The 57,671-nt window shown below is 45.1% G+C and carries 48 protein-coding genes and 1 tRNA gene (2 of these 49 cut by a window edge); 15 read left to right on the top strand and 34 right to left on the bottom strand.

Features of this window, described 5'->3' with window-relative positions:
* The 18 genes from GO493_RS08645 to GO493_RS08565 all read right to left on the bottom strand — a co-directional run.
* On the bottom strand, window positions 1–3,443 hold the start of the coding sequence (locus GO493_RS08645) for a hypothetical protein (protein ID WP_157305747.1). It extends 3,541 nt beyond the left edge of the window; 3,443 of the gene's 6,984 nt are visible here — the first part of the coding sequence; it begins with the start codon at window positions 3,441–3,443; the stop codon falls past the left edge of the window.
* 30 nt (window positions 3,444–3,473) lie between these two features.
* Window positions 3,474–5,165 carry a tail fiber domain-containing protein gene (locus tag GO493_RS08640; protein ID WP_157305745.1) on the bottom strand — a complete coding sequence of 564 codons (1,692 nt, stop codon included), beginning with the start codon at window positions 5,163–5,165 and terminating at the stop codon, window positions 3,474–3,476.
* A gap of 22 nt (window positions 5,166–5,187) precedes the next feature.
* On the bottom strand, window positions 5,188–9,153 hold the full coding sequence (locus tag GO493_RS08635; RefSeq protein ID WP_157305744.1) for a baseplate J/gp47 family protein: 3,966 nt from the start codon (window positions 9,151–9,153) through the stop codon (window positions 5,188–5,190).
* A complete protein-coding gene (locus GO493_RS08630; RefSeq protein ID WP_157305743.1) occupies window positions 9,153–9,611 on the bottom strand; it encodes a GPW/gp25 family protein in 459 nt (152 codons plus the stop codon). The genes GO493_RS08635 and GO493_RS08630 overlap by 1 nt, the downstream gene beginning before the upstream one ends.
* Before the next feature lie 25 nt (window positions 9,612–9,636).
* Complete coding sequence (locus GO493_RS08625) at window positions 9,637–9,927, bottom strand: PAAR domain-containing protein (RefSeq protein ID WP_157305742.1); 291 nt, start codon at window positions 9,925–9,927, stop codon at window positions 9,637–9,639.
* 12 nt (window positions 9,928–9,939) lie between these two features.
* Window positions 9,940–11,730, bottom strand: a complete 1,791-nt coding sequence (gene vgrG, locus GO493_RS08620) for a type VI secretion system tip protein VgrG (protein WP_157305741.1) — start codon at window positions 11,728–11,730, stop codon at window positions 9,940–9,942.
* A 2-nt stretch (window positions 11,731–11,732) separates the two neighbouring features.
* The gene (locus GO493_RS08615; RefSeq protein ID WP_198315644.1) at window positions 11,733–12,446 is read right to left on the bottom strand and encodes a CIS tube protein; all 714 of its coding nucleotides are present in this window, start codon (window positions 12,444–12,446) and stop codon (window positions 11,733–11,735) included.
* Entirely contained in the window at window positions 12,446–12,616 is a 171-nt protein-coding gene (locus GO493_RS30815) for a DUF5908 family protein (protein ID WP_198315643.1), read from the bottom strand. The genes GO493_RS08615 and GO493_RS30815 overlap by 1 nt, the downstream gene beginning before the upstream one ends.
* A 12-nt stretch (window positions 12,617–12,628) precedes the next feature.
* Window positions 12,629–13,093, bottom strand: coding sequence for a phage tail protein (locus GO493_RS08610; RefSeq protein ID WP_157305739.1), 465 nt, complete (start codon window positions 13,091–13,093; stop codon window positions 12,629–12,631).
* A 2-nt stretch (window positions 13,094–13,095) separates the two neighbouring features.
* Window positions 13,096–13,539, bottom strand: coding sequence for a phage tail protein (locus GO493_RS08605; RefSeq protein WP_157305738.1), 444 nt, complete (start codon window positions 13,537–13,539; stop codon window positions 13,096–13,098).
* 21 nt (window positions 13,540–13,560) lie between these two features.
* Entirely contained in the window at window positions 13,561–14,391 is an 831-nt protein-coding gene (locus tag GO493_RS08600; RefSeq protein WP_157305737.1) for a hypothetical protein, read from the bottom strand.
* 42 nt (window positions 14,392–14,433) lie between these two features.
* Window positions 14,434–15,375, bottom strand: a complete 942-nt coding sequence (locus tag GO493_RS08595; protein ID WP_157305736.1) for a hypothetical protein — start codon at window positions 15,373–15,375, stop codon at window positions 14,434–14,436.
* Window positions 15,376–15,439: 64 nt separating this feature from the next.
* A complete protein-coding gene (locus GO493_RS08590; protein WP_157305735.1) occupies window positions 15,440–16,843 on the bottom strand; it encodes a phage tail sheath family protein in 1,404 nt (467 codons plus the stop codon).
* An 11-nt stretch (window positions 16,844–16,854) separates the two neighbouring features.
* A complete protein-coding gene (locus tag GO493_RS08585) occupies window positions 16,855–18,060 on the bottom strand; it encodes a hypothetical protein (RefSeq protein ID WP_157305734.1) in 1,206 nt (401 codons plus the stop codon).
* 2 nt (window positions 18,061–18,062) lie between these two features.
* Window positions 18,063–18,677, bottom strand: a complete 615-nt coding sequence (locus GO493_RS08580) for a DUF4255 domain-containing protein (RefSeq protein ID WP_157305733.1) — start codon at window positions 18,675–18,677, stop codon at window positions 18,063–18,065.
* Between the two features lie 497 nt (window positions 18,678–19,174).
* Window positions 19,175–20,155 carry a hypothetical protein gene (locus GO493_RS08575; protein ID WP_157305732.1) on the bottom strand — a complete coding sequence of 327 codons (981 nt, stop codon included), beginning with the start codon at window positions 20,153–20,155 and terminating at the stop codon, window positions 19,175–19,177.
* A gap of 36 nt (window positions 20,156–20,191) precedes the next feature.
* Window positions 20,192–20,944, bottom strand: a complete 753-nt coding sequence (locus GO493_RS08570; protein ID WP_157305731.1) for a DUF6345 domain-containing protein — start codon at window positions 20,942–20,944, stop codon at window positions 20,192–20,194.
* 93 nt (window positions 20,945–21,037) lie between these two features.
* On the bottom strand, window positions 21,038–21,664 hold the full coding sequence (locus GO493_RS08565) for a chloramphenicol acetyltransferase (protein WP_157305730.1): 627 nt from the start codon (window positions 21,662–21,664) through the stop codon (window positions 21,038–21,040).
* An 81-nt stretch (window positions 21,665–21,745) separates the two neighbouring features.
* On the opposite strand from GO493_RS08565, the gene GO493_RS08560 reads away from it, so the two are divergent.
* The 5 genes from GO493_RS08560 to GO493_RS08540 all read left to right on the top strand — a co-directional run bounded on the left by GO493_RS08560 (window position 21,746) and on the right by GO493_RS08540 (window position 25,357).
* A complete protein-coding gene (locus tag GO493_RS08560) occupies window positions 21,746–22,714 on the top strand; it encodes a helix-turn-helix transcriptional regulator (protein WP_157305729.1) in 969 nt (322 codons plus the stop codon).
* 75 nt (window positions 22,715–22,789) lie between these two features.
* A complete protein-coding gene (locus tag GO493_RS08555; protein ID WP_198315641.1) occupies window positions 22,790–23,098 on the top strand; it encodes a hypothetical protein in 309 nt (102 codons plus the stop codon).
* 68 nt (window positions 23,099–23,166) lie between these two features.
* Window positions 23,167–23,814, top strand: a complete 648-nt coding sequence (trhA, locus tag GO493_RS08550; RefSeq protein WP_157305728.1) for a PAQR family membrane homeostasis protein TrhA — start codon at window positions 23,167–23,169, stop codon at window positions 23,812–23,814.
* Between the two features lie 198 nt (window positions 23,815–24,012).
* On the top strand, window positions 24,013–24,243 hold the full coding sequence (locus GO493_RS08545) for a hypothetical protein (RefSeq protein ID WP_157305727.1): 231 nt from the start codon (window positions 24,013–24,015) through the stop codon (window positions 24,241–24,243).
* Between the two features lie 358 nt (window positions 24,244–24,601).
* Entirely contained in the window at window positions 24,602–25,357 is a 756-nt protein-coding gene (locus GO493_RS08540; RefSeq protein ID WP_157305726.1) for a nuclear transport factor 2 family protein, read from the top strand.
* A 48-nt stretch (window positions 25,358–25,405) separates the two neighbouring features.
* Here the strand turns inward: GO493_RS08540 and GO493_RS08535 are convergent, their stop codons facing one another.
* Window positions 25,406–26,308 (bottom strand): SDR family oxidoreductase, encoded by a 903-nt coding sequence (locus tag GO493_RS08535; protein WP_157305725.1) that lies wholly within the window; start codon window positions 26,306–26,308, stop codon window positions 25,406–25,408.
* 142 nt (window positions 26,309–26,450) lie between these two features.
* On the opposite strand from GO493_RS08535, the gene GO493_RS08530 reads away from it, so the two are divergent.
* Complete coding sequence (locus tag GO493_RS08530) at window positions 26,451–27,536, top strand: metallophosphoesterase family protein (protein ID WP_157305724.1); 1,086 nt, start codon at window positions 26,451–26,453, stop codon at window positions 27,534–27,536.
* A 61-nt stretch (window positions 27,537–27,597) separates the two neighbouring features.
* On the opposite strand, the gene GO493_RS08525 is transcribed toward GO493_RS08530, so the two are convergent.
* The 4 genes from GO493_RS08525 to GO493_RS08510 all read right to left on the bottom strand — a co-directional run bounded on the left by GO493_RS08525 (window position 27,598) and on the right by GO493_RS08510 (window position 33,366).
* The gene (locus tag GO493_RS08525) at window positions 27,598–28,914 is read right to left on the bottom strand and encodes a RagB/SusD family nutrient uptake outer membrane protein (RefSeq protein ID WP_157305723.1); all 1,317 of its coding nucleotides are present in this window, start codon (window positions 28,912–28,914) and stop codon (window positions 27,598–27,600) included.
* Window positions 28,915–28,942: 28 nt separating this feature from the next.
* Window positions 28,943–31,939: a SusC/RagA family TonB-linked outer membrane protein gene (locus GO493_RS08520; protein ID WP_157305722.1), complete on the bottom strand. Its 2,997-nt coding sequence runs from the start codon at window positions 31,937–31,939 to the stop codon at window positions 28,943–28,945.
* A 291-nt stretch (window positions 31,940–32,230) separates the two neighbouring features.
* Window positions 32,231–32,452, bottom strand: a complete 222-nt coding sequence (locus GO493_RS08515; RefSeq protein WP_157305721.1) for a hypothetical protein — start codon at window positions 32,450–32,452, stop codon at window positions 32,231–32,233.
* 77 nt (window positions 32,453–32,529) lie between these two features.
* Window positions 32,530–33,366: an alpha/beta hydrolase gene (locus GO493_RS08510; RefSeq protein WP_157305720.1), complete on the bottom strand. Its 837-nt coding sequence runs from the start codon at window positions 33,364–33,366 to the stop codon at window positions 32,530–32,532.
* 76 nt (window positions 33,367–33,442) lie between these two features.
* Between GO493_RS08510 and GO493_RS08505 the strand changes: the two genes are divergently transcribed.
* Both GO493_RS08505 and GO493_RS08500 read left to right on the top strand, forming a co-directional pair.
* On the top strand, window positions 33,443–34,906 hold the full coding sequence (locus tag GO493_RS08505) for a carboxylesterase/lipase family protein (RefSeq protein ID WP_157305719.1): 1,464 nt from the start codon (window positions 33,443–33,445) through the stop codon (window positions 34,904–34,906).
* Between the two features lie 72 nt (window positions 34,907–34,978).
* Window positions 34,979–35,051: transfer RNA gene (locus GO493_RS08500), tRNA-Lys, on the top strand.
* A 268-nt stretch (window positions 35,052–35,319) separates the two neighbouring features.
* Here GO493_RS08500 and GO493_RS08495 read toward each other — a convergent pair.
* The 5 genes from GO493_RS08495 to GO493_RS08475 form a co-directional block, all read right to left on the bottom strand.
* On the bottom strand, window positions 35,320–35,856 hold the full coding sequence (locus GO493_RS08495; protein WP_157305718.1) for a glycosyl-4,4'-diaponeurosporenoate acyltransferase CrtO family protein: 537 nt from the start codon (window positions 35,854–35,856) through the stop codon (window positions 35,320–35,322).
* A gap of 102 nt (window positions 35,857–35,958) precedes the next feature.
* The gene (locus GO493_RS08490) at window positions 35,959–38,424 is read right to left on the bottom strand and encodes an ABC transporter permease (protein ID WP_157305717.1); all 2,466 of its coding nucleotides are present in this window, start codon (window positions 38,422–38,424) and stop codon (window positions 35,959–35,961) included.
* A gap of 245 nt (window positions 38,425–38,669) precedes the next feature.
* Window positions 38,670–39,560, bottom strand: coding sequence for a winged helix-turn-helix domain-containing protein (locus tag GO493_RS08485; RefSeq protein WP_157305716.1), 891 nt, complete (start codon window positions 39,558–39,560; stop codon window positions 38,670–38,672).
* A 436-nt stretch (window positions 39,561–39,996) separates the two neighbouring features.
* Entirely contained in the window at window positions 39,997–40,818 is an 822-nt protein-coding gene (locus GO493_RS08480) for a DUF4249 domain-containing protein (RefSeq protein ID WP_157305715.1), read from the bottom strand.
* 16 nt (window positions 40,819–40,834) lie between these two features.
* Complete coding sequence (locus tag GO493_RS08475; protein ID WP_157305714.1) at window positions 40,835–43,207, bottom strand: TonB-dependent receptor; 2,373 nt, start codon at window positions 43,205–43,207, stop codon at window positions 40,835–40,837.
* 246 nt (window positions 43,208–43,453) lie between these two features.
* Between GO493_RS08475 and GO493_RS08470 the strand changes: the two genes are divergently transcribed.
* Entirely contained in the window at window positions 43,454–44,461 is a 1,008-nt protein-coding gene (locus GO493_RS08470; protein WP_157305713.1) for a sensor histidine kinase, read from the top strand.
* A gap of 38 nt (window positions 44,462–44,499) precedes the next feature.
* Window positions 44,500–45,222, top strand: a complete 723-nt coding sequence (locus GO493_RS08465; RefSeq protein WP_157305712.1) for a LytR/AlgR family response regulator transcription factor — start codon at window positions 44,500–44,502, stop codon at window positions 45,220–45,222.
* Between the two features lie 76 nt (window positions 45,223–45,298).
* On the opposite strand, the gene GO493_RS08460 is transcribed toward GO493_RS08465, so the two are convergent.
* The 3 genes from GO493_RS08460 to GO493_RS08450 all read right to left on the bottom strand — a co-directional run bounded on the left by GO493_RS08460 (window position 45,299) and on the right by GO493_RS08450 (window position 48,500).
* Entirely contained in the window at window positions 45,299–45,949 is a 651-nt protein-coding gene (locus GO493_RS08460; RefSeq protein ID WP_232538794.1) for an NAD(P)H-dependent oxidoreductase, read from the bottom strand.
* Between the two features lie 49 nt (window positions 45,950–45,998).
* Entirely contained in the window at window positions 45,999–46,553 is a 555-nt protein-coding gene (locus GO493_RS08455; protein WP_157305711.1) for a Crp/Fnr family transcriptional regulator, read from the bottom strand.
* 120 nt (window positions 46,554–46,673) lie between these two features.
* Window positions 46,674–48,500, bottom strand: a complete 1,827-nt coding sequence (locus GO493_RS08450) for a T9SS type A sorting domain-containing protein (RefSeq protein ID WP_157305710.1) — start codon at window positions 48,498–48,500, stop codon at window positions 46,674–46,676.
* 497 nt (window positions 48,501–48,997) lie between these two features.
* On the opposite strand from GO493_RS08450, the gene GO493_RS08445 reads away from it, so the two are divergent.
* The 3 genes from GO493_RS08445 to GO493_RS08435 all read left to right on the top strand — a co-directional run bounded on the left by GO493_RS08445 (window position 48,998) and on the right by GO493_RS08435 (window position 51,731).
* Entirely contained in the window at window positions 48,998–50,509 is a 1,512-nt protein-coding gene (locus tag GO493_RS08445) for an alpha-L-fucosidase (RefSeq protein ID WP_157305709.1), read from the top strand.
* A gap of 343 nt (window positions 50,510–50,852) precedes the next feature.
* A complete protein-coding gene (locus tag GO493_RS08440; protein ID WP_157305708.1) occupies window positions 50,853–51,149 on the top strand; it encodes a hypothetical protein in 297 nt (98 codons plus the stop codon).
* A gap of 162 nt (window positions 51,150–51,311) precedes the next feature.
* Complete coding sequence (locus GO493_RS08435) at window positions 51,312–51,731, top strand: hypothetical protein (protein WP_157305707.1); 420 nt, start codon at window positions 51,312–51,314, stop codon at window positions 51,729–51,731.
* Window positions 51,732–51,798: 67 nt separating this feature from the next.
* Here GO493_RS08435 and GO493_RS08430 read toward each other — a convergent pair whose 3' ends face one another.
* Both GO493_RS08430 and GO493_RS08425 read right to left on the bottom strand, forming a co-directional pair.
* Window positions 51,799–52,767 (bottom strand): hypothetical protein, encoded by a 969-nt coding sequence (locus GO493_RS08430; protein ID WP_157305706.1) that lies wholly within the window; start codon window positions 52,765–52,767, stop codon window positions 51,799–51,801.
* A 110-nt stretch (window positions 52,768–52,877) separates the two neighbouring features.
* A complete protein-coding gene (locus GO493_RS08425; protein WP_157305705.1) occupies window positions 52,878–53,822 on the bottom strand; it encodes a pentapeptide repeat-containing protein in 945 nt (314 codons plus the stop codon).
* Window positions 53,823–54,098: 276 nt separating this feature from the next.
* Between GO493_RS08425 and GO493_RS08420 the strand changes: the two genes are divergently transcribed.
* Complete coding sequence (locus tag GO493_RS08420; RefSeq protein ID WP_157305704.1) at window positions 54,099–54,554, top strand: MarR family winged helix-turn-helix transcriptional regulator; 456 nt, start codon at window positions 54,099–54,101, stop codon at window positions 54,552–54,554.
* Window positions 54,555–54,571: 17 nt separating this feature from the next.
* Complete coding sequence (gene ppsA, locus GO493_RS08415) at window positions 54,572–57,181, top strand: phosphoenolpyruvate synthase (protein WP_157305703.1); 2,610 nt, start codon at window positions 54,572–54,574, stop codon at window positions 57,179–57,181.
* 106 nt (window positions 57,182–57,287) lie between these two features.
* Here the strand turns inward: ppsA and GO493_RS08410 are convergent, their stop codons facing one another.
* A protein-coding gene (locus tag GO493_RS08410; RefSeq protein ID WP_157305702.1) for a nuclear transport factor 2 family protein crosses the window boundary here: on the bottom strand, window positions 57,288–57,671 show its 3' portion. The gene runs 93 nt beyond the window's last position; the window shows 384 of its 477 coding nt (coding positions 94–477); its start codon lies beyond the right edge, outside the window; the stop codon is at window positions 57,288–57,290.

The raw sequence follows: 57,671 nt of genomic DNA, 5'->3' as shown, positions 1-57,671 counted from the left end.
AGGTTGCCGGCGGTTACCTGGTCAGGCATCTGCGGACTTACAGCCAGCAGCTCCCCACAGGGATCGTGCAGCTTCACCATATAACCACAACCCTCGCCCGGTACTATAGAAAGCCGGGCAGGATCTGCCGCATAACGCATAATGTTACGGGTGTACTGCGCAACTGAAGGTCCATCAGGCACCAGGTCTGTAGTGGTCAGCACAACCATCTGCGTCTGCAGGTCCCTGAAAGAATAAAATGCAGCAGTTGTTTCAGTAACAGTACCTGTAGCGGCTATCCACAGACCACTGAACAGCAACACGTAATTATTGATAGCCTCCTGCGCAGCAGCATCAGATTCATAAACAAACAAATGCGTTCCTATTATCGTCACTATCTCCTCTTCCTCCGTACGCACTACCTGCAGGTTATACTCACCCGTAATACGGTAGTTCTCTGCTTTAGCTGCCAGTTCAATAAACTGGGCAAATGCAGCAGGTAACTGAGCAGTGCTTTTAAAAGGCAAAGCGCCCTGCCAGGCCGCCTTGCCCTGTACAGCCAGCTGCCAGTTATATAATTCGGTAGTTTCTTTCTGGTATACAAGCTTATGTTTACGGAACCAGGCTTTCAGCTCTTCCAGCTTCTTCGTCGCATCCTCTTCATCAGCAAAAGCCTGCGGATGATGCGCCAGTTGCTCATCTCCCTGTACAATTACAACACTGTAACTGGCAGTAGGAATATCATGCTTCACCTGCCAGGCGGCATCTTCCTGCAACACTTCCAGGCAGTCATAACCGGCAGATAACGCTTCTTCCTGCGTCTCATATCCCTGCCGGCTCTTCAGCAGGGTATGCCCCTGGTCGTCCGGCAAGAGGAAATAATAACCTTCATTGGTACGGGTAAATACTTTGTACTGCCCATCATGCACAAAGAACGTCACAAACCAGTCTATCATCCTGTCCCGCTCTTCCGGCGTAGCATATTCTATCATACACCTGGCTGCCACCCACTTCTCTGCATTGACGGGCGATTGTATATAGAAACCATACACCCCCTCTCCATGGCAGCCATACGGCTTATAATTCTCTTTATCCTTACCCAGCTGTAAGAAAGTATTGAAAGCATCCTTTACCTCAGCTTCCGCATGCAGGCTATCACTTACAAACAACGGCGTTTTCTGGTCCGGCAAGTAACAGAAGAACTGATGCAGACGAATGGCATTCACCAGGTCAAAATTACTCAGCGATGCAGATGGCGATTGCCTGATGCCCATCAGACCAGCTACCCTCTCCTGTAATCCACACACAGGGAAGCCTTTCTCCGGGTGTTTATAATCAAACGCCAGGGCACGGTTGGCACTGGTTTCAGGATAGGCAGAAAGAAAAGCGGCCTTATCTGCTATATTACCTTCGGGATCATTCTTCCTTCCGCTGATGTTGTACATCATCAGCGCATAATCAGTAAAGTCCTCAGAGAACCTTGCCAGCAGGTGATTCTGAAACCTGTCCTTCCTTTCCTGGTATTGCGCAGACGTTTCATACAACGCCGTCAGCATTTCCGTATAACCGGTATCATTATATACAAGATCAAAGCTGAACCTGTTCTCCTTCCGGTGATTCGTACGGCTGTAACTTCCCGGCAAACCCGCCAGGAAAACAATGTCCCTCGCAGCCTGCTCCGCATCATTCCGGGTATTAAAATAAATAGCGCTTTCCAGCAGGATATTATCTGCCGTATCTGTCAGCAACAGGTACCATTCCCCACTGTCAGGAAACTGATCTATTACACGCTTCACATTATTATTGGAACAGGCGCTGATAATACGTCGAATAGATTCATCACGCAGGTACATGGAACTGTACTCCTTATGCCCCTCTCCTCCTGCAGCCGGTTCAAAAGCCAGCGTCATTCCCTTATAGGTAGCACCCTGGGTAGTAACAGGTAACTGCTTCTCATACCTTAACAGGGATGGTAACTGTGGAATGCCGCTCAGATCTGCAGAGAAATAAGTGCGTCTGTCATCGGTCTGCTGCAGAGAGAACAACTGCCGTATATTGGACAGCTGTGCAAAGTAATCTGCCAGCAAACGGTCATAGAACAACAGGTACGCCTGCAGTTGCAGGGATTGCGCCTTCCTGGCGGCTGTAGCGTCTAGCGGCACTTCATTCTTACCTACCAGGTAAACCTTCGGAAATTCATATTGCACGGAAGTATACTGGGCCAGGTCCAGGTCACGGCCTTTGGGCACAACAGTATCCAGCGCATCCGGCGCTTTGGGGAATTTGGTATAATCTGAAATGTTTTTGATATACCGCTGCCTTACCAGCTCATTATTTGCTGTAAACGGCAGCTTATTACGATAGAAAATAACATTGGAGGCTTCGGGGGATAATACAGGACGATGGTTGTCCTTCAGCTTCAGGCACCACTCCTCTCCATTCTGAACTATAGGCTTGCCATCCTTATCATTCAGCAGATAACCGCCCTCGTTAGAGCTCTTCATCTGCAAACGGGTGATGCCTGCCACACCAGGCACCTTCATAATAATACGGTAAAGGTCTGAAGCATGCAGCTCCGTCAGCCTTTCCAGGCTTTCCAGCTCCTGCGTATCTATGAAACCGTTCTGTTGCAACGGTCTGTTCTCATCAAAATTAAATGGCCTTCCTTCAAAGATCTCTTCCATACTACGGCCCTTGTCCAGCAATTGCTGCAGGCTGTAGAAAGATGGAGCAGGAGAGAAAAAATCCTGTATGGCGCCATAAATGTTCACCAGTACCTCATCCGGATCAAAATTGGCAGCCAGCTCAATATGCAGGCAAAGACTGATAGGTTCCTTCTCCAGCACAACTATATCAGCAAAATCTTCACAGAGGTTACGGTGAGCATGCAAACGCTCATCTATTGTCTTCAGCATGTTCTCCATAGGGAACACATCATTGCCGCAGGCATCTTTTTCATAGGCTGCAGCATACACGTCATCCGGCTCTATATAGATCCTGTAAAGACCTTTCAGCGGCACAGGGCTCAGATTCTCCGTTACAGGAGTGTTCAGCAGCTGTCCCGTTTCACAATCATATGCAAGGGTATATTCTCCTTCCTCAACAGGTTTCAGCCACGCATTCCGTACCCCTTTGATATCTATCAGCATTTTACGGATGTCCGTAATGGTAAGCGGATTATTACCTAATATCTGCGCAGCTGTATAAAAGTTATTCTCTTTTGTTCCCCCACGGGCGGCTACCAGGTCCTTGAAATCCAGCTTTGTACGGTAGTCCAGGTCTGTCAGCACATAACACAGGGCATCCAGCATGGTAATACCAGGGTCATGCAGGTTATGGTCCGTCCAGATCTTGCCTGAAAGTTCCGCAATATGCTGGATCCCCAATCTGCGCAGCGTGACAAAGTCAAGGTACTCCGGGTACCCGCTGTTCTTATCCGTTGTTATATATTTCAGTTCAGGCATTTTAAGATAATACTTGGTATGATGACCCTGTTATTTCCCTTCCAGTACAGCTATCCTTTTCTCCAGCGCCGCTATCTGGTCCTGCTGCTCCTGTATAGCCTTTGTTAGCACAGCCACCATGTTGGCATAAGCCAGCGTCTGCGTACCATCAGCATCCGTATTTACCAGCTCAGGAAAGAACTCTTCCACCTGGTGAGGCAGGAAGCCTATCTGCTGCTCCGTATCAGGACAGTTGGCCTTCTTCTGGTTAAAGGAGAAAGAAACCGGGTTAAGACGTTTTACATTGGCGATAACAGGACCCAGTGGTTTAGGGTTCTTTACCTTCCTCACATCAGTATCCAGGTAAAGGCCAAAACTGCGCGTCTTACCCTTTACATTCAGCTCAAAACCCTGCGGATTCAGTCCGCCAATAATGGTCTTCCCCTCATTGGATATCGTCACCAGGTCATCTCCCTGGTTTATTTCAAGCTCGTTGCCATTACCATACTCTCCTCCCCTTTTAAAAACAAATCCCTTGGAAGCATCTGTAATAAATGCGCCCCAGTCATTATCCGCTCCCACCAACAGGTAATTACGCTTATCATTATTAGGCCTGTTATTGATGATACTGAAAGCCGGGTTAGTATTATCCAGGCACATCAGGAAAGCTCCTGCACCACCGTCCTTTGTTACCTCCACATTCGTAACAGGGGCTTCCGTTCCTACGCCCACACGGCCATCCTGCTTGATAGATACCAGCGTCTGCACATTTACGTTAGAGATATTCTTCAACAGGTTCTTGCTATCTTCCACCCCCTTACGGAAATAGAACCCTTCTGGCGCATTCGTAATAAAATTACTGCTAACACCATCCAGCGATGATACAGTGTAACTCTGCTGCCCATACTCTCCCTTATGCAGATAAACAGCCTGCGGTACGACCGACTGTACCGGGTTCAGTAACAAACGGGCTGAAGGCTGGTTCTGTATATCCACCGCGCCCTCAGGCTGCACCGTACCTATGCCTATCACTGCTCCTGACTCCGGCGTAGCAATAAACACAGGCTTTACCTCTACAGCCGGTACCTCCTTGTTCACTACCTCCCCATCTGGGACCGGAGCAGGAGTAGCGATCGTATTAAAAAGAAAACCTTCAGTATCCGTCGTGAATACAGCTTTATCATCAGCTATCTTCTCTGACAGGAACTTACTGCCGTCACCCGTCTGACGGATCACAAACTCCGGCCACTGGGTATTGTCCGGACTGAAAAGAAAATCACCGTTCACTTCATCAACATGAATGTGTACCCTCGCTTCGGGCGACTGCGTACCCATCCCTATCTTACCGAATACTTTAGCATACATAATGACGGGGATCTTCTCCTCATTCCTGATAATCTCCCAATCCTCATCAGATGCATCTATATCCAGCATCTTCCAGTTATCACAATCCTGTTGGGGGTTTTCTGTGGAACAATGCCCTTTCCCGCTATCCGCCTTCTCACCGCCTCCCTGCTCATCACAGCCACAAGGCTTGTTGCCGGCAGGCGTACAGGTGTATAACGCGTTATTATAGATCACAACATCACCTTGATAATAGCAGATACCGGCCGCCCATTTGCCGAAGAAAGCATCATCCCTTCTTACCAGCGTAGAATCTATCAGGTTAAAGAAATCCTGAGATGTTGGTACGGCGCCTGATTTAAACTGTGCTTTCAGTGCTGCTCTCGTTGTTATAGACATGGGAGTATGTTTTTAAAATGATTTATTTTATTTTGAATACAGGTACCTGAACAGTGCCTGTACAGGAATTAATACTTTCGTAAGACTGTTCCCCTGCAATGAGTACCGACCAGGGAGTATCGGCGGTGACGGCCTTTACCGGCGGGCCATTACTTCCATCCCGCTTCACGAACATGTTAAAGTCCGTTACATAATCCACGTAATCCCGCTGTTCTATGAACTGCAACACAGAAGACATCATCAGCGTACCGCCAAAGACAATGTCCTGCGAACCGCTGTTCACCCAGGGTGACAGGTACTCCTGCACTTCCTTCTTCACCTTCTTCCTGTAATAGTTCACATCCAGCCCTTCCCTGAAGCGTATATTACCGCTGAAGCTCACAGGCTGATAGGTAGGATTGATCACCTGCACATTAGCAAAAACCGAAGTGCGTGTACGTAAATAATTGCTCACCCTCTCCAGGATGATCCGGCTTACCCGGGGACTGAACTTCTCATCTGCCGGAAAATCATCTATACGGGGTATTACCGCCAGCGTAACCCAACCAGGCGATTCCAGCTGCGTGATCTCTCCCTTCACATCCCTGCACATTTTTGTATGTGGAATACATTTGATCTTGAATATCTCCGGAAAAGCATCCAGTATAATACGCTCATAGTCGAATACATTAATAGCCCTTCCTTTATGGCGTAACCGCTCACTCACACGCACATAGAACTCATCCGCCGTTTCCTCCCTTCTGCCGCCAAAAGAAGGATAAGGCTGCGCCAGCTTGCTGATCATAGCGTCCGGCACCACCAGCCCGCTGATAGTTTGCGGCGCCAGTCCCGGTACTACCCTTCCCGGATCATTCTCCTGGTTACGGAATACCGCCCTCGCTGCCTGCGCTACCACAGCTACAGCCTCACAAACAGCGGCTGAGTAATGCTCCGTGCTTACCTTCAGCCAGTGATACCCCTGCGGGAGAATAGTGTGTTTATCATCCGCATCCCACGGCAATGCAATAGTTACAATACCCGATACCAGCAGGTCCTGCGTGGTATCACTGAGTACCTGTGTATTCGGCTCCAACGCCTTCCACTCATTACCCGCCAGGTATTGCCACCGTATGCTGGCTTTACGTATGTCCGGGTTAGCAGTGAACTCGGAGAGCTGAAATAATAAGGCGATGTTGGTACCCGGCACAGCCTGCTCCAGCCCTATATAAAGTGTGCCTTCATCTTTATACACCGGCATGAAATAAGCCGCAGCGCCGGAAGATAAAGGCTTGTAATTACCTTCCTCGTAAGGGTATTTATGCAATAATGTGATCTCTGCACCTGTAGCTTCGGCTTCATAATCGACCGAAAAAGATTTGATAGTCGGGGTATAAGGAGGAGGCGGATAGTCGATCACGTCTGTGTTAGTACCACTTACATAATTCTTAAATGAATTAGCATCATTGACATTCACCTGCGCCCATGCATCTGCTGAAGAAGCGGCACCACGGAGAATAGTAAAGTCATTTGCAGGAGAAGCCGAATTAATGTTATTGGCTTTTGTAAGCGTATTGGCAGTCTGGCCTTTGGTTGTACCAGCATGGCTCACGTAGTTAGCCGCCTTACTCTGCAACTCAGTCAGTTTCAGCTCACTGATCCGTATCATTTGCTTTGCCAGCACCGTAGCGTACTGATCATGCAGAAAACTACGGTCCAGCTTCAATCTTATAAAACCGTACAGAGAAGCATTACTATACGGTTGCAATACGGCCGCTTGCGTAAGCACCGGGATATTCCCTGCATTAGATACTGTTATTTCCCTCTTAGACTGTATAGTCCCCACCACATCAAACAAAGGCACAGCCGTAGCCAGGTCATTATTACTCCCGGTCCATTGACCGTTTACCAGCATCTGCAATCCCACCGTAAAAGAAGTATCAGTTATGCCGGCATTATAAGCCCGGTAATGTGTTTCAAACCTGTCAGGCAGCCCCTCCCATTCCATTTTCACCTTAAGCGTCTTCAGCTTTTTCCTGAACACCTCATCACTCCCTATATAGAAATTGCTGTCTTTCCCTGGCGTTCCTGTAAAAGGCACGAACTTGTTATTAGGGTCCAGCGGACCTTCATCATTACCCAGCAACAGGTTCTTTACATTCTTCACATCTACCTTCACAGTGGTATTCATAATAGTGAGATTACTCATCACATCATACCAGGGCTCTTCCTTCTCAGCCAGGTGATAATGCAGGCTGTGATTGAACAATATTCTCAGCACAGGGTCTTTTACCGGGTAGCTGGCTCCGATAGTATCAGGCGTTGGCGCCACCAGTGCGGGAGCATCAGCTTCAAGCGTGAACGTAATATCCAGCTGGTTGTTCAGCAGGGTGATGACAGGTAACGGAGCAGGATACCATCCTTTTTCCGTGGTAGCATCTACCTGCAATAACTTTCTTAATGCAATATTTTTTGCGGCAGTACTGTTCAACCCCGTGTATACAACAAAGTTGGTTTCTCCCGGAGTATCGTCCAGCCAGATCTCTGTGATGCCTGCTGCACTCATCTTATCACGTATGGCAGTCACATCGCTTTTAGCAATGCCTCCTTTTTCAAAGGCTGTCAGCACAGCATCGTTCAGCAGGTAAAAAGGCTTTGCCAGCAATGCTGCCAACTGCTGCTGCTTCGGAACATTGCTCAGGGTAATGCTGGCAGTCACGATGCGTTTTCCCTCTTTCAGCAACAGTATAGGAGATGCCAGCAGCAAACCGGTAGCCCCGAAAGGATAATGGGTTGCAATACCACTGTTCTTACTTTGATAAGAAGCAGCACCCAGTACAGGCCAGCTGTTATAAGCCGGGTTACGGAACCCTTCCCCCAGGCCATCGGCACTGTTTGCCACAGGAGCTATATAAATATTGGCTTTATCGTCTTTAAAAAGTGTTCTTAACTGGCTCACCTTCGCCTTGTTCAGCACTATGTCTTCTTCTGTATAGAAGGTCACTTCCTTCCCTGTGCTGTCCTTTCCGGCTTTGAGCCCGGTATCTTTTTTCAACAGGTAATCGGGCAGCTGTTTGGCCAGCTCTGTAACAATATGCACATGGTCCGGCGATAATGGCCTTTTCTTCAGCTGCAGCACCTGTTCGTAGAAGAAGTTCAGATGCTGGCGGGCAATGGTGTTCATCTGTGCCTTCACCTGCCCGAACAATTGCAGGAAAGCATATAACAGGCCCACATGCGGCTGATGCTTCTGCTGCCCCTTTAATACAGTATCAAAGTCCTTCAGGGCAAACTCCTGTACCTGCTGTATACCCTTATAGAAAATGCCGAACAGGTCATCCAGCTGTGCAAGCACTTTTACTTTCTTACGGCGGGGATAGTTGTTCAGTCTTTGCAGATAAGCATCCTTTGCTATCAGTTTATCCATAGATAGCTGCCAGTCGCTGTTCCTCTGCAGCATAGCTATATTATTCACTACTTCATCCGGCCGGTTACCATATGTATTGGCCATAGCGATGAGGCGGTGCAACGCTTTGCTGAAATCTGACTGTACCAATGCCGTCAATACTCCTTTCAGACCCGTAGTTTCATCCAGCTGTGCATCCCAGCTGTTCAGCTGCATTACCATGTCCATCACACGGTTGAACATAGACCAGAACTGGTCCTCCGGCAACTGGTGACTGATCTCCTCCTTTGCCTGCCGGTAAGCGGCGTCAAACCCTGCTATATCAAACTGCTGCACAGCAGCATACTGGAACGGCGGATTCCTGCGAAAGAAATCCTGCCAGTCGCCCTGCGATGTCAGCGTAAGATCAGCCTTCTGATAAGGGGAGTACAGGGTATCATCATAGTACAGCACGTACCGTGCGTACCTGTAGAGGAATCCCAGCAACTGGGCCGTACTGCGCTCATCTACCTGCACCTTATCTGCAGACAAGGCCTCCATACGGCGCTGCAACTGGCTGATCCCGTCGCGTACCAGGCTATTTGATATTTTATCTGAAGCGTTCATTATCTAATTGCTATCATTGCATTTATTGCATCAGCACTTCCTTCCCTGATATAGAAGTCGTACACATAATTATACCTGGAATTGGTAGCCCTTATGGTATAGTCAATATTGATGCGTAAAAATCCCTGTATAGCATCCCAGGAATCTGACTGGGATACCGTGATCTTATCCACCTTTATCCTGGCCTCATAATAAAGGATGGCATTGGAAACAAGATCAGTGATAAAACCTATAAGGGTGTTACTCATTGACTCAAACTGGTAGTCTGACAGGTTGCAGCCGTACTGAGGCAGCATCACCCGTTCTCCCAGGCTGGTAGATAACAGGATCTGCAGGCTCTGTTCAATATCTTCGCGGCCAACGGCCAGCTGGGCATAGCAGTCCTGGTCTTCATTCTCTTTCCGGAATGTTGGAGGGAACGCCCATCCACAACCGAGAAAATCTTTTGCATCAAGCATATATCAGTACTTTAGAGATCTTTTTTTATCCGCCTATCATCACTGTAGGCGCGCCCAGAATAATGTTGCCTCCATGAGCAGTCAGGTCTCCCATCCTGGCAGCAGGCTTGCCTCCTATCAATACGGTGGCAGAGCCTTTTACTATTACATCGGGCGGACCGGTACATATCGCCATATCCCCAACCACTGCCGCAGGCATACCGCCAATCAGGACAGTGGGTACTCCGGGACCAACAATAGGGCCACCTACATGAGGCACCGGACCTGTGGTCATCGGGCAAACGTGCATATCTCCTACTCTTGCTGCCGGGGGCATGATCAGATGTTTTTAGTTGATCTTTACAATTCCGCCTTTCAGCTCCAGCATCGCGGCAGATTCTACTTTCGCGCTGGCCATCCCGTTCATTTCCAGCTTGGTCTGGGCCTTACCGGAAATACTGGCGCCCTCTATCTTAATGTCAGTACCTGCCTTCAGCGAGAAGGACCCGGTAGCTTCCATCTTTATATCTTTAGCGCTTTTAATGGTAATACCTGCAGCTTCCATCTTAACACTGTTACCATGCTGGTCCTGTATGGTAATAGCCTTATCCTTTTCACTCAGCTCTATAAAATTGCCCGCAGGCGTCTCCATGCGCATTACTTTATTCTCATCGTCATACATCGTTTTCATCTTGCTGCGTGTTACCAGCCCCTTGATATGGTTATCATCTTTGGCCTGTACCGGCGCCGGCTTATTACTGCTATGCAGCATACCAACCACCACAGCAAAACGCGGATCGTCATTGATAAATCCGACAATCACTTCATCTCCTATTTCGGGCCGGAAGAAATAGCCCCTGTCATTACCCGCATCCAGCGATGCCACACGGGCCCACGTGCCCTTCTCCTGGTTATCTATCACAGGTATCTTTACCTGGATACGATGCTCTCCATCGGGATCGTTTTCCAGCTGCACCACTATACCTACCTGCAAACCATGCACGGCAGGCAGTAAACCTGCGGCCGGGGTTTCAATAATGTCAGGCTTGTGGTGGAACCATTCAGGAGAAACACCGAATTGTAAATGAGTGGACCATATACCGTCCACATACTCATGCCGCACACCGCTTACATACACAAGACCATTAAAACGGTTACCCAGGCCCTTTAACTCTATTGTATCACCAGGTTTGGTAGCGGGAGATCCTTTGATCTTTACACGGCCCCTGATCTTGGACATCCGGCTTTTCAACATAAAAGCTTCTGTCCAGGCCTTCAGCTCAGGTTCGCTTACCAGGCCGCTGTGACGCAGTTCTGCCGTTTCAGGAGCAACGATCTTAGCCAGCTCGCTGCCTGAAATATTGCCTGCCTCTTTGAAAGACACACTGCTTGTCTCTGATTGCTTCAACGCCTGGTCTTTGTAACTCCAGCTGCTGGCGCTGGCTTTCTGCCATTGCGTGCGGGCGTCTATCTCTGCCTCAAACTCTTCTATAGTAGCGCCATAAACGATTGTCAGCACAGGAGAACCCGCCAGCTCGGGGCGTACCATATTTACCTTGCCGTCGTTCACCATCAGCAAACAGCCGTTCATCTGGGCGCGGCTCAGAACAAAGTCCCAGTCCGTACAGTAGTACTGCACCAGCTCTTTCAGCTGCACATCTGTAGCCGCAATGGAACCGGCTTTGCTGCCCAGAACCTGCTGCAGCGCATCACTGTCTTTGATATCCCGGAAATATTTGTTCTTCCTTCCCAGCGTGAGAGATACAGCTTCATCACGGCAGTCCAGCTGAAGGAACGCCCCTCCGTTCTCATTGGCGCGGATACTGTGTTTAATGATCACACCTTTGAACACAGAGTTCTTCTCTTTGTCCCTGCCTACTTTCAGCTCGATCTTATTACCGGGAATAAAATCCGCCGATTCACTGGCAGCGAATTTTTCACCCGATGTATCGCCGTCCAGCAATGTGATCCTGGCCAGGGGTATCAGGTTGGCTTCTTTCACAACAGATACCGCACGCAGGTTGTAGGCAGGATTATCCACTTTGCTGCCATTGATGAAGATCTCTACGGAAGTATAATCAAACTCTCCCGGGGTGGGAATGTTCCGTTCGTCTTTCGCTATTTGTTCTGCATCTGCCATGTTCAGGAAATTTTTTGCGGGGAATCTGTCGTGTTCTTCACCGGCGGAAAGGCCAGCTCCTGGTCAGTACGTAAGGTCCTTACAGAGACCAGCTCATTATAATACGCCACCTGCAGATAGTAGGAAGGGTCCGCATAGTTCTTATAACATAACAGGGGAAGTGTGTCCCCGTCAGCTACCTTCACGCTGCGGAAAAGGTCGGGCGAATGCTTATCCTCTTTTGCAACCCTTTTTTTCGGCTCCACATACTGGGTGAAGCTAGCGCTCACCTTTGCCCTCAAAGGTTCACCATTGGGCTTAAAAAGCACATAGTTGATGTCCAGGGTGGCAAGGATGCAGTCAAACGTGAACAGGCCCCATTGGATTTTCAGGATAGCGGGTTTATGCGCCTCTCCCTGCATCCGGTATACGGTATTGAGCAGTTTATCCACCTGTTCCCGTACCTCCGTGCCATTGAGGATATTCCCCTCTATGGTACCGGTGTTGTCCAGCATGAAGTCAAGCTTCAATTGCTCCGGGGCAGTGAACTTGTATTCAGGAGCGCTGCCCTGGTTACCGCCGGTCGATTTATCCTTGGCTTCTACCTTGTATGACTGCGCGTAGCTTTCCGGGTTAATGGGAATTACAAAATCGCTGCCGGCAGATTTATCCTGCTTCGGGTTCAGGAAAGGCCGTATCACGATCTTTTCTACATTCGCCGTTTGTTTGTTTGCCATCAGCGTTCTCTTTGATCTTTCAGTATTTCCAGTACCTTTTCAACGCAGGCGCGGATGATCTGGTCAGGTGGGGCATCCTGCTGTGCGCCGGAACGGCCGGCGCTTTCCTTACCGCCGCCGGTCTCGTCTACCGCCACCTTGATCACCAGTTCTTTGATTTCTACTGGCATAGAACAGTTTTTTTATTCCAATGCGAAAAAGTTGTAGTTCAGCTCAAACGTTTCTATCACCACCTCTCCCTTATCAGCATTGAAATCAGCCACCTTCCAGTTCTTGGGCCAGGCATGGTGTATCTTCCATGTCATAAGCGGCTGGTGTTGCTCGTTCAGCAGACTGATTATCATATCTATCGGGGAAAAGGTAAAGTTCCTGAAAGCGTCAAGGCACCATTGGGTGACAGCAGAATCAGCCGGTTTGAAGATCCCCCGGCGCAGCACCAGGTCAGTGCATTTACTGCGCACAGGAATTACATGCTCAAAACGGTTCTCCCCTCCTTCCTTGATCGTATCGGTCTGCATCTGGAAGTTCAGGCCGGACACCGACTGGAAAAGGATATCATTATCCGTTTGCTGCTGCGTTCCTTTCTTATCGAACAGGAACTCCACCTTGAAATGAAACCCTACAGGAGGATAGCTGCCATTTGCCATGGTCATTTATTTTCGATCACCAGGCCTTCATGCACCAGCTCCACGCTTTCAACAGCTATCTCATTCGCATCTGCTTTCAGGTCTGCCGCCTGCACCTTGATAGGCCACGCGTTCTTCACCTTCCATACAATGATAGGCTTGTGCATTTCATCCAGCAGGCTGATAGTAATGTTGCGGCGGTATTTACCGTTCTGTTCCTGGAAGAACACAGTCTCTTTCCACCAGTCAAAGTATTCATTGTCTGACTTGAAAGTGCCGCGTTTCAGGGTGATGTTGCTGTATTTCTGTAAACCCGGTTGCTTGGTCTTATGGTATTCCGGGCTGGCGCCGTGGCGGTACTCGATCGCTTCGGTTTCCACAGTAAGGCCGGTCACTTCAGTGAATCCTATATTTTTACCACCCCATTCTACCTGGAAGTGGAACTTTGGTAACGGATAATTTGCCATTGTCTATTTTTTGTTCGGTGATTACTTGGTTTTAGTATCGCAGGCTTTGGCTGCCAGTGCTGCTGCATAAGCATTGTCCAGCGCCACTTTCTTGGCCTGGGCAAACTCGCGTTTACAGGTAGCGTTGTCTAATGCATCCTGGAGGTCTTTCAGCTTTTCAAGCGTTTCCTCATACTGGTGCTTTGTCTTTGTATAGAAGTCGCACGCCGGATCATCCATCGGGAAGATCGGGGTCTTCTTCGGATTGCAATGTCCGCAGGAATCAATATCCGGTTTCTTGCCTTCCGTTACCAGTGTATACATACCACCTATCTGGAACAGCAAGCCCTTTTCACCGGCCAGGTCTCCCCAGAGCTCTTCTTCCAGGTGGTAAGTAGCCAGTAAAGCATTGAGGGCATCTTTAATACTGGCCAGCGCATCGTCTACAGCAGTTTTCAGGTTAGCCAGAACTGCCATGATAGAGTTGGCGCCTTTAGACGGGATCTTACAGTCAATCCTGTCTGACAGCACTTTTACCAGCCCTTTCATCACTTCTGTACAGTCCATTACCTTCTTCACCTCACAGATAAGGATCTTGATGGCATTCACCGCCAGCCGGGCATTCTTGCCCACTTTCTCATTCTGCTTGCGGGTACGTTCCAGCGTGCCCAGGTAGATCATACCCAGACGGTTGGTTTCAGTAACAGTATTGAGCACGTCCCTGAGAATATCAGACCAGCGTTTGGTCTTATCCAGTGCGCTCTTTTTGGCCAGCTCCTGCGCTTTGGCATTGTTGAAGGCCAGGTCCGCCTCTATGCAGTCCTGCAACAGGCGGTCTATATATTGTTGAACGGAATCTTTATTTAAAGCCATGATGATTTAATTGTGTACTTGTTATGAAAAGGATGCGGGGGATTATTCCTGTACTTCATCGCCGCCACAGCCACCACAGTTGGAGCTGTTATAGGCATTCTCCGCCTCTTCCGATATTTCATCCAGTTTCTTACAGCCATTACCGTTACAGTTCTTTTCCTCTACAAACTTGGTAACGCCGGCTACAGCGTCTTTGTAGTTCCAGGCCCTGTTCTTTTCGGTACTTACAGTGCTCAGCGCTTTCAGTGCTTCGCCCAGCGGTTTCCTTGAATCATCATATTTCTTTTGTGAATCTTTCACGTTCGTGTCTACATCAGCTATCAGTTTGCCGCCATCTGTTTTGGCGGCCGTGATCAGCGCTGAAAGGTTATCTACATTGATGAAGGCATTGATACCAGCCACTTTTACGGCTGCCTGCGCAGCATCGTCCGCCTGGTTCACTATCTGCTCAGCATAGTTCACAAATTCCTGTACGCTGTCTTCCAGGTTCTTTTTATTGGGACCACCTTTTGAAAGACATTCCCTGATCAGCTTCAGCTCTTCCGAGTTGCAGGAATCTGCTACCGCATCTTTCAGCTTTACAGCCAGGTTGCTTACCTGCGCCACTTTCTGCTTTACAGTCTTGATAGCGGCTACAGCTCCATCGAAAGCTGTTTTGGCGTTGTTGCTCTTAGGCTTCAGTACATTGGTGAAAGTATCTGTCAGGCCTTCCAGGTCCTGTGCCGTATAAACAGTAACACAATTACTGAGGAAATTGTACTCCTTAACAGAGCGGGCAAATTTCTCATTGATATCACGTTCAATACATGCTGCTTCATTTGCAGTATTGGCCCTGGTGATCTGCATATCCAGGTCGGCCGATGCTTTCTTTGACTCTTCCTTCAGCACGGCGCCATAGTCTTTCAGGACCAGGTCAAATTGTGAGGGTGATGGCGGCACACAGGATACTGCCTGCACTTCTGCCTGAGGATTGTTATCACTCATTGGGGTAATATTTTTGGGGGGTAATGATTAGTTGTATACGATCTAACGGGAATTACCGGTATACTCAGGATTCCTGCATCTTATGACTGAACCTCAGTATGATAAATTCAGCAGGACGCACAACGGCCAGACCAATCTCAACGATCATCCTGCCTTCCAGTATATCGAAAGCCGTCATCGTTTCATTGATGCCCACCTTTACATAAAACGCATGTTCCGGCTTCGCGCCTGCCAGTGCACCTGCACGCCATTGATTGATAAGGAAATTCTCTATCATGGCCTTTACCTTCACCCAGGTATTGGCGTCGTTCGGTTCAAATACAAACCCTTCTGTGGCCTTCTTGGTAGATTCCTCCACCATGTTGAAATACCGGCGCACAGATACATACCTCCATTCATTGGAGTTACCATCCAGCGTACGGGCGCCCCAGATCTTGATCCCCTTACCGGAGAAAAAGCGGATAGCGTTGATGGATTTACCGGCATTGGTATCCACGTTAAGACCTTGCTGTATGCGGTCGCTTATCTCGCAGGTAACACCTGACACAGAAAGTAAACCTTCATTGGCAGGAGCTTTCCACACACCGCGGGAATTGTCTACACGTGCATACACACCTGCCACTGCAGCGCTTGGAGGCAGTATAATTGAGAAGTTGGAAATAGCCAGTTTTACATTCGCTTTTTCCAGGTTTGTCAGCGCATCAAAAGAAGCTCCGCTGCCACCTACTATTACAACAGTCGAAGCATCATATACGTAATCAAATGTAGAGCGGATATTAGGGAAATATACAGCGCCATAGCTCAGATGCTCTTCAGGACTGCTGATGGCATCCCTGAACTGTTGTGCGGCAGCCAGTATCTCTCCTTCTGTTTTCAGCGTAAGGCCATTGTTGAAAAGGTCCATTACCACGAAACGGTCCTTCAGGTCATAGCACTGCATCAACGCTGCTTCCAGGAGTGATTTATAAGTATCTACCGGCATGTTCTGTCCCTCAGGGAAGATGATCAGCGTAGGCTCATCCTGTTTTCTCAGTTCTGTCAGCGCATCGTCGAAAGGTCCCTGTTCTGTAATAGGTGTACCCAGTTCAAGATAAACACCGGTAGAAATGATCCAGCAAGGCCCGCCTCCGTTAGCAAAGAACTGCTGCAGGGAGTAATACATGATGTGCTTTGACAAGCCCTTGCCATCACTGTTATCAGCGCTGACAGTATACAAAGGCCCGGTCCTGGTGTTGTTGGTGATGGTCACGATCAGGTTTTTTTCCGGCTGCGGACCGCCAAAAATGTTCTCGTATTCCAGCAGGGAGCTGATACGGATTGGTTTCCCGAATACATCCTCTCCATCCACGGAGGCTTTTTCAGTGAAGCCTATGAAGGCAGGAATAGCAGTTTCTACTGCGGTGATGGAAGGCGGGAACTTCGAGATCTCTTCAATATACACCCCTGGTGTATAATATGTGTTTGCCATAGTCGATCAATTTATAGTTTCATTTTAGGAAGCATAATTTCTGAACATATCAGGTCCCCCTGGCGGCTGAGATTCTCTCCGTCAGGATTAGGAAGCGGAATGGTACCATAGCTCACCTTGCGGTAAGCCTTCATCAGCGGATAAGGCTGTTTGCTGATAATCACCTTCTTCATGCCCGGAGGTGCAGGCGTTACAATGTCCCAGTCAGCTTCAGCAGCAGGATCACTTTTCTGCAGGTAATATTTCCAGTAGGTGGACCGGTTTGCAAAACGCAGCTCAAATACAGGCGCCGCCGCTACCAGCGTACCATTTGCGTCAGTAAGCTGAAAACCCGCATCAGCGGTATTCATCACCAGGTCAAGTACTCCCCAGGCATCCGCCTGGTAAAGGTCGTCCTGTATATTAACTGTATATGTGCGCGTATATCCGTTAGTGCCGGTAATTACCAGCGTATATAATCCATTGGGAACAGCAGCGAAGTTCAGTGTAACTTCTTTCATGGGCACCGGCTTCTCGAACAACAGGGCCTTTATCTCATCTCCCGCTTTCTGCAGACTGAAAGAAGCTTTCACTATATCCGCAGGTTCAAACCTGTACCTGAACTTACGGGGCAACAGTATACGGTCATATTCACTGATACAATGAAAATCGTCTGTCGCCGCCCATCCCGTAGCTGCACTGCTGGTACGGCTGATAGCCTGCGATGTGGTACCGCCAACTACCGCGGTCTCTCCCATTTCATATATCCTGCCGTTCGCAAAGTCCTGTATAGGAGCAGAAAGGGAAGGAAATGTCTTTCCTGCTACCAGGCTGTCATTCGTAAAATAATAACAGGCCGGGGTAACAGGGTTCACCCTGAGATTACTACGGGATATCAACGATGATTGTTTCAACCGGATAATGAACTGCAACCTGAGCTGCGCATTAAGCGGAACAGTGGGTTGAAGATCACTCCCCGTGGCTACACCCAGTATAATACCAAGCGGTGTTTGCCTGAACACGATCTTCTGCCCCTTCATGATCTTTTCAGTAGATGCAACTGGCGTTATAACCAGGTCATCTATCAGCCTGTACCTGTTATCCATCATCAGCTCTCCCAGCCGCTCTTCCTGTGCCGCAGCAGGCAGGCCATAAAATACCTTGCCTTCTTCGTCGAGGTAAAAGCTGTGCAGGATATTCACCGCCGCCAGTCGCCTGTATGTGATCTGAAAAGCCATGCTTATGATTTTTGGAAAGCGATAGTGTCGCGGGACTGGATCTCTTCGATAATGGTACCGAGGCCTGTTGTCCTGTTCTCCGTGATCTTCACCAGCCTGATCTTATATAAAGCGCTGGGCATCTGTTTGCCTCCAAGCGCACCCCATAAGTGGTTCAGCTGTTCGAAAGACATAGAGAATAATTCCAGGTGCAACTGAAGATCATCAAGGTCCTGCGAGGATGCAGACAACGTTTCATTCGGGGAATTATTGATCGTAAAACTGCTCTTACCCTGGAAGAACTGTATCACCTGCGACAATCTTGACAGCGATGCCTCATAGTCCTTATAATTTGCGGAGACCAGCATATAGAGATTAAGATAAACCGGTGGGTTCTGATAAGTAACCCCTTGTGTATTCCGGTAGAAATGCGCTGTATTCTTAAGCGCAGCTTCTTCTTCAATATTCACCAGGCTGAGAATAATTCTCTCCTCCGCACCCGGCGGCCTGTCCGGTGTTTCAAGGGTAGCTACATTATCCAGTACCACGTGAGGTTCCGGATCGTTTCCTTTAGGATTGAATGACTGTATATAATTATCCAGCTGATCTTTTAATAGCTTAAGAGCAGTGAAAATCATTGACCAATGATTTTATTTTTGTGATGTAAAATTCACACCACTGGAATGTACCAGCGGCAAGTGTAGTTATGTACCGGCTTCTGTTTGGGGTTTGACGGGGGATTCACACATATGTCTTTAACACAGTACATGGTAGCATACTGTTTACGGACTGATAGGATATTACAACCATAAAGTTGCAAGTTGCGGTGATCTACCACATCAAATTAAATGACTCGTCTTTACTGTTGAATTGTTTCGGGGTAATTGTTTTTAATTAGTTCTTCAATTTGGAGTTCTTCAAACACTAATTTACTCACTTACTACAGGACAGTAAAACTAGGTAATAATTCGGAATAAAAAAATTTTTGAAACAGCAAATGAAATAATCCGTAGAAATACGCAATCAATTGCAACGTAAAAAGTGTAGATATATAAATACCTTTTATTATGTTTTTCTAAAAGAAACGCCTCTGCTCAAATGAACAGAAGCGTTTCTTTTTATATGACGTAAAAAATCAATCTCTCGTTTTCCTGTCTCTCACATCAGTAGTATCAATACTCTGCTGATCGATAGCTTTCAGGCGCTCTTTCGCCTTAGGATCAAGCTTCGTCAGGTTCAATGGCTCAGGAGATTCCTTCAGCAACGGTATCACACACAGATAACGTATAGGCTGTATTCCCTTTTCACGGCTGTTCAGGTTGATCACTGTCTCAAAAGCATAAACAGGCTGAAGATAACTGCCATTGTTATCGTAATAGGACTTCATTACGCTCTTCACTTCATAAGTAGCCTGTTGCCCAAACTCCTGTAGTATCTGCCGTTTAGCCTGCGCTTCCGCTTCTTCACGGGAGATCGTCTCTTCCTGTCTCACAGTACGTTTTTCACCGGTGTTCAGTTCTCTCCATCTGCGTGTTACTCCTACTACCTCTCCTTTATCACCAATATTCACGATGATCTTTGAACCGGCGCCTATTACCTGCATACTATCTACAACACGGCCATAGGTCAGCGTGATCATTTTATCAATAACCGGCCCTCCTACTGCCTGGGCCCGTACACCACCTTTATGCACCAGCACCAGCTCCCTCCGGTTTTTCGGGAACAGGCCCTTTCCACGCAGGTAATCCTCACTTATCTTCACCGCATCGTTTTCAGAGGGCAGTTGTGGTTTAAGATCACCCAGATAAGCTTTATTCAGCTTACTGAAAGCAAAATTGCCGTTATTCAGGTCCTGCTCCAGGGTAGTGTTCACATCTTCTGCGGAAACGAAATATGCAATATTTTCATCGGCAGAAACAGTAAGATCAGTAGTTTTCTGTTCGCCCAGGAAGTCGCTGATCAGCTTTTTGGTATTATCGGCTGTGAGCGGAGCTGTTTTCTCAAACTGGTAAACGTACACCGGTTGTTCCTGTTCAGTACCGGTGGTTTGTGTATGCTTGCACTTACAGGCGGAAATAGTAAATAGTCCGGCTATAAGAAGATATTTTATCTGCATTGCGAAAATCTTTTGGGGATGATGAAATAAAACGGCTCAGTACTGCCACCATGTTTTCATGTTAGCAGAACCTCCGGCCGGATCAGCGGCATAACTGCCTAACCTGTCATTCTCTGTAGTGGTATAAATAATGGCACTGGCAAAACCGGGATATTCCGAATAAGTACCTCCTGAATAAGTACGCTCGCCGTCTACAGCACTGAACCAGGACTGCCATACACCGCCATTTGCCTTTAATTTATTGGCATAACGGTTAGGAATACCATTATCGGAATAACTGAGTGTACGGAATCCCGCCAGCTGATGCAATCCCTGGAAGATGGATGTCCACGGGGTCCACCAGTCTGCCACTTCCGGTGCAGAAGCCACAGTGGAACAGGATTCTATGATCATGAACTCAAGATCGCCACCGGTTGCAAGATCGCCGTAAGCCGGGCAGTCACGGAGATCCACCCCGGTGCCGGTGCTTTGATTTGTCTGAACATAATAAGCAGACCCATGCGCCGCAACATATGCCAGGTCCATTTTATCTACGAAGTACTGGTGACTGGTATTAAACTCAAAAGGCTCTGCCCAGTAATATTGTACTTCCTGGTAACGGTGGGAACCAATATTCTGCCAGCCCTGGAAGTTTTTGATGAAGTTCCATACATTACGTACAAAGCGGTCTTCTGCACGGTCTACATATCCGCCTATTTCACGGTCAGCCGCCATACTGACGCCAGTGCTGAGCAGTAAGCTGAAAAGGACAGGCAGCAGCTGCCACCTGCGGAGTGTGGTGTTTTTCATTTCTGTTTTTTTTGGGGTATATACAAATAATAACTTTCTCAGACAGTTGCTGATTACAAATGTACAGAATCCCCAAAATCAACATCCAGGTATTTATACCTGATTTAACAATTCCCCGAAACGATCTATATACTGGCTTACATGATAGCCATCCATCAACCCATGATGCACACTGACTGAAAGAGGCATCAGCATCCTTCCCTTTTCTTCCGCCACCTTACCGAAAGATATCTTCGGGATACTGTCCCGGAACAGCGAATGCCGTGCATGACTGATAGCTGTAAAATTGATCCAGGGCAATGAAGAATAATGTATCACATTCTCTCCTGATACAGCAGGTACAAGACCTCTGCTGTTCTGTACACGTTGTATCTCTTCAGCAGAAGCAGTAAAAAAAGCCTCCTTGTCTTCATGAAAATCGATATATCCAAAACCAAAGGTCCCATCCCCGCGGCTAATAGTAGGCGACGCATTCACCTTATCATACACAAGCACCTGTCCATCCTTTATACGATACCTGAATGGTATGATCTCATTAGCTGCCTGCAGGGAATAATACAGGTATAACTGGAAGAAACTTACGCCCTCGTCCTTAGCCTGTTGGTAAGCGCCGGTACAATCAACATGACAGCAAATATCAAAATAGGGATGATCAAACTGCCCGAAAAACTCAAAATGGTCCTTCCTGTTCCATTCATTTACATCTAAAATCTTATACATCTTTCGTAATTTTACAATGTCAAATTTAGGATGCCGCCTTCTCAACGGATATTGAGATCTGGAATAAAAATATTGAATTGTATGCCTTACATCATTGACGGAGCCACCTACAGGGAAATAGCGGAAAGGAAGTTTTCGGCAGATCATTCTCTTAACAGGTTTGAGAACAGTGACTATGAGATCCCTCATGTCCGGCATTCCGTACAGCATACTTATTCAAAGAACTTTGGTATTATCCGGTTCAAAGCTGATTTTGACAGGGACGTTAAGATCTCAAACGTCCGTGACAAAGGGCATATAAGCCTTCACTTCCAGAGAAAAGGGCACTCACTGGCAAAGTTCTGCGACATCAAAAATGAACAGCCTATGGACGCGGGACAGTACAATATGTTCTTCTCTGAGAACTATCGTTCAGATCTCTATTTCAACCGTCAGCCGGATTTTGAATACCTGGCCATTACCTTTCAGACAGATTACTTCCTTTCTGTCCTGGAATCTGCCGGGGCGCCGTTACGCAGCCTGGAAGAATCCCTCCGCACAGGTGCTACCTTTGCATTGTCTGACAGACCTATGCCCACCGGCCCTGCATTGAACATGGCCTTGTATAGCCTGTTGCATTCACCCATAGCGGATAATCTTTCAGAGATGTTCATCAACAGTAAGATATCTGAGATCATTGCATTGCAGCTATCCCAATATACAGGCATCACTTCCCGAAGATCTGTTACCCTTCCCGGCAAAACACTGGAAGAAGTATACAGGTATATTGACCGGCATTTCCTTACCATCCACTCCCTTGCAGATGCCGTAAAGGAATTTCCTGTGTCGGAACATCAGCTGAAACTGGGGCTTAAACAACGTTATAACACTACATTATATGAATTGCTGCAACGGAAAAGAATGATGCATGCTATGCAGCTGTTGAAAGAAACCGGTATGAATGTGAATGAAGTAGCTATGGAAATAGGTTATTCCAATGCCACCAATTTCATACAGGCCTTCAAAAGACACTTTTCTGTTACGCCCAAACAATACAAAAGTTTGAGTTAGGGAATTAATTATCATTTTAACATAAGTTATACATTTCCGTTTTTTACATCCCTCTTATATTAAAGTCAAAACCACGTGAAACAGCAGAATGAAAAATCACCTCACATCCTCAACGCATCTTCCAACCTTCTTGGAATATGCTTCATTGTTCTCACTTCCCTGAAACTCCTTGATAAATCCCGGAACACAATAATAGATGAGATCACGGTCATTGCCATTATACTGTTTATGGCAAGCTGTATCCTCTCTTTTCTTTCTATTCGCAGTACCAGCAGCAATAAGAAAAGCGAACTGCTGGAACGTATTGCAGACTTCATCTTCCTCGGGGGACTTTCATTATTATTCATTACAACCATCCTGTTCTCTCTCGACCTGATACAATAATGCCTTTATAGATAAATTCTATCACGCCAACGGGGTATTTGTACCTAATTTTGTACAAAAACATACTTATGCCAACATTGATCCAACCCACAGCCCATTACTCCCGTAAACAGGAGCTGGTAAACGGGATTATCCATGCGGCTGGTATCATTTTCGGCATCAGCGCCCTACCGATGCTGACAGGTATTGCCGCCACCCACAACAATATTCCCGGTATAGTAGGAGCCGCTATTTACAGCTTCTGTTTCCTGCTCCTTTTCACATGTTCAACAGTATATCACCTGTCGCAGGACATGCAGATCAAACGGCTGTTCGAGATCCTCGATCACATCAGCATATATTTCCTCATTGCCGGTACCTATACTCCTTTTCTCCTGGTATACATGAATGATGCCTTTGGTATCAGCCTGCTGGCTGTATTATGGGGACTGACACTGGCTGGAACGGTATTCAAAACATTTTTCACCGGCAGGTACAATGCTGTTTCCACTGCCATTTATTTAGTGATGGGATGGATGCTGTTTGTAGGTGGTAAGCGGTTCTTTACTGAGCTACCTGTTGCTGTCCTGGTAATGCTGATTGCGGGAGGTGTGCTGTATTCCTTTGGCGTTTACTTCTACATTCGTGATAAATATACTTATACTCATGCTGTATGGCACAGTATTGTTCTTGCTGCAGCCATTTGCCACTTTGTAGCCATACTATTATCTATGTGATCAGGTTAATTTAAGATTAACACATTAAGGCATTAAACAAATTTCACTATTATAAAAAATTACTTCACAACATATACTACCTGGCTCATCTGACAAGCCTTACACAGGCTGCAAGCCTCATTGCAGCCACTGGTATTTTAGGCAATAATTTCTTATATTGGGATAGAAGCATAACTGTTCACCTAACCCGTTTAGATTATGAGGATATCAGAGACAATTTATGCCGATTTTCAAAATGTTGATAAACTCGGCCGTGTAAGATTAAACCTGAGGCGAACACTGTTCGATCTGAAAACACAGCGTATTATGCTTGAGCCCGGGAAGGAATTAGTGCTGGATAATGATGCAGGAGTATCAGGAAAAGGCATTGTCCAGTTTTCCGAAGAAGAGGATATATGGGTTGCTGTAATACCCGATAATGAACAATGATCCCAAAGGATAAAAGAACTTGTGCCATAAGGCACAAGTTCAGATTTATAACCCCTACGCCTACTCTCTTTCTATAAAACACTATACTACAGCAAAAACAAACCCGCTGTAAAAATGCAGAATATAAAAGCCTCCTTCATCCCTGACCTGATCTACGATGGGGTAGTTTCATTAAACCCGGATAGGAAAACAGATCACGTGCAACCTGAAACAGGCGGAAATGATAAACCCTGTAACTACAAAAACCACTCATCCTTATTTACAACCACTCATAATACAATTCATACATTACACAGTAGTATGTTTTGCATAATACCATGCTTTATACTATCATTGCGGTATACTTAAATCCCGCACAATGAAAACGTATCTGACACTCATATTTCTGGCCATCTGCAATTTCTCATTTGCACAGACCGACCAGGAGCTATCTGCCACTATCACCCGTCTTGATAGTCTTTTCTGGGACTCTTATAATCACTGTGACACAACCAAAATGGGTTCTTTCTTCACAGAAGATGTGGAGTTCTACCATGACAAAGGAGGTGTTACCCTGGGCCTGCCCGCCCTGGTGCATACATTCAGCAAAAACATCTGCTCCAACACGGGTTTCAGGCTCAGAAGGGAACCCGTTGAGGGAACTTATAAAGTATTCCCTATGAAGAAAGACGGCGTGATCTATGGCGCCATACTTTCCGGCGAGCACGTATTTTATATCCTGGAAACCGGGAAACCGGAGCGGCTGGATGGCCTGGCTAAATTCACGCACCTCTGGCTGTTAACCGATGGTGTATGGAAAATGAAAAGGGTATTAAGCTATGATCATGGCCCGGCTCCTTATAAAAATAAGAGGAAGGAGATCGCTTTATCAGATAAAGCTTTAGCAAAATATGCAGGCAAGTATAAAGGCACACAGATCGGGAATGTTGAAGTACAGGTAGAGGCCCACCATCTCATCCTTAAGATCGGCGAAAAGAAATTCGACATATACCCTGAAAAAGAAAACCTCTTCTTCGATAAAACCCGCGATCTGACTTTTGAATTCACCCAGGGAGAAAAACTGACGGTCAGAGAATTTGGAGCTGTTGCGGAAGAGTTAGTTGCAGTTAAATAAAATAAAGGCAGTAATTAAAATTACTGCCTTTACATTCAAACATTTTATTCAGATAGTAGGCATGCCACCGGTTACAGGCACCGTGGCGCCAGACATATAACTGGACTCTGGAGAAGCCAGCAAAACGTATACCGGCGCCAGCTCTGCCGGTTGCCCCGGCCGCTTCATCGGGGAACTGGACCCGAATTGAGCCGTTTCCTTACCCGAAAAACTGGCAGGTATCAATGGCGTCCAGATAGGCCCCGGCGCAACACAATTCACACGGATCCCTTTCTCCGCCCACAACTGCGCCAATGTGGAAGTAAAGTTCTGAATTGCCGCTTTTGTTGCCGTATAAGCCATCAATGTAGGCCTGGGTGTATAGGCATTGACTGAGGTTGTGTTTACAACAGCGCTGCCAGGCTTCAGATAAGGCTCTGCCGCCTTACACAGATAGAACATTGCATGAATGTTGACTTTAAAGGTCTGTTCCCATTCTTCTGCAGAAATATCCTGCAATGACTCATGCGATACCTGGAAAGCCGCATTATTCACAAGTATATCTATCTGGCCAAATTCCTGTACAGCCCGTTCTATGATCTGTTTACATTGTTCCTCACTGCTTATATCCCCCGGCAACAAAATTGCCTTTCTCCCCTCTTTCTCTATGTATGCAGCCGTATCTTTCGCATCTTCATGTTCATTCAGATAAGAGATCAGCACATCAGCGCCTTCCCTGGCAAAAGCAATAGCCACTGCCTTACCAATTCCTGAATCAGCGCCTGTAATAATTGCTTTCCTGCCGGTCAGCTTGCCACTTCCCTTATAACTGGCCTCACCATGGTCCGGTCTCGGGTCCATTTTATCTTCCGTACCCGGCAATTCCTGCTCCTGCTCAGGAAACTCTGGCTTAGGATATTTATCTACCGGGTTTACAATAACCGTATTCTTTTCTTTTACCGCATTTGTCATACACTCCTGTTTTAATAGTTATAAAAATTATCCCTATCTCTTATCCCGCCTAAAAACTATGCCATATAGCCCCTACCCCCGTCTGGACGCCCGTCCCCTTTCTTAATACCTTCTTAATAATAGTTTGATTATTTTTGCAGCCATGAGATATAGAACACCTGTGCTAAAGAAAGACCAGCCTGATGATTCGTACAAATTCCGGCCTCTGCCAGCGCCAACCGGGAAATATCCTTACCACCTGTCTTTAAAGGATGTAATGCCCGGGATCAATGAAGAGAAAATAACCTTTCATATGGTAGGCGACACAGGCAGCCTGCGTAGCCCGGATTTCCAGAGAAAAGTAGCAGGGCAGATGATAGAACAGTTTGAAGACGCCTCTCCTCCCCAGTTCCTTTACCATCTTGGAGATGTAGTATACAATCATGGTGAAGCCTCTCAATATCAACGCCAGTTCTTCGATCCATATAAACTTTATCCCGGCCCCATCTTCGCTATTGCCGGCAATCACGACAGTGACGTAAATCCTGCCGTACCTCCTTATCCGGCCCTCGGCCCTTTCATGACGGTGTTCTGCGATACAGCGCCCGGGACCATTCCTTTCAGCGGAGGTTCCGCAAGAAAGAGCATGACACAGCCTAATGTCTACTGGACATTTAAAACACCGCTGGCCAATATCATAGGAATGCACAGCAACGTCCCTAAATTCGGCATAGTTACAGAGGAACAGGTAAAATGGCTGAAAGAAGAACTGGTAGCTGCAAACAGGGAAAGACCCGCTAAAGCCCTCATCCTCTGTATACACCACGCACCATATACAGCAGATATCAATCATGGCTCCAGCCTTCCCATGATCACACTGCTGGAAAGCGTTTTTGAAGAAACAGGCGTCAGACCGGATATTGTTTTCAGCGGACATGTACACAATTACCAGCGACTGATAAAAAACTATCCCGACGGCCACCCTGTATGCTACATCGTAGCAGGCGGCGGCGGATATGATGAACTGCATCCCATCGCATCCCTGGATGACAACCGCTTTACCAACGATCACCCTTTCCTGAAAACTGTGGAATTACAAAGCTATTGCGACAATAAACACGGCTTCCTGAAGATCACACTGGAGCGGGATAATGGTGGGGTAAAACTAACGGGAAATTATTATTCAATACCGCATAGTGAGCACAATGTAACTGCTGCACTGGAAGATACTTTCGTACTAAAATTCTAATTATGGCGGGCCAGAAGTCCCCTATAAAAAGACTGCCCGGAAAATCCGGGCAGTCCTGTATCTAAATATTACTTTCACTCTGTGGTAGCGGATACTTCGTCCACACATCATCATCCGGCCTGTCTTTAGGTAAAGTCCCCAGCCGGTCATACCTCCGCAGATCTATCCACCTGTGCCCTTCCATAAACAGGGAGTACCGCCTGTTATAAAGTAATTCATTGATCAACGCTGCTGTCGTTGCCGACCCTGCATAAGAAGGCAGATTATGACCTGTACGGATACGGTTTAAAGCAACAATAGCATCCGGAATGGCTCCCGCCTGTATTTTGGCTTCTGCATACAGCAGTATCAGTTCTTCATTACGGATAATGCTGATAGGTGAATTCAGGGAAGTCCAGATCACAACGTCCCTGTTCCCGGTTAATCCGCCCTGGCTGGCAGATGCATTGCGCAAAGCTGTTTTGTTGATACGATCATCTCCCGCAACCAGATCGGTAACAAAAGAAGGATGCGCTACTCTTACCTCTCCTGCACCATTAGGCGCCAGGTACATAGTATTGGCCAGGTCGCCGCCGTTGGTAGAAAAGTAATGATAGATACCCATGCTGAAAGAACCGTTAAGATCAAAGAAAGACTCATTCAACGCCGTCAGGGCAGCTGCCCAGTTCTTACGGTACACATGTACCCTGGCAGCCAGCGCACGATTGAATTTAAGCAGGCCAGCGGCATCTTTAAACCCCGCAAAACCATCTGACAGAGGGAAGATCACCTCTGAACCTGTAAGGTCAGCTTTACCTTCATCCAGGAACTTAAGAACGCTATCCAGAACCACTGCCGGATCAGTTACAACAGGTCCCTGTGCAACACCATCCGCTACCGGGATACGCGCACCATTGGCATCCGTCATGTTAATATTGAGCAGCAACTGGTAACCTATCAGTGTCTTGGCAAAGCCTGTGAACGCCTTCTTCTGTGCGGCGGAAGCTACTTCCTCACGGGCATTGGCAACAGAGCCCTGCAGGATAAAACACTGCCTGATAACCTGGTACCTGGCATTCCAGGGATTGGTCAGATAGAAGGTATTATTATCCAGCACTTTGGTGCCACCTCCCAAAAGATCAGTGGTATAACGGGGCTCCGCACTGGAGAAACGGTATATCTCCCTGCCAATGATACCTGTACCATCCAGGTACGGGGCAAAGCTGTTACGCATACCGGATTCCGCACCGGTTACCAGGTTAAAGAGATCACTCCTGGTAGGGTTGGAGATGATCCCTCCTACTACCGGGGTATTCAGACTGTTTATCTCACCTTTCTGACAGGCATTCATGATCAGCAGGAGAAAGAAAGCAGATATAATTGAAATATACTTATTCATATGTCATGATTTTAACTGTGGAAAATGATCAGAAATCAACACCTACATGGAAACTGGCCCTCTTGGAAGCAGGGAACGGCATTACGTCCACACCGGTAGACAAGCCATTACTGCCCCTGCTGGCAGAAGTAGTGATAGTGTTGCTTCCAAAGTTGGATACTTCCGGATCATATCCTACATAATCTGTCCAGGTAAAGAAATTATTGGCAGAAACGCCCAGACGTATACCTTTAATAGTATTGGTGTTCTTCAGCGGCACATTATAGTAAAGCCCTATCTCACGTATACGTACATAGGAAGCATCCTGTACATAGATAGAAGCATCGCCGGCTCCCGGACGGTAAACGCCTTTTTTAACACCGCCATGGGTCAGTTCATCAAAATCGGCAGATGTTGCACCGGCATCGGTGAGCAGCTGGGTCAGGTTAATGTTATCACCACCATTTTTCCAGTGAATAAGGAAACGCAGGGAGAAATTCTTATAGATGGTCAGCTCGTTAAAAAAGCTCATCTGGAAGGTAGGTTCCGCATTGCCTATCAGCTTCAGCTCAGAGCCCACAGTACCTTTGATCTGCGTAGCCGGCTGCCCTTCTTCAAGATAGAAAGTACCGAGGGAGTTACCAAAGGCGCCGATAGCATACGGCGGAATGATCAGCCTGGTCACTTTAGAACGGTTACGCCACCAGTTCACGGTAGAATTCCATCTCAGGTTAGGAGTATTAACCGGCACAAGGGTCAGGCCCAGCTCAATACCCTGGTTTCTCAGGTCGCCACTGTTCTTCCATTCTGAAGCATAACCGGTAGAACCAGGCAACGCATGACGCAGCAGCACGTCAATGATCTTCTTATTATAGTAAGTAGCTTCCAGGCTGATACGTCCGTTCAGCACACTTACATCAAGCCCTGTTTCAAATTCCGTCTGCCGCTCCGGCTTGATATCTGAGTTACCCAGCAGGTTATCTACCAGTATTCCCGGATACCCGCCTATATTGCTGCCCAGCAATGCAGTGAACTTACTGCCATATGGCGGAACGTTGCCTGACTGCCCGTAAGCTGCACGCAGCTTCAGGTTTTCAATACCAGGGGTATTCCAGAACTTCATCTTGGTAATATTCCAGGAGAACGCCCCTTTGGGAAACACATAGTACTTTTTATAATCACCGTTATTCGTCGATCTGTCAAAACGCACACCTCCGCTCAGGGTGATAGCGTCCAGCAGCACCAGGTCTTCCTGAATAAAGAGACCATTATCACGGTATTTCTGCCTGAACTGGCGGGTAGCAGTATTGGCGCTGGCCTCCACGTTACTCTGACCTGCAACCAGGTTGGTACCCACAGTCACGATATTATCCATATACCCGGTTTCCAATGTGGCGCCCGCAGTACTGGTCAGCGTAGCCTTTTCACTGATAGTGAAAGTGTTTGCCAGGAAACCACCTATATTGGTATTGAGATTATTGGTATTTCCCTGGATGGAATGCCCCTGTGCCGTATTCTCTTCAAACTGAAGATCGCGTGGGAAGAGGGCTGCTGTCTTATAGTTGTAATAATCCACACCACCACGGCCAATAAAGCGGGTAGAGGAACGATCACTCTGCTGCAGGCGAACCTCCAGGTTACCACCTCCTATAAAGCGGTTGGTGGTTTCGTTGTTCATCATTTTATCCCTTGTTTCCAGCGGATTGGAAGCTGCGAATGGGTTCCGCGGATATTCCCCCAGGTTGTTGGGGTGCAGGTCTACAAAGTCGGGAGTGGAAGACAGCGCAACGCCAAAGCTCACGCCATTATTATCGTTATTGGTCAGGCCCCTGTCGGCAGAAGAATAAACATAGCTGGTAGTAACACCCAATGAAACACGATCACTCAGCTTATGGTCCACATTCAGACGTACGGAGTTATTGAAATACCCGGTATGCTTTACGATACCGTTTTCCTGCCTGCGGTTACCGGAAAGATAGAACGTGGTCTTCTCTCCGCCACCACTGAGAGATAATCCTGTATTCAGCACCAGGCCGGTCTCACCGTACATTTCCTTTTCATAATCGAATATCTTACCCGCATTCTGGGCAGTCGTGAATTGCTGTTTGTAGGCATTCCTCCTGGCCTGTACATCAGGATCCGGGTTATCTGCCGCACCGGCTAGATCTGCAGCTGTTTCGGCTGTGAACTTACGCACGCCCATCAGGTGCCTTACCTTCACAAAACCGGTCTCCTGGTTCAGGCTCACCTTTGTTCTGCCGGTCTTTCCTTTTTTGGTGGTGATGATCACCACACCTGCAGCCGCTTTGGCGCCATACATGGCAGCTGCGGAAGCGCCTTTCAGTATCTCAATATTCTCAATATCTGCGGGATTAAGGTCAGCTATACGGCTGGAAGGGTTATCCTGGTTGTTGGGGTTACCGGAGGTAGCAGCGCCGGTTACGTCGTTCAACCCGGCGGGAATACTGCTGTTGTTGAAGAAAATACCATCCACTACATACAATGGCTGGGAATTACCGAATACAGAAGTGATACCTCTCATTTTTACAGAGATACCACCTCCCGGAGCGCCGGAGTTAGCCGTGATCAATGCACCTGGCACCTTACCGCTCAACGCGGCGTCGAATGTCTGCGCAGGTGCAGTACCGGTCAGCTCTTTGGCAGAGATAGTGGCAACAGCATTAGCCAGGTTGCTTCTTTTTACAGTGGTAGCCAGACCGGTTATCACCACCTCGTCCAGGCGGGCAAAGTCTTCCTCCATAGTAATATTCAGGGAAGAACTGCCTGAAAGCTTTATGGTCTGTGATTTATACCCTGTAAACGATACCAGCAGCTGTTGTGTACCTGAAGGAACACTTAATGTAAAACCACCATCAGCATCTGATATTGTACCCCTGTTGGAATTAGGGACCCTGATGGTTACACCGGGAATAGGCTTGCCGCTGACGGCATCCTTTATTTTACCGGAAATGTTTTGCTGCGCTAATGAAGCGAGGGCGCTGCATAAAAATAGCAGCACCAGCAAGCTGGATTTTGGAAAGAGCATAGCTTTTGCGATTTAGATTTAATAATGATGATTGATAAAACGTTACAGTACTATAGGCCTGATTTTTTTTAAAGATTGAGATTAATACTTAAGCACAGTCCGATTTTGGTGAACGTTGTTTCAGTCTGCCACTCTGGGGTCTGATTCAGGTTTTCCATACGCATCCTGGGGCAAAGAGTTCCCAGGAACCTGATTTCCATCATAACGTCGAATCTATTCTGGCAGATTACGAAAAATTGCAGTGATTTTGTTCTTTTTTATTTGAGTGATTTAGATTATAATATGTTTATATTACCTCCTGTCCTGATATCCATATTCTTCATTCTCTGCCAGTTCCCGGCCATTATACTTGCCATACTTCAATATAGTATAGACCATCCAGATCAACGGAACAGGAGAAATTACAAACATCAGAACAGCAACAGATTGTGTGCGTTCTATCTGCAGCAGTACACAATACACCAACAGATAAGTAGTAACTGCTATTATCGAAAACTTAGAATTTCTAAGCATAAAACAGGTTTTATACTAGTATTACAATAAGCAGACCCAATATGTTGCAGTAATTCTACTCAGGGAACTGAGTAAAATTATCTAGGGTATAATTTTCTGAATGCATTGAATACCGCCTGATGAGTGACCGTTGCATGATCTTCTTCCGGCAGGTAATCAAACTCAGGATGGATACGTTTATTCTGTAACTTACTGACCTTCTCAGACAATAAATTGGCATCTACCTCCATCACATGAGGCACTGTGCCAGGCGCCAGTCCCTCCTTCCCCACGCCTATATAAACTCCAATATCCGTGGTTGGTGGCGATACGGCAACAACCATCTGCCGCTTCAGCAAAGAACCATTATCCCACCATAAACTGGGACTGATGATAACGTACTTGTCAAACAAGTACGGGTTTTCAATCAGCACCTCTGTGGCCAACAATCCCCCGAGCGACTGCCCCACCAGCATCTTTGCACCACTGGTCCTGTATTTTTCCTGTATATAAGGCACCAGCTCCTTTTCAAGAAAAGCAATGAACTTCCCTGAACCACCGGCAGTGGGATACCTGGCTTTATCTTCCGCTACCGTTGTCGGGAAGGTAAAATCCCTTTTCCTGTCCCTGTTCACAATACCTACTACTATAGAAGGTGGTATTCTTTTTATCCAGGGCAGGGTATTGAACTGTACCAGTCCTGCAATATGAATGAAGTCTTCATCCATACCACCATCCAGCAAATAAATAACCTGGTATTTTGTTGTATCAGATTGATCATATTCTTCCGGCAGATAGATGTTTAACATCCGTTTTTCAGATAACACAACCGATCTGACGGAGTCTTTTATACCGATTGAGAGGGACGATTGGGCCCAGGAACAATGCGTAACAAGCACAAGAAGTATACTGGCAGCAACTTTCAGTGTAGTCATAAATGTGAGTTTGCGGCAGAGATTAATTTAATAATTGGGAAACAATAACTACCTTACTGTAATATATGATATCATTATGGATTTCCCTCGTTTACGGTACACCTTGCTGACCATCTCACTTTTATTTTTTATTACAGCCGGTCAGGCTGGCCCTATTGTCAGAACTTCCCGCGGGTATATTTCCGGTATACAGGAGAAAGGCATTTCCGTATTTAAGGGAATACCTTATGCAGCGCCTCCGATCGGCCCCCTGCGCTTTAAAGCGCCTGTCGGTATGCCGGCCTGGCAGGATACCCTGCAATGCAATGCCTTCGGCTCAATAGCCACTCAATATGACGCTAATACTGTAAAAGGAGATGAAAATTGCCTTTCACTCAATCTCTTTACTCCTACCCTCACTCCCGCTAAAAAAATGCCGGTACTGGTATGGATCCATGGCGGTGGTATGACTGCCGGTACAGGCATGCGGCAGAACGGGCATGCTTTCTCTCATAGCGACAGCATCATCACGGTTACCATTAACTACAGGCTGGGCGTATTCGGCTTTTTATATCTCGGTGATGTACCTGGATATCAATCCGCAGGCAACAACGGGTTGCTGGACTGTATCATGGCATTGAAATGGATAAAGGAGAATATCAGCGCCTTCGGCGGAGATCCTTCCAGGGTAACCGTCATCGGTGAATCTGCCGGCGCTAAAATGGCCAGCACCTTACTGGTCACTCCTGCTGCCAAAGGCTATTTCAACAACCTTATCCTTGAAAGCGGAGCAGTACAATGCATACGCGATTCAATCACCGCCAAAGCCATCCGTCAGCGTGTCATGGATACACTGAAAATATCCAATCCCGCAGATCTCCTGCAACTTCCGGCAGAAACGCTTATAACCGCACAGACAAAAGTACTCGGCGGAGCGAAGGGCACAAACTATTTCGGCCCTCTTGAAGACGGGAAGATCATTAAAGGCGATGCCCTGGCGTATATCAGAAAACATAAGAACAAAAAGGTCCGCGTCCTGCTGGGCAGCAATAAAGCAGAAAGCACCGTGTTCATGAACATGGATAAACGGCTCAATCAGCCGGATTCCACGTCTCTGAGTGATTGGTTCGGGGATAACTATCATTACATCAGCGATGCCTTTCAAAAACTGGCAGGCACTCAACCAAATGATGCCGCTATGATAACCCTGAGCCGCTACATGTACCGCATGCACACCTGGCGACTGGCAAAAGCACTCGCTGTAAAAGGCAACCCGGTATGGCTCTTTTCATTCGAACAGGAGAAGAACGGTGCTCCCGCCACCCATGGTGATGAGCTGGCCTATGTATTTTATGAAGCCGGCAGTCAGCAAAAACCCGCTAATCCGGATCTGGCCGTACTCATCCATCAGCAATGGGCGGATTTTATAAAAGGAAAATCTCCCTGGAAACGGTTTGATCAGCACAACTCTATGATGATCCTTGATAGCAACAGCCACGAAACAACTGCCGAAGGGTATGAAGATCCAGACCATCCAACAATGGGATTTATCCTGAATTAATCTTTCTTCAAAAAAATTTGGACAAGAAAATATAATTCCTATCTTTGCACTCCCAATTACAAAAAAGGGAATGATTCCGTAGCTCAGTTGGTAGAGCAATACACTTTTAATGTATGGGTCCTGGGTTCGAGTCCCAGCGGGATCACTGAAAAGCCCGGCTTCGAAAAGAAGTCGGGCTTTCTGTTTGTATTAAATGCCTATAAGTTTTGAAACGAGCGCACGTAAAGAATTATTCTTGTTGCACGAGTTTGTCATTTCCTTGTTATAATAGATTTCTTCTGGGAATATCATCTTCTGGATTCTTTGTTTTTTTCGATAAATCTCCCCATCCAAATCGATACTTTATCTTTCATGACTCTTAATTTTTAATGATGAGCTCTTTGTAAGCCATCGGGCAACGTTGTGCGGAAGCTTCATCTCCGTTTACTTAAATTTATAGCTTTTTCTATTCGTGGACGATTATATCGTTGAAGGAAAATTGGATAAAGGTTTAGTATGACATTTAACACCAGTAGCCACAAAGATTTGAGCACTCCAAATTTGAAAGCCACGAAAACATTAAATCCCAATACTATGAGCAGGATAATTATGTGACCCAGTTCAGACTTTTTTGTCTGATAATGTAAATCCAACAAAGATTTGGTACTTCTTTCTATTGGGATGGATTTTCTATTTAGTTTTTCCCAGCCAATCCAAACCAATAATTTTCTGAAAAAATTTATTCTAAGGTGCTCATATATTTTTCCGCCTCGTTCCCATTCCTTTTCATTATAGTAAGAAGAAGTAAGCGGATTTTTTAGTGCTTCAGTAAAAGCAAGCACACATAGCATCAAAAGGAAATTCAACGCCCATGCGAATGTAAAACTATCCAGCCTCATATAATGAACCAGGGCATAAATCGAGGCAATTCCAATAATTGAAATTAAAATTAAGTTTAATGCTTTTTTCATTTACAGCTCCGTCTGGGGTTCTCTTGTGTTACCAAACTCTCAAATATACACAATAGCCCTGACTAGTGGAAGAGTGGTATTTATTTCTTTACAGCTAAATACCTACTCAGACCGCAGGCTCTTAATGGGGTTATTAAGCGCTATCCGGATTGTTTGAGAGCTTAATGTAAGCAAAGCAGTAAACAGCATCCCCATGCCACTTAGCACAAAGATCCACCAGCTAATAGATGTACGGTCTGCAAAGCTTTGCATCCAACTATTCATAGCCCACCATGCAACGGGAGTTACAATAATAAACGATAGCAGTACCAGGTTAATCATTTCCATTGAAAGCAGCGTTACGATCTGCATTACTGTGGCGCCAAGCACCTTTCGCACTCCCACCTCCTTGGTACGTAGGCTGGTAGAGTAGATGGCCAGCCCTAACAGGCCCAGGCAACTGATCAGGATAGACAAACCCGATGCCCATGCGAGCAAGCGGGAGCTACGCTGTTCACTCTCATAAAACCGGGCGATGCTCTCGTCGTAGAAATTGTAATTGAATTCATCATCGGGATAAATCTCTTTCCATGCCTTGCTAATTGCGGAAATGGCAGTTTTCCATTCTTCTCCCCCCGGTGTTTGCGGCCGCAAGGCAATATGGAACACGCTGCTATTCCAGGCTTCGTTGGATATCATGATTGCCATCGGCTTGACTGCATTATGCAATGATTCCTGCCTGAAATCAGCCACTACGCCTACAATCTGCATGCGCTTATCACCATTAAATTTCTCTATGTATTTTCCGAGTGCATCTGTGGGATTTTTAAAACCCAGCAGCCTGCTATAGGTTTGGTTTATTACAAAGGCGGAAGAATCTGATTTTCTAATATTACGTCCTGCTAACAATTTTATGCCGTACAAACTGATATAATCCTCGTCCGCAAATTTCAGATAAAGTTGCAGCTTGATGTTTTGCCTGCCATCGTAAAACTCGGCATCTGTTGAACTGGTTTGGTATGATGAAGGCGGTACTCCTCCGCGGCTGATCATGCTGATCTGCGGTATTTGACGAAGCTTATCGGCAAGCACCTGTTTCTTACTTTCTGTATTGTTTTTCCAGGGAGTATTCATGAACACAATAGCATCTTTCTTAAACCCAAGGTCCCTGTTGAGGACATAGCGGGTTTGCTTGCTGACCATAATCGTGGCGATGATAAAGAACTGGGCAATGACGAACTGGCTTACAGTGAGCGATTTGCGCAGCCACATGTTCCGCGTGTTGCCGTTTTCAGTATGGTTCTTCAGTATAGTTACAGGCTTAAATGCAGATAATACCATGGATGGATAAAATCCGGCTAAAAGACTCACTACCGCTATCAGCGCAATAAGAAAAAGCAGGATTTCGGGCTGTTGAAGCGGGTTAAAGTGTATCTCCGGAGCGATGAAGTCAGAAAATATCTTTAGCAGGCTGGGAGCCAGACTAACTGAAATGCCAACTGCGATCAATGTAACCAGGAACGTTTCTGTCAGTAATTGTCCAACCAGTTGGCCCCGGGTGCTCCCTATTGTTTTACGGATACCTATCTCTTTGGCCCGTTGTGACGATTGGGCGGTACTGAGATTGATAAAATTGATACAGCCGAGAATAAGCAGGAACGCTGCGATAGTCAGCAGGCTATAGAGCGTTTTCCTGTTAGCTATATGGTTTCCCTGGTAGTTTCCGTATAGGGCATTAAAGTGAACGTCACTCAGGGGCTGCAACCCGAATTTACGCGTACTGCCCACGTCGTCCGGCTTGGGTGGATTATATTTTAAAGCTATCGCCGTAATAGCCCTTTCAACTACCGCAGGATCTGCACCTGTCGAAAGTTTTACATAACACTGCGATGCTGACGAAGTACCACCCCAGTTGGTAAGTTCAAATCCAAGGTTGTCGCTTATCTTTTTCGTAATGGTAAGCGTGCTCAGGGAAATAAAATCACTGAACTTCAAATCTGTATTTTCTCTAAATGGAGCTACTACACCGGTAACCTGTAAATTGATGGAATCGTCATATATGAGCGTCCTACCTATTATATCAGCGTAAGAAAGCCCGGGAAAATATTGCGTGGCCTTATCTGAAGTAACCACAACCGCATTGGGTTGGGTTAAAGCGCCCTTAACCGATCCTGCAAGCCATTTGTATCTGAATACATCAAAATAATTGTTTTCGGCAAGAATAATCTGCTGCTGCCGTTTAAATGTCTTTGCAGTGCCTCCGGTAGGCACCTTCACATCCATATCGTATAGGGTAATAAAGGGAGCCACCTTTTCAACACCGGTCACTTCCTGCCGGATAGCCTGGGGCAATGGGGCGCTTACCCCCATATTATACACCTTTTCGCCGGAAAAATCATAATTCGTAACCACACGGTAGATCCGCTTCTGATCAGGGTGAAAACGGTCAAAGCTGAAATCGTGGTTTACAATCAGGAAGATGATCAGCGACGCGCTGATACCTATAGATAAGCCGATGATATTGATCAGCGTAAACAGCTTGTGCCGTTTAAAATGCTTCAGGGCAATTTTCAGGTGATTGGCGATCATAACTGCAGGTTATCTTCGTACACTGTCAAAAATACGCCCAATCTGTCAACAAATTTATTTTCAACAAGTTAAGAAACGTTCCCCGTGGCTTCCTGTTCGCAAACGAACAGAAGACTGTACGTTTACGTTACAATAGTGAATCATATATAAAATTTGACCTCAAACTTCTCTGTTAAGACTATCCTCCTTAAAATACGTCCCGGATATTTCCAGGGATTCGGGTTTTGTACCTAAGCACTCTCTTCTTATTTAATTTCAAGCTTATATCCTTTCCCGCGTACAACAACAATGTTGATATCCGGGTCAGGTTCCAGTTTTTTCCTGAGTTTTGATATGAACATATCCAGGCTACGCCCCACAATAACACCTTCATCTTCCCATATCTCCTTTTGCAGCCGGCTTCTATCAATAGTCTCGTTGGGAGACAACGCAAAAATGTGCAGTACCCGGGTTTCAGTACCGGTTAAGTCTATCGTCTTTTCATTGATTATGAGCTTTCGATTCTTCGCATCAAACAAAACTGAGCCCAAAGTAATCATACCAGTATCCAGACCGTCCTTGGGTAAAGTCCTCTCCGGCTTAATGGACCTCAAAAAAATAAAACCCGCAAATGCAAAAAATGCCAGGCTGCCCAGAAGAATTCTATTCTTTGCTGTATTTATTCCTGTCGGTTTGAATTTAATGTTGACCATATAACATCCTCTGGGTTGCACTCTTCTTTTGCATGTTATAATATCATCTTTTCTATTTTCAGATACAGCAAATCCATAGGCTATACTGGCGTTGCTACAATTCAGAACGTTAACAACATAATTATGCGCCAGCGGGTCCCGGGCTAATAAACGGCGGGTAGTATTCACCAGGGAGTCCGGTTGAAACGTAAGATCAATCCCAAAACTGATCTGGTATTCATTCTCTCCGATCTTTTTTACCGGAAGCACCCTTGACGTACTGTCGCCCGACTGTAAAAGCACTTCATGTCCGATCCTGCGGAGTAAAACTTCTCTTCTGGCAATGTCAAAGTCGTCACTGCCTTCTATACTGAAAGCCACACAAATTACAGAGATAAACGAGAAGAGTATCAATCCCAACAGATATTTGCGTTTTCCGGAGAGAAGATGTTGACGAAGATGCATAGTGTCAGGCCCTTATTTACAAATTTACAATTTACAGTTCAGATTCTCCGCGCACTGAAGATATCAAAGTAATTTCACTGGATCAACTTTGATATGCTTTAAAAGAATGCCCGGTGCTTACTAAAAAATGAAATAAGCTGCATTAACCGGTATTCCAGGCGCTCAGCTATTACCAATATTAAATATAAATTATAAATTATACACGCATTCGTTTTATTCTTAATGTCTTTTTTTCATACCTCCCGTAGACAAAACCAGAGATTCAGGTGTTTATTATTACAGCGGGACATCCTTTCAACACTTTACCACCCGGGAGCGGGAGGGACTGGCCAATAATCAGGTGATGTCTGTTTATGAAGGTAAAAGCGGCATTATTGGGTTCGGCTGTGAAAAGTGATTGTTATATTACTTCAGATAGTGGATAGCGGTTAATTGGTTACTTTATCGTATAATCTTTTACGGTCACCTCCGATAATCTGAAATAGCCATAAGCAAAGTTTGCGAAATGAGTCTGATTGACGATATTTCCTCTCACCATACCTGGTGCTGTTTGAAACGGGCCAGTACCAGCCCCGGACGCGGTTAACAATTTTCTGAAATAATCATAATATCTCCGGGAAATTCCATACAGACTGATGCTTATCATATCTCCGGTCTTCAGCTTTTCGTCAGAAAAATATTCCTGCATTAAGTTGCCCTGGCTGTTCTCGTCATCTTTGGCTTTATAATCCGGGAACGTTGATACAGGTGATAGAATACGGTGCAGATAGTAATTTTCTTCATTGCCATTATCCTGGTAGTAGTAAGTAATTTCCACTTCATCACCTCCAAACCCACCGGAATTATTCTGTCTGATATTATTTTCAATATCCGGCACACCTATACAGGTTTCGGTCGCAGTATAAATCTCCTCATTTAAAACTACTTTCAATGTATAAGTTTCCCCGATAACCGGATGGAAATCGGAGCAGATATATTCTCCCGTACCGGGATTCTCTATAAAACTAAAAACAGTATTTGCTGAATTTGTTATAACTATATCCGCTCCTGAAACTGATGGGAATATTGTACTGTAATATCCGGTTGTGGTAGAAAGCCTGATTTTCTGCTCATTGCCTGCCGTACCCTTTACCCAATCAATCGATGCATCAATTACTAATTTCGGTTCTGCTGTTTCTACATCCACTTCCACTACCTTTGTGCAGGACAGAAGAAAAAAGCAGGAAGAAACAACCAGGTATTTAAGTATATTTTTCATTTTTATGTTATTAGAATTAAAATCTGAAGTTATATGCCACACCCGGAATGATACCGAAAATCGATATTCTCTTTGCTTCGCTCATCCCTGTTTCCCTGTTTTGCTCGAACATAATAGATGCGGCGTTGCTTCGGTTGTAAACATTGTAAATACTGAATACCCATTCACTTTTCCACCTTTTTTTGCTGTCAGGCTTTGGCGTGTAGGTTGCCGATAAATCCAAATGATGATAAGCCGGAAGCGAACTAACATTCCGCTCTCCGTAATTCGCAATCGTAATTCCCTGATATTGATATTTGCCGATGGGATAGGTTGCAGCTTTGCCTGTCTGGTAGGTAAAAATGCCGCCAAAATTCCATTTTTTTGTCAGTTGATAGGCGGCTGTAAGTGAAAAGTTATGCGTTTTATCATAATTGGCACGATACCATTCGCCATTGTTAATGCCAGGTTCTTCAGCATTTCTTCCCGGTGTACGCTGTTCTGCTTTAGAAAGTGTGTAAGAAAGCCAGCCTGTCAGTTTCTGCGTATTTTTCTTCAGCATCAACTCAAGTCCGTAAGCCCTTGCCTCCCCGTTTAGTAATACCTGTTCTATGGCTTTGTGGGCAACCAATTCGGCGCCATCAATGTAATCTGCTTTATTTTTAATTTTCTTGTAAAAAGCTTCTGTTTCCACAGAATATTTTCCTTTGCTGAAATTTCTGAAATAGCCCAATGCCACCTGGTCAAGAATTTCGGGTTTCAAATATTGGTCGCTCGGTGCCCAGATATCGAGTGGAGAGACGGAAGCTGTATTGGAAATTAAATGGATATACTGGCTCATCCGGTTATAACTTGCCTTAATGGACTGGTCGTCATTTATGGCATAAGAAACCGCCAGACGAGGCTCTAAATTTCCAAAATCAATGATCTTTTCGTTTTTATTGTAATGCGTTGTACCCGTAGGTGTCCCTTCCTCATAAATTTGTAATTCGGGATTGAAAATCACTGCCTGATTATTGGTATAATTATTTACATTCTGTTCCCCCAACCGTTGGAAATTGCTGTATCGTAGTCCATAATTCAATGATACTCTATCCGTGAGCTTTTGCTCAGCACTGATATACAATGCATTCTCCCAGGCGTATTTTCTTTCAATCTGGTCGGCATTGACAGGCGATGTAGTATCCACAGGTTTTATTGTGCCCGGATTGAATTGATAATAGATGGAATTGACGCCATAATTCAACACCAGCTTATCAGACAGATGATGACTAAAATTGTACTTAAGATTATAATTACGGATGTCCGATGCCCAATCAATGCCAGCATATTTTATCTTCAGGCCATAATTGTACTTACTGTAAATGATCGATGCATTGGAAAAAAATTTCTCCGAAAAGATATGGTTCCAACGAAGATTAAAGAATGAGTTCGAATAATTGTTGCTGAAAAAATTGCTGAAATCCATATTATCCCTGCCGAAATATCCTGAAAGGAAAAGCCTGTTATTGTCATTGATCTTATAATTCAGTTTAGTATTCAAATCATAAAAAGAAACAGAATTGTCGTTGCCAGCCAGTTTCAGAAATAAATGAGCATAAGAAGAACGACCAGCAACCACGAACGAACTTTTATCTTTCACAATTGGGCCTTCTGCCAATAACCTGCTGGAAACCACCCCAATTCCACCCGTTATATGATATTCTTTGTTGTTCCCTTCCTTCTGATAAATATCCAAAACAGAGGAAGTGCGCCCCCCGAAACTGGCAGGTATTCCACCTTTATACAATTTCAGATCTTTAATCACATCGGCATTAAAAACGGACAGAAAGCCGAACAGATGCGAAGTATTGTAGACAACGGCTTCATCTAACAATATCAGATTGCCGTCAACAGAACCACCCCTGACGTTAAAGCCTGTTCCTCCTTCCTGTGCATTGGAAACTCCCGGAAGTTGCAGAATAGCTTTCAAAATATCAACCTCTCCCATAACAGCCGGCATTTTTCTGATGGTAGAGATAGTGAGTTTATTCACACTCATTTCCGGTTTTCGGATGTTGCTTGCTGAACCACTATATTTTATCACTACTTCATCTAAAGTTCTGCTTTTCTCAAGCATGGAAAAATCTTTCCTGGTATTTCCTGTCAGAAAGATATGCTCTTCAATACTCTCAAATCCTATACAACTGATAACGATCGTATATTCTCCTTTAGGCAGGGTGATGGAATAAAAGCCATACGCATTGGTAACAGCTGAAACTTTTGCTTCAGGAATAAAAATGCTTGCACCGATTATTGTTTCTGTGTTTGCTTTCATGGTAATTACTCCACTCAATGCGACTTTCTCCTGTGAATAAGCCCTGAATGAAATGGTTATAAATAACAGTGTATAAATGATCTTGTATCGCATCTTCTAAAATCGATTTAACAATTGTAACTTGAACACAAAACTATTCGTTTGGATAACCGTCTTTTTCTAATTATACCAAATGCGGTATCTTTTATAGCAAAGCATGCCGGGGTACTACAAAATATATTTCTCATTTTACGCGTTTTTATAATACTTCATGCTTTCGTATAAAAAGCATACACTTTCGTATAAAAGCAGATCAGAACATAGCTTTAAATGTTAAGTTTGTTCTATACAATTTCATAAATGAATGATTTTACCCATCAGAAGCTTATTAGTGAAAACGTACTTTTTCGTTTCCTGATTTCGCCTGGACGCAGAATATTCCGGCATCTGCTGCTCATTGTTTTTATAGGTACTGTGTTGTATAACAGTACTTCCGTAATTGCCAACCCCATAGCGGTATTTGTATATTTTATTACATTATTCTATGTAAACATGTATGTGCTGGTGCCAAAGCTTTTGTTCAGGAATAGAAATATTGCATATTGTTTATCTGTGATCTGCATTCTTATTATAGTGGCTATTTGTGGTAATTTTTTCAATCCTTTTAATAAGGAAACTGAGCTGAATATCCCACTGTTTTCCTTTCTTACCGTGTTGCTGTTAGCGGCTTCATCTTCCATAAAACTGTTTCAGAAGGGAATGACGGACAAGCTATTGATCTACGAGCTGGAACAGTCGAAAACTTATGCAGAACTGGAACAGTTGAAAAACCAGATCAATCCGCATTTTTTGTTTAATATGCTAAATAATGCCAATGTCCTGACAAAGAAAGACCCTGATAAAGCCTCACAGGTTCTGATGAAGCTGAGCGATTTACTTCGCTACCAGCTTTATGACAGCGCAAGGGATAAGGTGTTGTTGACTTCGGACATTCATTTCCTGGAAGATTTTTTAAATTTGGAAAAGGTAAGGCGGGATAGTTTTGATTTCCTGATATCAAAAGAAGGAGATCTGAGCGGTGTGCAAATCCCCCCTTTGCTGCTCATTTCGTTTGTGGAGAATGCTGTCAAGCACAACAATGATGCAACAAGGTCGTCTTATGTAAACCTGTATTTCGACGTTAGAAACGATGAACTTTTCTTTAAATGTATCAATTCCAAACCTACGCTTAAATCCGTTAATAATACAGGCGGATTGGGGTTGATAAATGTCAAACGAAGACTGGAACTTTTGTTCCCGTCAACACATAGTTTAAGCATTGAAGATGACTCAGAAAAGTATTGCGTAAGCTTAACCATAAAGCTATGACCGCATTGATTTAGTTATATAGTAAAGGGTATAAAATTATGAACTGCATTATTATAGATGATGAACCATTGGCAAGAGAAGCCATAGAGATGTTGATTAACCAAACTGATGATTTAGATTTGATCGGTTCGTTCAACAGCCCCGAAACCGCTAAAAATTTCATAGAAAACAATACAGTTGAATTAATATTTCTCGACATACAAATGCCTGGAATTAACGGGATTGAATTTGCCCGGACCATTCCAAAAGAAACCTTTGTGATCTTTACAACCGCCTATTCTGAATTTGCTACCGACAGCTACGAAGTAGATGCGATTGACTACCTGATAAAACCAGTAAAATCAGAGCGTTTTCAAAAGGCTGTTGAAAAAGCCCACACCTACTCCAGATTATTTAAGGCGGACTACGCTAATATCAATATCGAACAGATAGCAGACGATTTTTTCTTTGTGAAAGCAGATCGAAGAATCTTTAAAGTCTATTTCAATAACATACTTTTTATTCAAGGTTTAAAAGATTATGTTGTAATGCACAGCGAAAATCAGAAAGTAATTACAGCGATGAATATTAAAACTATCTATGATCAATTACCAAAAGATATGTTTGTGAGAGTAAGCAAATCCTATATCATCAATGTTAAGCATATTGGCTCTGTGGATAATAACACCGTGTATATCGGTACAAACGAAATCCCTATCGGAAGTATTTATAGGGATTTCTTTTTCAAAGAATTTGTAACAAAAAAGATCGTAGGTAAGTAATTTACGTATTTCCAACCTTCATCTGATGCTGTAATCATAAGCCCGGAATGTCAGTAAACTCCACTAAGGGCCACCTTTATTTTTTCTGGCTCATTTTCGCAAATCTGCATTCCAGATCTGACAACCATTTTACCCTCCTTTTCTGGCTGACCGATTTAACACGATTAAAGCTGATCCAGCTAAGATTCTTATATCCCATTGTTTTAAAAACACTTCTTAGCATTGCTTTCCGGATTAGATTTCCAATAAGTAAGGAATACATTATTTTCGGTTTATTCATCGTGGTGATAATGGTCACCCCCTTTAAGTTTTCCAGAAGAGGTACCAATCCGAAGCCTCTTGGATGATGATCATAAGCAACCCCGGGAGTAAGTACCCTGTCAATAAATCCTTTGGTAGCTGCAGGCATTAAGTCCCACCAGATAGGAAATATAAAAATCAGGTGGTCAGCTTTCTTCAGGCGCTTATTATAGTCTATCACCTGTGGGTCAATAGCTTTGTGCTCTACAAAGCCTTTAAGGTCTGCCTTAGACATAACCGGGTTAAAACCGTCATTATCCAGATGTATAAGGTCTACTTCGTGACTTGCAGTTTTAAGTCCTTTTGTTACCGCCTCTAAAATCGCGTTTGCATAGCTTCCCTCATAGGGATGGTTAAATACGATTACCACTCTCATTTTTCTTTTTGAAGCAAAACTAATCCACCCGATGGGGCCTGACGATAACATTTGTTATCAAATTATGCTTTGTGGATCAAAAGATGCTTTTGCATTCATGCTATCCCTTTCCCGCCAGTTTACTTTTTATACGGCTAAGATGAACTTTTGTTATTCCCAGGTACGAAGCAATATAATGCTGGGGAATACGCATTATAATATCAGGACGCTCCTGGAGTATCTGTTCATAACGTTTTTGAGGGCTATCTTTAATATGTGAAAGCAAGAGCTTTTGACAGTACACAAATCTGTTTAAGAGATGTCTCTCCTGCTCCAGTTTTATATTCGGAGAGTTATCCAGGACAAATTCAAAATCTTTTCTGGAAAGAGCCTTTACAATACAAGGCTCTATGCTTTCAATGCTGTAGAAGCTGGGCTCATTTGTTCTGAAACTTTCAATAGCGGAAACACCTTCCCCTTCAAAGAAGAACTGCGTGGTTATCTCGACCCCATCATTATTAAACCACGTCCGTAAGCAGCCCTTTTCTATGAGATAGGCATTTTTTGAGATTTCTCCTTCCCGTAAAAGTATTGTTTTGGCAGGTATTTCCTGGCGTTTAAAGAGGTGATTGAATTTATTCCAATCACTGGCTGCAGCTATGGTTCCTTTATTCATTTAAGTATTATGTAAAAGCATCTCCTTAAACAAATATACTAAATAGGCTTAATTCCTGTTTTGCAGCATAAAAAAGAAGGCACCTTAAAGGCGCCCTCTTTTACTGTGATCAGGTGATCCTTAATTTTTTATTATCCTGAAGGTTTCGTTTTTATTATTATCACCCACCTGTATAAAATACAAGCCGGATGGGAGGCCATCGAGCGACAATGTTTTCCTGTTGTTGTCATTGATTTCAATAGTTCTCAGCAAGCGCATATCGGCCCCAAACACTTTCGCCCTCACTTTGGAAGTGATAGGTTTGTTGTATTCGATAAAGACGTAGTTGCTGGCGGGGTTAGGATAGATGCTCACTGTTTCCTGTTTGGTTACCGGCGTCACTTTGCTGAGTGTTATGGATGGCGCGGCCACCCGTTGTTCTATCACACCGCTGTTGAGTGCATCGTATGCGTTTACGATAAACTGACCACAGAGCAGTTTGGGATATACTTTCTGGAACAGGGTATATTTCTCTGCGTAAGGTTTGAAAGAGAGAGCTATTGGTGATACCGTAAGTTGTTTAGGACTGAGGTTGATGATGCTTACCGGCGGCTGGTGTAATTTGATACACTGCTGACTGGTGCTGCTCAGATCGCGGAGAAGCACGTTGGTAAAAGTGCTGGTATTGCCGGCGCTGCTGATGATGTAGTTCGCATTGGCCAGTATTGCGAATTTGTCTTTGCCGGCTGCTTTTATTTCAAGGCCATACCTTTCGGTGTAGCTGGCCGTCTGCGGGAAGGTGCTGAACTCTACGAGCCCCAGGGAACCAGGCACGTAGCGCAGTTGCAGGAAGAAGACCTCTTTGCTCACGGCAGTGTAGTAGCTGGTGGTGAAGCCGGTGAGATAGAGTAAGTAGCTTTCGTTACCCAGGTCGCGGATAACGAGGTCGTTGGATTCTTCCGTACCGGCATCGCCAACATGGAAGGAGCCTGTGATGGCGCCGCTTTCTCTTACATCCATTATCAGTACCTGTCTGTTAGCTGCGCCGGTAGCGGCTGTAACGTCAGCAAAACCGGAGATGAAGAAGGCATCGTTGCCGGCAATGTTAGTACGTTTCACGATCTTGGTGCCGGCAGATTCAGTAGTAGCGCCAAGATAAGCGAAACCGGTAACGGGAATCCCGGTAGGCTGAAGACGGAGGAAGAGCGCCTGGCGCGGGCCGCTAAAGCCGCTGGTACACAGCTCTACATAGCCAGTCAGGATAATGTTGTTGTCTGTGGCTTCTGTCAGGGCCAGCGCATTGGCGTTACAGGTAAAACTGGTGGAGTAGTGATAGTTCCATACAATGACGCCGGCGCTGGTGAGGCGGGTTGCCAGTACGTTGATCTGCTGACCTGCCGGCACGGGGCTGTAGCGGCCTGCAATGATCACGTCTCCATTAACCGCTTCAATGAGATCATTGTACTCAATAAGCGTGTTGGCATTGGCAGTACTAACCGCGGAAAAGTGTAGCTTCTGTACCCAGACAGCGTTTAACAGCTGATCCAGGCGGATGAGTACGGGCGTGGAGTACACAGGGATACCATTGATGAGATTTGGAGACTGGATCACGTAGCCTAACAGGTAGTACCCCTTACCGCTTTTCATGCGGAAGATCTTCTTTGGCAGCAGGGAAGGCAACAGTTTGCCGGGTTGTGGCACCACATGCTCGGAGATGAAGTTACCGTTGGCGTCAAACTGATCGAGCGATAAAGAACTTTTCGTGGAATCCTGGTACACATTGGCGCTCCATAACAGGAAGGCCTGCGGGGCAGAAGCTACTGCTGGCGTGTCTACAACGAAACTTGCTGCTTTGTAGTGGAATTTCAATGCGAAAGTGTTGTAGTACAACTGGTCCGCATTTTGTGCCTGGGTAGTGCTCAAACCAATAAGCCAGGCAATAATAATCAGGTATAAGTGTTTGTTCATGGGGGATAGTTTTAAGTTAACAAAAGGGTTATCATAAAAAGTCGACAGAATATCATTGAAGATAAGCAGACAGGGCTGTAATCAACATGCAGTCAACTGCCCGGTTTACGCTTTTTTATCACTTTTGGTAATAATCTTTCAGGAACGGATGCTGAAATACCACTGCTTTTTTAGCCTCCCGGAGTTATCTTCACTTCTCTCCTCTCCCATCCGCAAAAAGTCGGATTTAGATAAAACAAAGTCTATTTAATACAACGATAGAGATAAGGTTGGAATATAAATTTGTCATTCTTCCAACATAGACAGCATCAAATTCACGTAGAAAAACAATATGAAAATATTAAGGATAACAAATCTCGTCACGACTCCTGTACTCCTGTCGTTAATCAGCTTCAGGACTTATTCTCAGCAATTATATATAGGTACGAACAGCCATCCGAACCTGAATTTATTGAACTAAAGTAGATCTATCAATATTGCTTAAACACCTTATTAAAATGAGAAGTAAAATTCTAAAGACCTTTGCACTGGGCCTGATCCTGTCAGCCAGCTCTGTGATGCTGTATGGGCAAGAGCTACCCATCGCTGCCGGCCCATTTAAACCATCAGATCCTTCTTTTAAACAATATCAATACCCCACCTGGTTCAGAGACGCCAAATTTGGGATCTGGGCCCATTGGGGACCGCAGGCTGTACCCCGTCAGGGTGATTGGTATGCCCGGAATATGTATATCGAGGGCAGTGAACAATACAAATATCATGTTGCGCATTATGGACATCCCTCCAGATTTGGATACAAGGATATTATTCCGCTATGGAAGGCAGAAAAATGGGACCCCGAAAAGCTGATGGCGCTGTATAAAAAGGCAGGCGCAAAGTATTTTGTCAGCATGGGTACCCATCACGATAATTTCTTTTTGTGGAATTCTTCGCTTCACCGGTGGAACGCCGTGAAAATGGGCCCTCATAAAGATGTGGTAGGCCTTTGGCAGGCAGCTGCCAAAAAGCATGGTTTAAAATTTGGAGTGTCTGAACATTTAGGAGCAAGCTATACCTGGTACCAGCCAGCCCATAAAGCTGATACCGCCGGCCAGTACAAAGGTGTGCCTTATGATGGCAATGACTCACAATATGCAGACCTGTACCACACCAGGGCCAGCCCTGATGATAATGGATGGTTGAGTAAAGACCGCACCTGGGCACAGGAATGGTATAAATACATCAGGGAACTGGTAGATACTTATCATCCTGACCTGCTCTACTCGGATAGCCAGTTTCCGTATGATGATGTTGGCAGGGCTATGTTAGCTAATTTTTATAATGGGAATATCGCCTACAACAAAGGGCAGATGACCGCTGTGTATAACTGTAAGCAACCTTCAGAAGGTATGTGGGTACAAGACCTGGAACGCGGCGTACAGGATTCAATCAGCCCCTTTCCCTGGCAGACCGATACATCTATTGGCGATTGGTACTACCGCACTGGCCAGACCTATAAAAGCGCCACTGATATTATACAAATGCTGGTGGATATTGTCAGCAAAAATGGAAACCTGCTGATCAATATTGTACAAACACCAGAGGGAAATATAGAGCCGGATATCCTTACTACACTTGACGAGATAGGTAAATGGACTGCCGCCAACGGCGAAGGCATATATGGCTCCCGCCCATGGAAGATATTTGGAGAACGGCCCGAAAATACAGCGGCAGTTAAAGCAGGCAATTTCAATGAAGACAGGATAAAATACACCGCAAACGATATCCGCTTTACCAGCAACGGCAAAAAGTTATATGCCTTTTTACTTGACACCCCTACCGGGGCTATTCGCATCAAATCACTGGGCAAGTCCTCAGCTGTAAATACCCGGAAAATCATGTCAGTAAACCTTTTGGGCAGTACAGACAAGATACAATGGCAACAGGAAGCGGATGCGCTTGTGATTAAAAAGCCAGCAAATTTACCTGCCTGGAAAGTATTGGGCTTTAAAGTAGAACTTGGCGATTAAGAAAATCTCCGGATAATTATTCAGAGACAGGAATTAGTACAAAGGTCTTCACTTTCACAGTGAAGACCTTTGTTATTTCACAGCGGTATTCAATATAAGTTGGAACATGAAAACATATTGCGGATGTCCAAACCTGAAGTAGTTATCTCCAAATTTACTCGTATATATTAAAAAACAAAATATTCAATGGACCGCCTGCATTTGTCCGGCGCTCCATCTGAAAATATTGACGACATTCTTACAGTTTTTACTAATTTTGCGACCCAAACCGGGGCTCCCGGTTCAGGACCATATCAGAACGCTGACCACCACTATATCCGGAGTATAATGCAAACTAGTACTTATGAGAAATAAAAAAGAGAACGTACGTGAGGTATTTCCTGCCACTATCGACAGATTAAAGGAGCGGGCGCATGACGCTGGTGTAACCCTGACCGATGTAGCTATTGCGGGTGAGTTGGGTATCTCGGAGCAGACATTTGAATTTTACTACCAGAAGGACAAAGCTCCTGCTGAAATATTTCACCTGATGCGGGAAAAATACAAGAAGTTCATCGGAACACTATACATCGAACGCATGATATTCACAGATGAACCCGATGACTCCGATTTAGATGATGAGGACCTGGAAAATGATTAAAATACAGTTTTTACATAATTTGAGCCGCATAGTATAACACGCTATGCGGTTTTTAATTTTAATAGTATATGTTCAGGATTCAGCCCCTTTATCACTTTGAAAAAATGCAAATAAAAGCTTATATTTAGCAGTATCCCATTATTTACCTTTAAAACCCTCATTATGTTCCCTCATTTTTTCAAAACTACCTTTGCCCTTTTTATCTGCTTTAGTTTAATGAGTACATCTCCTCTGTCAGCCGGCAACCATTCTGCCGGAACTGCTTTAAGCAAACAGGTAAAACGTATAGTAGCAAGCAATCTTTTTGTTATCCCTTTTCGTACCGCAGCTTCTTATAAGCGGTTAATTTCGCCGGAAGGCAGTATGCAATCTGAAATTGCAGAATGTTGGGGTTATTTGACGCTGGACAATTTACAAGGCCTGGGGTATCCTTATCAAACGGCTTTCATGGTAGGTGGAGAAGCAATGCGAAACTACCCAGGATTAGATCTGACCGTTGAATATGCAATCTCCCAAGGTGTATCTTTTGAAGATATAGCCAAAGTACTTGCGAATTGCATGGTATACTGCGGCTGGGAATAACACTTAATGTCTGCCCGGGTGAACCGCATAGCTAAGTCGCTATGCGGTTCTTTATTATTATAAACCACTATCTGACCGCCATCCCGGTTATTCCTCCTGTTATATCAGTCAGGCCTACGGGCTTCTCATTTTTCCAGTATGTAGCCATGCCATCAAGATAACCAGCCACATAAACGTCATTCCCTGCTACTGCAATGGCCTTTACCCCGGCTCCCGCCGCTTCTTTCCCACTGGTCAGCCGGATAACTTTCCCATTCTTCCAGCAAACAACAATATTTGCTCCTTCCTGGTTCCTGTCAATCCCCGCTACATATACATCCTTGCCTGATACAGCAATAGCACCTGCCCTGCAGCCGTCCGGAAGGATAACAGGCTCTCCATTCTTCCAGTACATAGCGATTTCCTTTCCTTCTGCATCAGTAGTAAATCCCGCCACATAAACATCATTGCCGGAGATGGCAATAGCATTTGCTTCTGCACTCTTTTTACCATCGGTCAACGCTTTTGCCGCCCCGTTCTTCCAGCAGGTGGCCACATATATCCCTTCCTCATTGGCCTGGTAACCGGCTATATAAACATCATTTCCGCTAACAGCAATGGCAGTTAATTTAGTGTCTTCCCCCAACGGAGTAGCTATTCTGTTTTTCCAGTATACAGCCTGGCTGCCATTATTTCCAATCACATGCACATTTGAACCGGATATACTAATGCCAGTTGCTTTTGCATATGTTTTCCCATCTGTCAGCGTAATAGCCTGCTTATTTTTCCAGTAAGCAGCAACGGACTCTCCTTCAGCATTGTCCTGATACCCGGCAATATACTCGTCGTTGCCGGATACAGCAATTGCGGACGCTCCTGCCCCTGTCTTACCATCTGTCAGCTGGATTATTTCCCCGTTCTTCCAATAAGTAAGCCCTGTTCTTTTACCTGAATAGTCGTCATATACAAATAGTAATGAAGCTGAGGACTGAGCCTTAAGAGTATAAGTAACAGCCATCAATAATAACAACGTACCGGCTAATTGTTTAATCATCATTCTCTGCGTTTAGATCCCAAAAATATATAGCCTGTACCGTTTTGCCTATTTTCATGCAACTACACCTCTACTACAGTAGCATCTACAAGACGTCTACAAGTTGTAGGATCTTATTTAACTGTAACTTTTGACAGATCGGCCCCTACGCCTTTGAGCGCTGCATAGGTCAGTTTATCCATTATCGCATTGTCAAACGAGATGGTCTGAATAGCACGATAATATTTATTGGTCAGGGCATACGGCGAACGGAACGACACATTTCTGAGCGTCGCACCTTTAAACGAAGCCTCATTCAGCGCAGTATTATGAAACTTGACACCAATGAACGTCTGACCGTCAAGACATACTCCCCGCAAATCGGAATACGTAAAGTCCACTCCGTCAAAGATGCAATCTTCAAAGATCGTTTTTCTAAGATCGGTCATGGTCAGCTTTGTGTCGCTCAGTTCTATACCGGTGAATTTTGCACCGGTAAGTCCGGACTTGCTGAATTCAGTGCGGACAAGAATGCTCTTATTGAAACTTGCATCTGAAAGGTCACTGGCAGACAGGGTACAATCTGTCAGGTTCGCTCCATCGAAATTAGCTTCCCGCACATCGCTGCCACTAAACAAGCTGCCAGTCAGGTCCGCACCGGCAAAATTGGAACCCCGCAATGCACTCCCTTTAAATTTCGTTTTATGTGCCGTAACACCCGCGAAGTCACTCTCAGACAGGTTACTCCCGCTAAAGTTTGTCAATAACTGCTGTTCTGACGAACGGGAGAAGTTCTCCACTTCCTGCTCCGTTTGCTCATTGTCGCCAGCACCTTCAATCGCCATCTTAAAAACGGTTTCAACGTCTGCAGATTGAAAATTTTCTGAAAAATAGTTGAGGTCAACACCCAAAATCTCCGCGAGCCGGTTAAAAGTAACAATATCCGGGATAGACTCTCCCCGCTCCCATTTTCCAATTGCCTGCGGACTAATAAATAAGAGTTGGGCAAGCTGCGCCTGAGACATATTTTTTTCTTTTCGTGCTTTGGCAATTTTGCCGCCAAGGATCTTAGTATCCATATGTACTGTTTTTGTTTTATTTTTTTCGATACAGCAAAGTTATTCCGGTCATTTCTACAATCAGCAAAAATGCCACTCCTGTTAGTTGCAATCACACTACTTATGGTTGCTTTTTAACAACCTGCAGTTGTATGTATTGAAAATCAAACACTTTCTATTCAACATTGCTCCTTCGTTCCCGCTGCTGCACAGCCCCCTGTCTTCCCAAATTATTTGAAGATTCCGGATAATTAATATTATCTTAGCAACTAAGATATTTACTCAATAAGACATAAAATGGAAAGCGAAGTACTCACCCGGATAAGAAAGCTGAGCCAGCAGTATGCTTACACATCTATTCAGATGCACGAAACCATTGCCCGCCAGGCAGGCCTTCCGGGAACAGACCATAAATACTTAGGATTTTTAATACAAAAAGGAGAAATGACGGCAGGCGAGCTTTCAAATTTAACAGGTCTGACAACAGGTGCAGTTACAGGCCTGATAGACAGGTTTGAAAAGAAAGGGCTGGTAAAAAGACAATTTGCTGAAGACGATAGACGGAAAGTGATCATTAAACCCAACACTGAAAGTATAATGGCGCTTTTCGCACCGCTTTATAAAGAATTCCGGAGCAAATCACAGGAATTGCTCGCCTCCTTTTCCAACAAGGAGATCAAAGTCATTGAAACCTATTTCTCGAAAGCCATTGAAATAATGAATGAAACAACCAATAAACTCAACAATAAATAACCCTAAAAGAAAGCAAAATGAGTACCTACATACTTGGTTTTCAGGAAACTGATAAAACAAAGCTCTCAATAGTCGGGGGAAAAGGCGCCAACCTGGGAGAACTATCCAGGATTGAAGGTATACACGTACCCGCAGGCTTTTGTATTACAACAGAAGCATATAAAGAAATTATTGGCAACAACGAAGAACTCAATTCACTACTGGACCAGTTAGCTGTTCTGAAAGCAGATAACAGGAAAGGCATTAGCGAAATATGCGCAAAACTCCGTACAGCTATCGAAAAAGTTCCCATTCCCTCCCATATAACAGACGAGATTACCGGCTATCTCGCAAATTTTGATGAAAAAGACGCCTTTGCCGTACGTTCCAGCGCTACAGCGGAAGACCTGCCAACAGCATCCTTCGCCGGACAACAGGATACATATCTCAATATTACAGGGAAAACGGCAATCCTGGAACATATCAGCAAATGCTGGGCCTCACTGTATACAGACAGAGCTGTGACCTACCGTTTGCAAAATGGGTTTGACCATAGAAAGGTCAGCTTATCCGTTGTTATTCAAAAAATGATCTTCCCTCAGGTAGCAGGGATTATGTTTACGGCAGACCCGGTTACATCCAATAGAAAGGTCTTATCCATCGATGCCAGTTTCGGACTTGGCGAAGCATTGGTTTCCGGACTTGTCAACGCTGATAATTATAAAGTTCAGGACGAAAGGATCATTGACAGGCAAGTCTCTACAAAGAGACTTGCCGTTCTGGCATCAGAAGAAGGCGGTACACTGGAACAGGAAATTGACCTGGATCAGCAAAACAGCCAGTCCCTTACAGATAAAGAAATTATAGCGCTTAGCCGTCTCGGAAGAAAAATTGAAGCTCATTTTGGTACGCCTCAGGACATCGAATGGTGTCTGGCTGATGATACATTTTATATTGTTCAAAGCAGGCCAATCACTACCTTATATCCTGTTCCTGAAACGAATGACCAGGAAAATCATGTTTATGTATCTGTCGGTCATAACCAGATGATGACCGATGCCATGAAACCATTGGGATTATCTTTCTTCCTGTTAATAACCCCTGCCCGCATGCGTCATGCCGGTGGAAGATTGTTTGTTGATATCACACAAAGTCTGGCCTCACCGGCCGGCCGGCAAACAATAATGAATACGCTGGGAAAATCTGATCCGCTCACAAAAGACGCGCTCATAAACATAATAGAAAGAGAAGGCTTTATAAGATCGTCACCAGAGAATGCAAATGGCCCCGTTCAGAATAATAAAGGCATGCCACCCCTGGACTCTCTGCCACAGGTCGAAAACGATCCGTCCATCGTTGCTGACCTGATTAAGAATAGTCAGGCATCTGTCGAAGAGTTAAGACAAAACATCCGGACTAAATCAGGCCTGGATCTGTTTGATTTTATCCAGGAAGATATCCGGCAATCAAAAACAGCTCCGCATAAACTACAAAGCCTGTCTGTGATTATGACAGCAGTAAATGCGTCATCCTGGCTCAATGAAAAAATAAAAGAATGGTTAGGTGAAAAGAATGTAGCAGACACACTTTCTCAATCAGTATCCAACAATATCACTTCAGAAATGGGACTGGAACTTCTGGATGTTGCAGATGTGATCCGCCCCTACCCTGAAATAATTGAGTATTTACAACATATAAAAGATGATAACTTCCTCGATGAATTGCTTCAGTTCAAAGGCGGACAGGCAACCCGGGATGCTATCATTGCTTATCTCGATAAATATGGAATGCGATGCGTAGGGGAAATCGATATCACGAAAACCCGCTGGAGTGAAAAGCCGGCTACACTTATTCCCCTCATTCTCAGTAATATCAAAAACTTTGAGCCTGGCGCCAGTACCCGGAAATTTGAACAAGGGAAGCAGGAAGCTTTGAAAAAAGAACAGGAACTATCAGACCGGTTGCGGCAGTTACCGGATGGTGAACAAAAAGCAGAAGAGACTAAACAGAAGATAAGCCTGGTCCGGAATTTCAGCGGTTATCGTGAGTATCCGAAATATGATCTGGTAAACCGTCTCTTCATTTATAAACAAGCCTTACTGAAAGAAGCTGAACAACTTGTACAGGCCAACGTTATTCATGAAAAAGAAGATATTTACTATCTTACTTTTGAAGAAATTCGTGAAGTAGTACGTACAAATAAATTAGATTACCAGGTCATAAGCCAACGAAAAGACGAGCTCAGGGCATATGAAAAACTGACTCCTCCACGTGTCATTACATCTGATGGTGAAATCATTGCAGGTAAATACAATCGGGAAAATCTCCCCGACGGAGCTATTGCCGGCCTCCCGGTTTCTTCCGGAACCATAGAAGGACGGGCGCGTGTCATCCTGAACATGGAAGATGCCAACCTTGAAGATGGCGATATATTGATCACTTCCTTTACCGACCCCAGCTGGACGCCATTATTTGTATCTATAAAGGGACTGGTCACTGAAGTTGGCGGCCTGATGACCCATGGGGCAGTTATTGCACGTGAATATGGCTTACCGGCAGTTGTCGGAGTGGAAAATGCCACAAAGGTGATTAAAGATGGGCAGAGGATCCGGGTAAATGGAACGGATGGGTATGTGGAAATAATATAAAAGCTATATTTCAGAATACAATAAAATAAACAATATAAAAAGCCGCGAAAATCATATGATTCACGCGGCTTTTATTTTATTCTTTATAAACACCATCAGCATATCCTTAATCATTATTCATCTTCCCATGATCATAACTTATAACCCTTGAAAGCCTCCAGACGTTATCCTTTTTCTGCCACACCTGAACAAACTTATACGTCCCGCTTATATGTTCCGCTTGCCCTGGATTAGTATGATAAAAACTATGAACACCAATTTCCAAAGCACCATTCTCCCCAAGTTTATGAACCTCCAGAGAATTCTTATTAAGCTCCCGGCGTATATGTGAATTCCTTGCACACATTTCCCTCATTGATTGCATTTCTTCTTCTAAGTAATGCAGTCCGCCTAAGTCATGATAAAACTCAAAATCACTGGTTAGAAATTTCTTATAAGTAACAGTATCACATTTATTAAACGCGCTGAAGAAAATGCTGTCTTGTTTATA

Source organism: Chitinophaga tropicalis, assembly GCF_009758205.1.
In the GTDB taxonomy this organism is placed as follows: domain Bacteria; phylum Bacteroidota; class Bacteroidia; order Chitinophagales; family Chitinophagaceae; genus Chitinophaga; species Chitinophaga tropicalis.
Note: the sequence above shows the minus strand (reverse complement) of the source record. Positions and strands in the feature narration are given on the sequence as shown.

What these genes read in the sequence shown, in the direction of transcription:
- GO493_RS08440 (WP_157305708.1), top strand. Translation starts at nt 50,853, where the DNA reads ATGAGAAATAAAAAAGAGAACGTACGTGAGGTATTTCCTGCCACTATC.
- trhA (WP_157305728.1), top strand. Translation starts at nt 23,167, where the DNA reads ATGCCAACATTGATCCAACCCACAGCCCATTACTCCCGTAAACAGGAG.
- GO493_RS30815 (WP_198315643.1), bottom strand. Translation starts at nt 12,616, where the DNA reads ATGCCAGTAGAAATCAAAGAACTGGTGATCAAGGTGGCGGTAGACGAG.
- GO493_RS08505 (WP_157305719.1), top strand. Translation starts at nt 33,443, where the DNA reads ATGGATTTCCCTCGTTTACGGTACACCTTGCTGACCATCTCACTTTTA.
- GO493_RS08630 (WP_157305743.1), bottom strand. Translation starts at nt 9,611, where the DNA reads ATGCTTGATGCAAAAGATTTTCTCGGTTGTGGATGGGCGTTCCCTCCA.
- vgrG (WP_157305741.1), bottom strand. Translation starts at nt 11,730, where the DNA reads ATGGCAGATGCAGAACAAATAGCGAAAGACGAACGGAACATTCCCACC.
- GO493_RS08525 (WP_157305723.1), bottom strand. Translation starts at nt 28,914, where the DNA reads ATGAATAAGTATATTTCAATTATATCTGCTTTCTTTCTCCTGCTGATC.
- GO493_RS08485 (WP_157305716.1), bottom strand. Translation starts at nt 39,560, where the DNA reads ATGCATCTTCGTCAACATCTTCTCTCCGGAAAACGCAAATATCTGTTG.
- GO493_RS08425 (WP_157305705.1), bottom strand. Translation starts at nt 53,822, where the DNA reads ATGGATACTAAGATCCTTGGCGGCAAAATTGCCAAAGCACGAAAAGAA.
- GO493_RS08615 (WP_198315644.1), bottom strand. Translation starts at nt 12,446, where the DNA reads ATGGCAAACAAACAAACGGCGAATGTAGAAAAGATCGTGATACGGCCT.
- GO493_RS08445 (WP_157305709.1), top strand. Translation starts at nt 48,998, where the DNA reads ATGAGAAGTAAAATTCTAAAGACCTTTGCACTGGGCCTGATCCTGTCA.
- GO493_RS08455 (WP_157305711.1), bottom strand. Translation starts at nt 46,553, where the DNA reads ATGAATAAAGGAACCATAGCTGCAGCCAGTGATTGGAATAAATTCAAT.
- ppsA (WP_157305703.1), top strand. Translation starts at nt 54,572, where the DNA reads ATGAGTACCTACATACTTGGTTTTCAGGAAACTGATAAAACAAAGCTC.
- GO493_RS08490 (WP_157305717.1), bottom strand. Translation starts at nt 38,424, where the DNA reads ATGATCGCCAATCACCTGAAAATTGCCCTGAAGCATTTTAAACGGCAC.
- GO493_RS08605 (WP_157305738.1), bottom strand. Translation starts at nt 13,539, where the DNA reads ATGGCAAATTATCCGTTACCAAAGTTCCACTTCCAGGTAGAATGGGGT.
- GO493_RS08545 (WP_157305727.1), top strand. Translation starts at nt 24,013, where the DNA reads ATGAGGATATCAGAGACAATTTATGCCGATTTTCAAAATGTTGATAAA.
- GO493_RS08470 (WP_157305713.1), top strand. Translation starts at nt 43,454, where the DNA reads ATGAATGATTTTACCCATCAGAAGCTTATTAGTGAAAACGTACTTTTT.
- GO493_RS08580 (WP_157305733.1), bottom strand. Translation starts at nt 18,677, where the DNA reads ATGATTTTCACTGCTCTTAAGCTATTAAAAGATCAGCTGGATAATTAT.
- GO493_RS08520 (WP_157305722.1), bottom strand. Translation starts at nt 31,939, where the DNA reads ATGCTCTTTCCAAAATCCAGCTTGCTGGTGCTGCTATTTTTATGCAGC.
- GO493_RS08560 (WP_157305729.1), top strand. Translation starts at nt 21,746, where the DNA reads ATGCCTTACATCATTGACGGAGCCACCTACAGGGAAATAGCGGAAAGG.
- GO493_RS08530 (WP_157305724.1), top strand. Translation starts at nt 26,451, where the DNA reads ATGAGATATAGAACACCTGTGCTAAAGAAAGACCAGCCTGATGATTCG.
- GO493_RS08480 (WP_157305715.1), bottom strand. Translation starts at nt 40,818, where the DNA reads ATGAAAAATATACTTAAATACCTGGTTGTTTCTTCCTGCTTTTTTCTT.
- GO493_RS08590 (WP_157305735.1), bottom strand. Translation starts at nt 16,843, where the DNA reads ATGGCAAACACATATTATACACCAGGGGTGTATATTGAAGAGATCTCG.
- GO493_RS08460 (WP_232538794.1), bottom strand. Translation starts at nt 45,949, where the DNA reads ATGTTATCGTCAGGCCCCATCGGGTGGATTAGTTTTGCTTCAAAAAGA.
- GO493_RS08420 (WP_157305704.1), top strand. Translation starts at nt 54,099, where the DNA reads ATGGAAAGCGAAGTACTCACCCGGATAAGAAAGCTGAGCCAGCAGTAT.
- GO493_RS08640 (WP_157305745.1), bottom strand. Translation starts at nt 5,165, where the DNA reads ATGTCTATAACAACGAGAGCAGCACTGAAAGCACAGTTTAAATCAGGC.
- GO493_RS08465 (WP_157305712.1), top strand. Translation starts at nt 44,500, where the DNA reads ATGAACTGCATTATTATAGATGATGAACCATTGGCAAGAGAAGCCATA.
- GO493_RS08635 (WP_157305744.1), bottom strand. Translation starts at nt 9,153, where the DNA reads ATGAACGCTTCAGATAAAATATCAAATAGCCTGGTACGCGACGGGATC.
- GO493_RS08510 (WP_157305720.1), bottom strand. Translation starts at nt 33,366, where the DNA reads ATGACTACACTGAAAGTTGCTGCCAGTATACTTCTTGTGCTTGTTACG.
- GO493_RS08430 (WP_157305706.1), bottom strand. Translation starts at nt 52,767, where the DNA reads ATGATGATTAAACAATTAGCCGGTACGTTGTTATTATTGATGGCTGTT.
- GO493_RS08585 (WP_157305734.1), bottom strand. Translation starts at nt 18,060, where the DNA reads ATGGCTTTTCAGATCACATACAGGCGACTGGCGGCGGTGAATATCCTG.
- GO493_RS08515 (WP_157305721.1), bottom strand. Translation starts at nt 32,452, where the DNA reads ATGCTTAGAAATTCTAAGTTTTCGATAATAGCAGTTACTACTTATCTG.
- GO493_RS08595 (WP_157305736.1), bottom strand. Translation starts at nt 15,375, where the DNA reads ATGAGTGATAACAATCCTCAGGCAGAAGTGCAGGCAGTATCCTGTGTG.
- GO493_RS08475 (WP_157305714.1), bottom strand. Translation starts at nt 43,207, where the DNA reads ATGCGATACAAGATCATTTATACACTGTTATTTATAACCATTTCATTC.
- GO493_RS08450 (WP_157305710.1), bottom strand. Translation starts at nt 48,500, where the DNA reads ATGAACAAACACTTATACCTGATTATTATTGCCTGGCTTATTGGTTTG.
- GO493_RS08565 (WP_157305730.1), bottom strand. Translation starts at nt 21,664, where the DNA reads ATGTATAAGATTTTAGATGTAAATGAATGGAACAGGAAGGACCATTTT.
- GO493_RS08435 (WP_157305707.1), top strand. Translation starts at nt 51,312, where the DNA reads ATGTTCCCTCATTTTTTCAAAACTACCTTTGCCCTTTTTATCTGCTTT.
- GO493_RS08610 (WP_157305739.1), bottom strand. Translation starts at nt 13,093, where the DNA reads ATGGCAAATGGCAGCTATCCTCCTGTAGGGTTTCATTTCAAGGTGGAG.
- GO493_RS08570 (WP_157305731.1), bottom strand. Translation starts at nt 20,944, where the DNA reads ATGAAAAACACCACACTCCGCAGGTGGCAGCTGCTGCCTGTCCTTTTC.
- GO493_RS08535 (WP_157305725.1), bottom strand. Translation starts at nt 26,308, where the DNA reads ATGACAAATGCGGTAAAAGAAAAGAATACGGTTATTGTAAACCCGGTA.
- GO493_RS08495 (WP_157305718.1), bottom strand. Translation starts at nt 35,856, where the DNA reads ATGAAAAAAGCATTAAACTTAATTTTAATTTCAATTATTGGAATTGCC.
- GO493_RS08625 (WP_157305742.1), bottom strand. Translation starts at nt 9,927, where the DNA reads ATGCCCCCGGCAGCAAGAGTAGGAGATATGCACGTTTGCCCGATGACC.
- GO493_RS08600 (WP_157305737.1), bottom strand. Translation starts at nt 14,391, where the DNA reads ATGGCTTTAAATAAAGATTCCGTTCAACAATATATAGACCGCCTGTTG.
- GO493_RS08540 (WP_157305726.1), top strand. Translation starts at nt 24,602, where the DNA reads ATGAAAACGTATCTGACACTCATATTTCTGGCCATCTGCAATTTCTCA.
- GO493_RS08575 (WP_157305732.1), bottom strand. Translation starts at nt 20,155, where the DNA reads ATGCAGATAAAATATCTTCTTATAGCCGGACTATTTACTATTTCCGCC.